This is a genomic window from Microbacterium sp. sgz311019 (assembly GCF_056135325.1).
On record NZ_JBWAXO010000004.1, the window covers coordinates 337467 to 391730 of the forward strand.

The 54264-nt window shown below is 69.4% G+C and carries 39 protein-coding genes and 1 pseudogene (1 of these 40 cut by a window edge); 32 read left to right on the plus strand and 8 right to left on the minus strand.

Annotation, left to right across the window (positions count from 1 at the left end; all coding sequences use genetic code 11):
• Positions 1–1395, plus strand: the 3' portion of a protein-coding gene (locus AC0NZN_RS08740) for an ABC transporter permease (RefSeq protein ID WP_474591902.1). It extends 48 nt beyond the left edge of the window; the window shows 1395 of its 1443 coding nt (coding positions 49–1443); its start codon lies beyond the left edge, outside the window; its stop codon occupies positions 1393–1395.
• A gap of 140 nt (positions 1396–1535) precedes the next feature.
• Positions 1536–2129 (plus strand): NADPH-dependent FMN reductase, encoded by a 594-nt coding sequence (locus AC0NZN_RS08745; protein ID WP_474591903.1) that lies wholly within the window; start codon positions 1536–1538, stop codon positions 2127–2129.
• Here the strand turns inward: AC0NZN_RS08745 and AC0NZN_RS08750 are convergent.
• Positions 2113–2652 (minus strand): hypothetical protein, encoded by a 540-nt coding sequence (locus AC0NZN_RS08750; RefSeq protein WP_474591904.1) that lies wholly within the window; start codon positions 2650–2652, stop codon positions 2113–2115. The two genes, AC0NZN_RS08745 and AC0NZN_RS08750, sit on opposite strands and share 17 nt — an antisense overlap.
• A gap of 50 nt (positions 2653–2702) precedes the next feature.
• On the opposite strand from AC0NZN_RS08750, the gene AC0NZN_RS08755 reads away from it, so the two are divergent.
• Positions 2703–3383 carry a 2-phosphosulfolactate phosphatase gene (locus AC0NZN_RS08755; protein ID WP_474591905.1) on the plus strand — a complete coding sequence of 227 codons (681 nt, stop codon included), beginning with the start codon at positions 2703–2705 and terminating at the stop codon, positions 3381–3383.
• On the opposite strand, the gene AC0NZN_RS08760 is transcribed toward AC0NZN_RS08755, so the two are convergent.
• Both AC0NZN_RS08760 and AC0NZN_RS08765 read right to left on the minus strand, forming a co-directional pair.
• On the minus strand, positions 3343–3831 hold the full coding sequence (locus AC0NZN_RS08760; RefSeq protein ID WP_474591906.1) for a SprT-like domain-containing protein: 489 nt from the start codon (positions 3829–3831) through the stop codon (positions 3343–3345). The two genes, AC0NZN_RS08755 and AC0NZN_RS08760, sit on opposite strands and share 41 nt — an antisense overlap.
• A gap of 30 nt (positions 3832–3861) precedes the next feature.
• Complete coding sequence (locus tag AC0NZN_RS08765) at positions 3862–4389, minus strand: tetratricopeptide repeat protein (protein WP_474591907.1); 528 nt, start codon at positions 4387–4389, stop codon at positions 3862–3864.
• Positions 4390–4593: 204 nt separating this feature from the next.
• Between AC0NZN_RS08765 and AC0NZN_RS08770 the strand changes: the two genes are divergently transcribed.
• Positions 4594–7335, plus strand: coding sequence for a helix-turn-helix transcriptional regulator (locus tag AC0NZN_RS08770; RefSeq protein WP_474591908.1), 2742 nt, complete (start codon positions 4594–4596; stop codon positions 7333–7335).
• A 92-nt stretch (positions 7336–7427) separates the two neighbouring features.
• A complete protein-coding gene (locus AC0NZN_RS08775) occupies positions 7428–8777 on the plus strand; it encodes a vanadium-dependent haloperoxidase (protein ID WP_474591909.1) in 1350 nt (449 codons plus the stop codon).
• Between the two features lie 139 nt (positions 8778–8916).
• On the opposite strand, the gene AC0NZN_RS08780 is transcribed toward AC0NZN_RS08775, so the two are convergent.
• Entirely contained in the window at positions 8917–9777 is an 861-nt protein-coding gene (locus AC0NZN_RS08780) for a spermidine synthase (RefSeq protein ID WP_474591910.1), read from the minus strand.
• Between the two features lie 157 nt (positions 9778–9934).
• On the opposite strand from AC0NZN_RS08780, the gene AC0NZN_RS08785 reads away from it, so the two are divergent.
• Positions 9935–10690, plus strand: coding sequence for a 5-oxoprolinase subunit PxpA (locus AC0NZN_RS08785; RefSeq protein ID WP_474591911.1), 756 nt, complete (start codon positions 9935–9937; stop codon positions 10688–10690).
• On the plus strand, positions 10687–12291 hold the full coding sequence (locus AC0NZN_RS08790; RefSeq protein ID WP_474591912.1) for a 5-oxoprolinase subunit B/C family protein: 1605 nt from the start codon (positions 10687–10689) through the stop codon (positions 12289–12291). Before AC0NZN_RS08785 ends, AC0NZN_RS08790 begins: the two co-directional genes overlap by 4 nt.
• Before the next feature lie 31 nt (positions 12292–12322).
• Here the strand turns inward: AC0NZN_RS08790 and AC0NZN_RS08795 are convergent, their stop codons facing one another.
• The gene (locus AC0NZN_RS08795; protein ID WP_474591913.1) at positions 12323–13699 is read right to left on the minus strand and encodes an AAA family ATPase; all 1377 of its coding nucleotides are present in this window, start codon (positions 13697–13699) and stop codon (positions 12323–12325) included.
• A gap of 346 nt (positions 13700–14045) precedes the next feature.
• Between AC0NZN_RS08795 and rpoB the strand changes: the two genes are divergently transcribed.
• The 3 genes from rpoB (at position 14046) to AC0NZN_RS08810 (ending at position 22245) form a co-directional block, all read left to right on the plus strand.
• Entirely contained in the window at positions 14046–17540 is a 3495-nt protein-coding gene (gene rpoB, locus AC0NZN_RS08800) for a DNA-directed RNA polymerase subunit beta (protein WP_474591914.1), read from the plus strand.
• Between the two features lie 50 nt (positions 17541–17590).
• On the plus strand, positions 17591–21502 hold the full coding sequence (locus AC0NZN_RS08805; RefSeq protein WP_474591915.1) for a DNA-directed RNA polymerase subunit beta': 3912 nt from the start codon (positions 17591–17593) through the stop codon (positions 21500–21502).
• 146 nt (positions 21503–21648) lie between these two features.
• Entirely contained in the window at positions 21649–22245 is a 597-nt protein-coding gene (locus tag AC0NZN_RS08810) for a hypothetical protein (protein WP_474591916.1), read from the plus strand.
• Positions 22246–22252: 7 nt separating this feature from the next.
• Here the strand turns inward: AC0NZN_RS08810 and AC0NZN_RS08815 are convergent, their stop codons facing one another.
• The gene (locus AC0NZN_RS08815; RefSeq protein ID WP_474591917.1) at positions 22253–22837 is read right to left on the minus strand and encodes a hypothetical protein; all 585 of its coding nucleotides are present in this window, start codon (positions 22835–22837) and stop codon (positions 22253–22255) included.
• A gap of 162 nt (positions 22838–22999) precedes the next feature.
• Here AC0NZN_RS08815 and AC0NZN_RS08820 point away from each other — a divergent pair, with 162 nt between their 5' ends.
• Both AC0NZN_RS08820 and AC0NZN_RS08825 read left to right on the plus strand, forming a co-directional pair.
• On the plus strand, positions 23000–24079 hold the full coding sequence (locus AC0NZN_RS08820; protein WP_474591918.1) for an ABC transporter: 1080 nt from the start codon (positions 23000–23002) through the stop codon (positions 24077–24079).
• 88 nt (positions 24080–24167) lie between these two features.
• Complete coding sequence (locus AC0NZN_RS08825; RefSeq protein ID WP_474591919.1) at positions 24168–24716, plus strand: hypothetical protein; 549 nt, start codon at positions 24168–24170, stop codon at positions 24714–24716.
• A 13-nt stretch (positions 24717–24729) separates the two neighbouring features.
• On the opposite strand, the gene AC0NZN_RS08830 is transcribed toward AC0NZN_RS08825, so the two are convergent.
• Positions 24730–25401: a spermidine/putrescine ABC transporter substrate-binding protein gene (locus tag AC0NZN_RS08830; protein ID WP_474591920.1), complete on the minus strand. Its 672-nt coding sequence runs from the start codon at positions 25399–25401 to the stop codon at positions 24730–24732.
• Positions 25402–25602: 201 nt separating this feature from the next.
• Between AC0NZN_RS08830 and AC0NZN_RS08835 the strand changes: the two genes are divergently transcribed.
• From AC0NZN_RS08835 to AC0NZN_RS08925, 19 genes are all read left to right on the plus strand, one after another.
• Positions 25603–26730 carry a serine/threonine-protein kinase gene (locus AC0NZN_RS08835; RefSeq protein WP_474591921.1) on the plus strand — a complete coding sequence of 376 codons (1128 nt, stop codon included), beginning with the start codon at positions 25603–25605 and terminating at the stop codon, positions 26728–26730.
• The gene (locus AC0NZN_RS08840; RefSeq protein WP_474591922.1) at positions 26727–32672 is read left to right on the plus strand and encodes an Ig-like domain-containing protein; all 5946 of its coding nucleotides are present in this window, start codon (positions 26727–26729) and stop codon (positions 32670–32672) included. Before AC0NZN_RS08835 ends, AC0NZN_RS08840 begins: the two co-directional genes overlap by 4 nt.
• A gap of 46 nt (positions 32673–32718) precedes the next feature.
• Positions 32719–33687, plus strand: a complete 969-nt coding sequence (locus AC0NZN_RS08845) for an AAA family ATPase (RefSeq protein ID WP_474591923.1) — start codon at positions 32719–32721, stop codon at positions 33685–33687.
• Between the two features lies 1 nt (position 33688).
• Positions 33689–35071: a DUF58 domain-containing protein gene (locus AC0NZN_RS08850; RefSeq protein WP_474591924.1), complete on the plus strand. Its 1383-nt coding sequence runs from the start codon at positions 33689–33691 to the stop codon at positions 35069–35071.
• Complete coding sequence (locus AC0NZN_RS08855) at positions 35068–37536, plus strand: transglutaminase domain-containing protein (protein WP_474591925.1); 2469 nt, start codon at positions 35068–35070, stop codon at positions 37534–37536. Before AC0NZN_RS08850 ends, AC0NZN_RS08855 begins: the two co-directional genes overlap by 4 nt.
• Entirely contained in the window at positions 37533–39089 is a 1557-nt protein-coding gene (locus AC0NZN_RS08860) for a DUF5684 domain-containing protein (protein ID WP_474591926.1), read from the plus strand. Before AC0NZN_RS08855 ends, AC0NZN_RS08860 begins: the two co-directional genes overlap by 4 nt.
• The gene (locus AC0NZN_RS08865; protein ID WP_474591927.1) at positions 39086–39391 is read left to right on the plus strand and encodes a hypothetical protein; all 306 of its coding nucleotides are present in this window, start codon (positions 39086–39088) and stop codon (positions 39389–39391) included. The genes AC0NZN_RS08860 and AC0NZN_RS08865 overlap by 4 nt, the downstream gene beginning before the upstream one ends.
• Positions 39392–39629: 238 nt before the next feature.
• Positions 39630–39998 carry a 30S ribosomal protein S12 gene (rpsL, locus tag AC0NZN_RS08870; protein WP_286288009.1) on the plus strand — a complete coding sequence of 123 codons (369 nt, stop codon included), beginning with the start codon at positions 39630–39632 and terminating at the stop codon, positions 39996–39998.
• A gap of 5 nt (positions 39999–40003) precedes the next feature.
• Complete coding sequence (rpsG, locus tag AC0NZN_RS08875; protein WP_474591928.1) at positions 40004–40474, plus strand: 30S ribosomal protein S7; 471 nt, start codon at positions 40004–40006, stop codon at positions 40472–40474.
• A gap of 78 nt (positions 40475–40552) precedes the next feature.
• Complete coding sequence (fusA, locus tag AC0NZN_RS08880) at positions 40553–42667, plus strand: elongation factor G (protein WP_474591929.1); 2115 nt, start codon at positions 40553–40555, stop codon at positions 42665–42667.
• Between the two features lie 153 nt (positions 42668–42820).
• Entirely contained in the window at positions 42821–44014 is a 1194-nt protein-coding gene (tuf, locus tag AC0NZN_RS08885) for an elongation factor Tu (RefSeq protein ID WP_320943250.1), read from the plus strand.
• A 235-nt stretch (positions 44015–44249) separates the two neighbouring features.
• On the plus strand, positions 44250–45035 hold the full coding sequence (locus tag AC0NZN_RS08890; protein ID WP_474591930.1) for a glycosyltransferase: 786 nt from the start codon (positions 44250–44252) through the stop codon (positions 45033–45035).
• On the plus strand, positions 45032–46039 hold the full coding sequence (locus tag AC0NZN_RS08895) for a glycosyltransferase (protein ID WP_474591931.1): 1008 nt from the start codon (positions 45032–45034) through the stop codon (positions 46037–46039). Before AC0NZN_RS08890 ends, AC0NZN_RS08895 begins: the two co-directional genes overlap by 4 nt.
• Positions 46020–46916: a glycosyltransferase gene (locus tag AC0NZN_RS08900; RefSeq protein WP_474591932.1), complete on the plus strand. Its 897-nt coding sequence runs from the start codon at positions 46020–46022 to the stop codon at positions 46914–46916. Before AC0NZN_RS08895 ends, AC0NZN_RS08900 begins: the two co-directional genes overlap by 20 nt.
• Before the next feature lie 86 nt (positions 46917–47002).
• Positions 47003–48151 carry a hypothetical protein gene (locus AC0NZN_RS08905; protein WP_474591933.1) on the plus strand — a complete coding sequence of 383 codons (1149 nt, stop codon included), beginning with the start codon at positions 47003–47005 and terminating at the stop codon, positions 48149–48151.
• A gap of 38 nt (positions 48152–48189) precedes the next feature.
• Entirely contained in the window at positions 48190–49299 is a 1110-nt protein-coding gene (locus tag AC0NZN_RS08910) for a DegT/DnrJ/EryC1/StrS family aminotransferase (RefSeq protein ID WP_474591934.1), read from the plus strand.
• A gap of 27 nt (positions 49300–49326) precedes the next feature.
• On the plus strand, positions 49327–50259 hold the full coding sequence (locus tag AC0NZN_RS08915) for a WxcM-like domain-containing protein (protein ID WP_474591935.1): 933 nt from the start codon (positions 49327–49329) through the stop codon (positions 50257–50259).
• A 40-nt stretch (positions 50260–50299) separates the two neighbouring features.
• Positions 50300–51766, plus strand: coding sequence for an oligosaccharide flippase family protein (locus tag AC0NZN_RS08920; RefSeq protein WP_474591936.1), 1467 nt, complete (start codon positions 50300–50302; stop codon positions 51764–51766).
• Entirely contained in the window at positions 51763–53358 is a 1596-nt protein-coding gene (locus AC0NZN_RS08925; RefSeq protein ID WP_474591937.1) for a glycosyltransferase, read from the plus strand. The genes AC0NZN_RS08920 and AC0NZN_RS08925 overlap by 4 nt, the downstream gene beginning before the upstream one ends.
• Here AC0NZN_RS08925 and AC0NZN_RS08930 read toward each other — a convergent pair.
• A pseudogene (locus AC0NZN_RS08930) lies at positions 53308–53520 on the minus strand (integrase core domain-containing protein); the annotation flags it as partial. The gene AC0NZN_RS08925 and the pseudogene AC0NZN_RS08930 overlap by 51 nt on opposite strands.
• A gap of 435 nt (positions 53521–53955) precedes the next feature.
• Here AC0NZN_RS08930 and AC0NZN_RS08935 point away from each other — a divergent pair.
• Complete coding sequence (locus tag AC0NZN_RS08935) at positions 53956–54183, plus strand: helix-turn-helix domain-containing protein (RefSeq protein WP_474591938.1); 228 nt, start codon at positions 53956–53958, stop codon at positions 54181–54183.
• The last annotated feature ends 81 nt before the right edge of the window (positions 54184–54264 follow it).

Here is a 54264-nt window from a genome sequence, read left to right on the forward strand (position 1 = left end):
CGGGATCGCGGCATGGGGGCGTCGATGCTGGTCGCGGGGATCGCGACGGCGTTCGGCGTGGTGCTGATCTCGGCGACCGGGTTCATCGGGGCGATCCTGAGGTCCGATCCGGCGACGCGCGACAGCGAGACGGTGGCGTTCGTCCTGAGCTTCATCGTGTTCGTGCTCGTCGGTGTCGCGGTCTACGTGGCCGCGATCGTGACGGCCAACACGTTCGCGACCGTGATCGCGGGCCGCACACGGCGTATCGCCCTGCTGCGGCTCATCGGGGCGACGGCGCGCTCGCAGCGGGTCGAGGTCGCCCGGCAGGGTCTCGTGGTCGGAGCGATCGGCGCCCTCCTGGGGCTGCTCGGCGGCGTGGCGGTCTCCGCGGCCGGCATCCAGATCGCGGAGCGCGTCTGGTCGCTCGACGCGGTCCACTACGACGTGGTCCAGGCGATGCTGCTGGCGCCGGCGGTGATCGTCGTGCTGACGACGTGGATGTCCGCGTGGGCGGGCTCTCGCCGCGTGCTGTCGGTGACGCCCTTGCAGGCGCTCGGCGGGTCGGTCGAGGCATCCCACCGCGACATCGCTCGCCGCCGCGGTCGCAACGCCGTCGCGATCACGCTCATCGTCATCGGAGCGGCGCTCCTGGCCGCAGGGATCGCGATCGGGCTCGTGAGCCCGCTCGGCGTGATCGTGGCGTTCGTCGGCGGCGTGCTGTCGTTCACGGGGCTCGCGCTCGGCGCGACCCTCGTGATGCCGCCCGTGCTCCGGCTGGTGGGTCGTGCGTTCGGAGGCTCGGCCACCGCCCGGCTCGCGGCAGAGAACGCGCTGCGCTACCCCGAGCGGTCGAGCCGGATGGCCATCGGAGTCGTCATCGGCGTGACGCTCGTCACGATGTTCGCGGTGGCCACGCAGTCGGTGAAGCAGGTGTTCGCCGCAGCGTTCGGGGGCACGCTGCCGGCGCCGTTCGCGACCGTGATCGACACGTTCTCGGGCATCATGATGGGCCTCGTCGCGGTCTCCGCCGTCATCGCCGCGGTCGGGCTCGTCAACCTGCTGACACTCGGGGTGGTCCAGCGCCGTCGCGAGTTCGGGCTGCTCCGGGCGCTCGGCCTGTCCAATACGCAGGTGCGCCGCGTCGTGCTGCTGGAGGCGACGCACATCACCGTCGCCGCGGTCGCCACGGGTCTTGTGCTGGGCGTCTTCTACGGCTGGGCGGCGGCGCAGTCGCTGCTCGGCTCGGTGCATGCGCCCGGATCGACCCGGGCCGCAGGGATCGTCTGGCCCGCCGTGCCGCTGTGGCCCGTCCTGGCGATCGTGGTCGCGACGACCGTACTCACGCTCGTCGCGGCCGTCACGCCGACGCGGCTCGCCACCCGCGTCTCGCCGGTGGCGGCTCTGGCCGAGTAGCCGTCGATCGCAGGGGGCAGCGCGCCGGGTCGGGCATCGGGAACCCGGCTCGGCGCGAAGCCCTGTGCGTCCTCCGACAGTGCGCGGACCCTCCTGGCGTCGCGGACGGATGTGCGGCACGCTCGACGCAGGAGGTCCACATGAAGATCGAGATCATCGAGCACGCCCCGCCCTACCGCGTCGGCGTGCTGATCGGCAGTCTGTCCACCGCATCCATCAACCGGCTCCTGGCCGGGGCACTCGAGAAGCTCGCGCCCGCAGAGTTCGAGTTCTACGAGATCGACTACAGCCGGCTCCCGCTCTACAACCGCGATCTGGATGCCGACTACCCTCAGGTCGCGCTCGACTTCAAGGAGTCCGTGCGCGGGGCCGACGCCCTCCTGTTCGTGACGCCGGAGTACAACCGCTCGATCCCGGGGCCGCTGAAGAACGCGATCGACTGGGGCAGCCGACCGTGGGGCATGAGCGTGTGGGCGGACAAGCCGACGGGAGTCATCGGCGCCTCGATGGGCGCGATCGGCACGGCGGTCGGCCAGCAGACGCTGCGCAGCACCCTCAGCTTCCTCAACGCCCGCCAGATGACATCACCCGAGGCCTACATCCAATTCACGCCGGGTCTGATCGACGCCGACGGGCACGTCGCCGTCGAGAGCACGCGCGACTTCCTCACGATGTTCATGGAGCGCTTCTACGAGTTCACGGCGCGGGTGCTGACGGTCATCCCTCGGGCGTGACCGAGACGGATGCCGCGGCCCCGTCCGCCGGTTCCGGATCGTGCGCCCAGGTGGGTGCGAGGGCGCGCACCCGCGCGGCACGCCACTGCCAGACGCCCCACAGCACCGGCCAGAGCACCGGGGCCGTGGGGCCGCCGATGACCAGGCGGTCTCGCCACAGCGTCTTGCCCGGGCGCCCGGGCGCCGGCGAGACGGCCATCTGGTGATCCCAGATGTCGAGGCTCGCCAGCGGACCGGTGAGGGGAATGCCGCTGTCGCGGAAGATGCGCACACGGCCGCCGGGCTCCTCCGCCGAGCGCTCGCTGACATGGATGAGCTGTCGCCCCATCGGCACGGCTCCGAAGGCCGACAGCTGCACCGGCACCTCGTCGCCTGGGCTCCACGACGTCGGCAGGCTCCTCGGCACGATCGGCGCCACCTGCATCACGGGACCGTAGAGCTCGGCCACGGCGCGCGGCGAGTGCAGTGCCCGCCATGCCGCCTCGGGGTCGCAGTCGATCACGAACTTCAGCAGGATCCGCATGCGCTCAAGTGTCGCACCGGCGGGTGCGTCGCACCGCTTACGCTGGCGGGATGCATCCGTTCGACCAGTCCCGCTATCAGGTGCGCCTCGAGTGGGGTGCGGAAGGGCTGAAGCGGCTCGCGGCGTCCGACATCGTGGTGGTGGTGGACGTGCTCCGCTTCTCGACGACGGTGACGGATGCGGTGGCTCGCGGCGAATCGATCGCGATGGATGCGGAGACCTTCGCCGTGTCGATCAACGGTGCGCCGATCGCCCGCGCCGCCGCAGATACCGGGGCGCTCGTCATGCTCGGGTGCCTCCGCAATGCGGCTGCCGTCGCGGACGCGGTGCTCTCGGAGCAGGTGCGCCGCGGTGCCCGCACGAGCGTCGCCGTGATCGCCGGGGGCGAGCTGTGCAACGGAGAGCTGCGATTCGCCGCCGAGGACCAGCTCGGCGCGGGCGCCGTCATCGACGCACTCGCCGCCCTCGGTCTCGACCACTCCTCGCCCGAGGCCGCGGTGGCCTGCGAGGCGTTCCGCGGCCTGCGTGGAGCGGTGCGGCACCTCATGACCGCCAGTGGATCGGGGCAGGAGCTCATCGAGCGCGGTCTGCGCGACGAGGTCCTGAACGCATCGCAGATCGACGCGGTCGAGGCGGTTCCGGTGCTGCGGGACGGAATCTTCCTCAGCCTCGGCCTGGACCTCGGCCTCGCTAGCGAGGTGTCAGAGCCGCGAGCTTCGTCGCCGCGGTGATCTCGCGTCGCGACCAGTCGAACAGGTAGCGCTCGTCGAAGCGCGGGGCGCAGCGCACGCACGACGTGAGGCGCACCGGCTTGCGATGCCGGTAGGCGAGGTGACCGGCAGGACACACGCCAACCCAGGGAGCGAGCTCGATCGCCGTCTCGCCGCTGTGGGTGGTGCCGCCGACGTAGCCGAGCGAGCGCGCCGTCCGCTTCCAGGCGGGGCCGTGCGCGGCTTTCGGGCCGGCGAGCGCATGCGCGACCTCGTGAAGGAGCGTCTGCCGGTTGGTCTCGTCGTCGTAGCGGGCCGCCAGGTAGCGCGAGACGCTGATGCGCTTGGCGCGGTAGTCGCACAGGCCCGCGCGGCGCTTGGCGTTGTCGAAGGCGAACGACCACGACCCATCCAGGTGTCTCGCGATGAGCGCGTCGGCGGTCGCGCGCACGTCCTGAAGATGCGACATGTCCGTCAGGCTAGAACGTACCTACGACACTCAGCTCGCCACCGTCGATTCGACTCGACGCCGGTCGGCGGCGTCGATCGCGAGCAGTGTCGATTCGAGCTGGTCGTCGGGGGTTCCGGCCTGCTGACGGAGGAAGAGAGCGCGCTTGAACGCGGCGCGCGCGTCGCCGAAGTCACCCATGTCGAAGTACACGCGACCCAAGTGATGCTGCGCGAAGGCGGCGACCGCCCACCACTCCTGGCCCTCGGCCTCCTCCGCGACGGTGAGCAGCTCCTGCTCGGCGGCGCCGAACTGCTCCCGGTGCTGCTGGACCGACGCATGCAGGATGCGGGCCCGCAGCAGATCCTTGCGGGTGCCGGCCATGCGCGCCACGCGCACGGACTGCTCCGAGACCTCGAGGGCCTCATCGAGGTCGCCGAGCACCTTCAGCAGCCACACGCGCTCGAGGAGCGCCGGCAGGCTGCGCTGGACGCCGAGGTCTTCCAGTCGCTCCGCGCAGGCGCTCTCATCGACGATCTCGCGCAGGGTCTCAGGGTCGTAGCTGCGGATGAAGTTCACCGTCTCCTACCTTTCGCACCCGGAACCGCCGGCTCGGAGCGGCGTCCCGGAACGCCGATCCGCGGGCGGGACGCGGTCCCATCTCTTCGCCCTTCCAGTGTGCCGTGTCGCATCGAGCGAGACCGGGGGGCACGCCGCGCGTCGGCGATGCCAACGCGCAGAGAGGGTGTGGTGGCGGACTCCGCGGGGATGCATGATGTGTCCGTGAGCGTGGCGGTCGACGCTGTGGTGGGCCGCGATCGGGAACTCCACTCGATCGAGGGGTTCCTCGACGCCCCCCGGTCAGCGCCGGCCGGGCTCGTGCTCGAGGGGGAAGCCGGCATCGGCAAATCGACGCTGTGGCACGCCGCCGTCGCCGCCGCTCGGGAGCGCGACCTCCTCGTGCTCGTCTCGCGGCCCGCGGAGGCGGATCGCCTCCTTGCCCTGATGGGCATCGCGGACCTCTTCGATCCCGTTCTGGACAGCGTCATCGACCGGCTGACCGCACCGCGACGGCGAGCCCTCGAGGTCGCATTGCGGAGGGAAACCCGCCAGACCGGATTCGCCGACGATGGCGCGCTGGTGGTCGCTGTGCGCGATGTGCTCCGGCTCCTGAACGGGCAGCGCCCCGTCGTCGTGGCCGTGGACGACATCCAATGGCTCGATGCCTCGTCGACCCGCACGCTCGCGTCTGCCCTCCGGCGTGCAGACGTGCCCGTTCGTCTGGTCGTGGCGCGCCGTGCGGAGCCGTCTGAAATCGAGCGAGCCCTACCCTTCGAAGAGCTGCCCATCGGGCCGCTCGACCTCGGCTCGCTTCACACGATGCTGTCTCGGCTCCTCGGCAGGCCGCTCGCGCACCGCACGCTGACCCGCATCCTCGACGTGTCGGGGGGCAATCCGATCTACGCACTCGAGCTCGGACGCCTCGTGGACCCGGATGCGGACCCGCTCGCCCAGCTGCGTGTTCCGGCAACGCTTGCCGAGCTCGTGCGGGGACGTCTGGCCGCCCTGCCGTCCTCCGCCTACGACGCGCTCGCGTTCGCCGCCGCTCTGGGGGCGCCACGGGTCTCGCTCCTGGAGCGTGTGGGGGCGCGGCCGGCGGCTCTCGATCCGGCGATCGCATCCCGGGTGGTCGAGCGCGAGGGCGGGGTCATCCGGTTCACCCACCCCCTGCTCTCCTCGGTCCTGTACGACGATCTGGGCCCGCGGCGTCTGACCGTGCACGCGCGCATCGCCGCCGCGGTCTCGGACCCCGTCGTGCGCGCCCGACATCTCGCGCTCGCGACCGATGAGGCGGATGCGGCGATCGCTGCGGCGTTGGACGACGCCGCGGTGATGGAGGCCGACCGCGGCGCATGGGCGAGCAGTGCCGAACTCGCGGAGGCCGCCCTGCGACTCACACCTTCCGAGGAGGTCGCCGATCGACGCCGGAGGGTGCTGGCCGCCGCGCGCGCCGAGCACGCCGCCGGGGAATGGACCCGGGCGCGGAAGCTCGCGGCCGACCTGCTCGCCGAGGGCGACCTCGGCCCGGTGCGCGCCGAGGTGCTCCTGCTCCTCTCCGAGTTCGAGGGACTCGGTCGCGCCGTCGAGCTCCTCGAAGAGGCGCTGGCGGAGGCGACGAGCGGCGCGATGCGAGCCGCGATCCAATGCCGGCTCGCGTTCTCGATCCGATTGACGGAGGGGTTCGACGCGGCGCTCGAACGCGCTCGGGCAGCGCTTCGGCTGGCCGAGGAGGCCGACGACGTCAGGCTGCGCGTGGAGGCTCTCTCGCTGATGACTTTCCTGGGGCTCGCGGTCGGGGATGCCGAGGCGCAGACGTACGTCGAGCGGGCTTACGAGATCGCCGCGGCCACCGGCGATGTGCGGCTGCGGGTGAGCACCGTCTTCGACCTGGCGGAGACCATCCGCGACCGCGATGAAGCCCGCACGATCTTCGAGCGGGCCTATGAAGACGTTCGCGACCTCGACGAGCTCCTCGCCGCCGAGACCCTCCGGTCGCTGGCGTTCGTCGAGCTCGATGATGGACGCTGGCACCTCGCAGCCGAGTACGCCGACCGCGCGTTCGAGCTGCACACGCAGTACGGGCTCGAGGTCCCGTGGGTGCACATGCCGATCGCGGAGATCGCCACGAATCTGGGCCGTCTCGACGACGCTCGCTCGCACTGCGCCCGTGCTCTGCAGCTCGCCGAGGAGCAGTTCGGCTTTCCCACGCCGGTGCACTTGGGGACTATGGGGATCGTCGAACTGCGCGCCGGCGATCCCCAGGCGGCTCTGGCATGGTTCGACAAGGCTCTGGCGACGACCACCAGACTCGGGTGGCGCGCAGCAATGCCTCGCTGGTGGGTGCCCGACCACGTCGAGGCGCTGCTGGCGCTGGACCGTCTCGAAGACGCGGAGCTGCTCCAGAACGGGTGGCAGCTCGCCGTACAGCCGGGGGACGATCGCACGTCAGCGCACGCGCTGCGCTGCCAGGGTCTGATCGCAAGCGCCAGGGGCGACCTCGCAGAGGCCGCCCGCATGCTCGATGAGGCGGTCGTCCTGCACGATCGTGCCCGCGACACGTTCGGCCGCGCGCGCTCCCTTCTCGCTCTGGGTGTCGTGCGGCGCCGCCAGCTTCGGAAGCGGGACGCCTTCGAGGCGATCAGCACGGCACTCCGGCTGTTCGAGCAGCTCGGCGCGGCGACGTGGATCGAGGATGCCCGTGCGGAGCTGGGGGCGCTCAGCGGCCGCCGGCGCACGGAGGGGTTGACCCCGGCGGAGCGCCGCGTCGCGGAACTTGTCGCGAAGGGGCGCACGAACCAGGAGGTCGCCGCGGAGCTGTTCGTTCGTGTGGCCACGGTCGAGACGCATCTCTCGCACGTGTACGCGAAGCTCGGCGTCCGCTCGCGGACGGAGCTTTCGGTGGCATACCGTGCCGATTCTGCGGAGATCGCCCAAACCTCAGGGAAACCCCTGATTCCAAGGTGAGCGGCGCGTCCTAGCGTCTGTCGTGGAGCGCTCGGGGACCGGCGGTCCGTCCCTTCGCCTCGCCGAGGCGATCTTCCCTGGGGAGAGAGACTATGAAATCCACCTTGGCGTTTCTCGCCGTTCTGCCACTGGCCGCACTCACCATCGGGGCGGCCCCCGACGTGGGAGTGTCGGAGCCGACCACGCAGTGTGCACCCGCCGCGCATTACTCTGCCGCCACGACCCCCGTAGCCTTCTGGAGCACGGAGGCGCGGTGCGCGATCGTTCCCGCGGGTCCGGGCGGGGTCTTCGGAGCCGAGAACTTCGGCAACAAGTTCCCTGGCGATGCCGCGGTCTACATGGGCATCGTCCACGTGGCCATCTATGACGCGGCCGTGGCGCTCTACGGCGGCTACCAGCCGTATGCGCCGACGCCTGCCGCATCCGCGGGCGCCTCTCCGGAGGCGGCGATCGCGACCGCCGCCCACGACACCCTTACGGGGCTGCAGCCGCAGCTCGGCGGCACCGCGGGCATCCTCGATGCCGACTACGCCGCATACATGGCCGCGATTCCGGACGGACAGGCCAAGACGGATGGAATCGCCGTCGGTCAGCAGGCGGCTCGCGGTGTGCTGGCGTCCCGGACGAACGACGGCCGCGGATGCTCGACCACCGTGGCCGATCTCGGCATCCCTCAACCCGGCCCGGGCGTGTGGGTGCCCAACCCGACCGGACAGCCCCTCGGAACGTGCCTGCCGGGCACCCGACCGATCGCCATGCAGAGCGCATCTCAGTTCCGCCCCGGCGGTCCGAACGCCCTGACCAGCTCGGAATACGCAGAGGATGTCAACCAGGTGGAGAGCCTCGGCGCGATCGACAGCGTGACGCGAAGTGCCGCTCAGACGAACCAGGCGTTCTTCTGGACCGACCACGACACGCGCCAGTGGAACGATGCGCTGCTCAAGCTCGCCTCAGACCAGGGACTGGGTACGATGCAGACCGCCCGCATGCTCGCGATGGCGCACGCCTCGAGCGCCGACGCGATCATCGCCTGCTTCGACGCGAAGTACCACTTCTGGTTCTGGCGCCCGTACCAGGCGATCCCCAGAGCCGGCGCAGACGGCAACCCGGCCACGACGCCCGACGCCACCTGGAAGCCGCTCGGGCCGACGCCCGACTTCCCGGAGTATCCCTCGGGTCACGCCTGCTACGGCGGCGCCGTCGTGCAGGCCCTCGACACGTTCTTCGGGACGGACCAGGTCACTCTGACAATCGACAGCCGGGCGCCCGGGGTGACGGAGCGCACGCACACCTACACGCGCATGCACGACATCGAGAAGGATGTCGACTGGGCGCGCGTGCTCGTCGGCTTCCACTTCCGCAACTCCGACCTCCAGGGCAGCTCCCTCGGACGGACTGTCGCGCGCTACATCGTCGGCAGGCTCTTCCAGCCGGCCGGATGACACGGGCGCGGCATGAGGATCCCGCTGGCCGCGCGGTGCACCCGCGCCGGACGGCCAGCGGTGCCGTTCGCATCGGCGATCCCCGATGGGTCATGCCGGTGAGCCGCGCCCCGCGGTCCCCACGGGGTGCGCGAAGGGCTCATCGCTCGAAGAGCGACTCCTTGGGCTTGGGGGAGTCGACGGCCGAGGCATCCGTCACGGGCAGAGCGCCCCGCTCGAACTCGTCGAGCTCCGCTCCCTCCGCGACTTTGGCCGGATGCGGGCCGGCCGCGAGCAGCCGCGGCAGCCACTGCGTCGGCAGCGGGGTGGGGGATGCCGCGATCACGAGGTTGCCGAACCGCCGACCCTTCAGCACCTGCACCTCGGCGAGCACGATCGCGTGGGGGAGCACGGCCCGGACCGTGGCGACCTGCCCGCGTGCGAACGCGAGCCCGGCGCCGTCCGCGACGTTGACGAGGAGGACGCCGTCGGTGGCCAGCATCCGTGCCGCCGCCCGATAGAACTCGACGCTCGTGAGGTGCGCGGGCGTCTGCGCGCCGGAGTAGACGTCGCTGACGAGCAGGTCGACCTGTCCGGTCATCGCGGGTGGCAGCTTGGCGAGGGCGGCCCGCGCATCGCCGATGCGGATGCGGATCGACGCGTTCCGCGGGAGGGGGAGGTTCTCGCGCACGAGATCGACGAGCGCAGGCTCGATCTCGACGACCTGCTGGCGGGAACCCGGCCGGGTCGCCTCGACGTACCGCGGGATCGTGAGCGCGCCCGCGCCCAGGTGCACCGCGGTGAGCGGCTGGCCGGGCAGTTTGAGGCGGTCGATGACCGCTCCCATCCGCGTGACGTATTCGAAGCTCAGGTAGGTCGGGTCGTCGGGGTCGACGTGCGACTGCGGCGTGCCGTCGACCTCGAGCTCGAACCCGCTCGTGTACGGCGCGGGGACGATGCGCGCGATCGCGCCGCTCGAGAGCCGGACGGACGGCGGCTCGGGAGTGTCGCGTCGGCCCATGCCGACCACGCTACCCGCGCTGCCTGTTCAAGACTCAGGAGATCGTCCGCTCGGGCGCACGAGCGACGGCGGATTCCTGTGGGTCGCAGCCCCGTGGCCGCCGGTCCTGCATCCCGGACGCCGACAGCGCCGCACCGCCCGCGGGTACCGTGGAAGCATGCGCGCGATCGACCTCAACGCGGACCTCGGCGAGACGGTGGACGGCGTGCCGACGGCCGACGACGACGCCATGTTCGCGGTCATCTCGAGCGCCAGCATCGCCTGCGGAGGGCATGCGGGGGATGCCGCATCCATGTCGGACGCGGTCGACCGCGCCGCCCGCACCGGCGTCGCGATCGGGGCCCATCCCTCGTACGAGGATCGCGCGAACTTCGGGCGGACGGCGGTGGATGTCGACCCCGCGACGCTGCAGCGCCAGGTCGGCGCGCAGCTCGCGGCCCTGCGCTCCGCGGGCGCCGACATCCGCTACGTCAAGCCGCACGGCGCGCTCTATCACGCGGCCGGCGCTGATCCTCAGGCGGCTCGCGCTGTCGCTCTCGCGGTCGCCGAGCTCGCGGAGGCGCTCGGCCGACCGGTGCCGATCCTCGGGCTCGGAGCGGCGATCGAGGCCGCGGCCGCGGCAGCCGGCCTGCCCTTCCGCCGTGAGGCGTTCCTCGATCGCGGATACCGCCCCGACGGCACCCTCGTCCCACGGGGCGAGCCGGGCGACATCCTGCACGATCCGGCGGCCGCGGCCGAACGGGCCCTGGGGCTCGTCGTCGACGGCTCGGTGGTGGCAGCCGATGGTTCGATCGTGCGGGTGGATGCCGCATCCCTCTGCCTGCACGGCGACTCTCCGTCCGCCGTCGCCCTGGCGCACGCCGTGCGGGCGGCCCTCGACGGCGAGGGCATCGCGGTCGAGGCGCCCTGGTGAGCGCGCCCGGGCTGCAGATCCGGCCGATGGGCGAGGCCGCGCTCCTCGCCGAGGCCGGTTCGCTCGACGCCGTCCTCGCGTTGCATGCGGCACTCGCCGCCTCCCGCCCCGACGGCGTCGTCGAGCTCGTGCCGGCCGCCCGCACGGTGCTCGTTCGCCTGGACCCGGCCCGGCTGCCCCTCGTGACGGCGCGGGCGTGGATCGAGCGGGTGTCGATGGATGCCCCCACCCCGGAAGGCTCCGCATCCGCGGAGGTCGTGCTCGAGGTCGTCTACGACGGCGACGATCTCGCGGAGACAGCCGCCCTGCTCGGGGTGTCGGCCGAGGCGCTCGTCGCCGTGCACACTGGGGCGCACTGGCGCGTGGCGTTCACCGGCTTCGCGCCGGGCTTCGGCTATCTCGTGAGTCCGGACTGGCCGTACGACGTGCCGCGGCTCGCATCGCCGCGCTCGCGCGTCCCGGCCGGGTCGGTCGGCCTCGCCGCCGGGTTCTCCGGCGCGTATCCGCGCGAGACGCCGGGCGGGTGGCGGCTGATCGGCCGGACGGCGGCCCGGCTGTTCGATCCGTCGGCGGATGCCGCATCCTCTGTGCTGCTCGCACCCGGCGCGTCGGTGCGCTTCCGCTCGGTGCCCGAGCTCGCCGCGCCGGTCGCTGCAGCCACCCGATCGCCTCGGGAGCGCACCGGTGCGCTGCCCGATCTCCGTCCCGACGGCCTCGGGGCGCCGACGCGGCAGCATCCCGCCCGGGCGATCCGCGTCACGGACCCCGGCCTGTTCTCCTCGATCCAGGACCTCGGACGCCCGGGCCGTGCGGCGCTCGGCGTCGCGCGCTCGGGCGCCCTCGACCGCGCCGCTCTGCGCACCGCCAACCGACTGGTCGGCAACCCCGAGGGCGACGCCGGCGTCGAGGTCGCGATGGGCGGCTGGAGCGCCGTCGCCACGGCGGACACGTGGTTCGCGGTCACCGGGGCGTGGGGCGCCGTGACGCTCGACGGACATCCGGTCGACCTCGACATCGCCCATCCCTGGCCCGCGGGCGCCGAGCTGCACCTCGACTGGTTCGCCCACGGCGCGCGGGCCTACGTCGCCGTGCGAGGAGGCATCGACGTCCCGCCGGCAGTCGGCTCCCGCAGCACCGACACGATGGCAGGCCTCGGTCCGGCGCCCCTGCAGCAGGGCGACGAGCTCCCGATCGGCCCCGCGCCGGCGACCGCCATCCCGGTGACCGACCTCGCACCCTGGGGTGCGCCGGCCGATGACCTCGAGCTCACGCTCGCCCCCGGCCCGCGCGCGGACCGGTTCACCGCATCCGCCCTCCCGGCGCTCTTCGAATCGACGTGGACGGTCTCCGCGCAGGCCGATCGGGTCGGCATCCGCCTCGACGGTCCCGAGCTCCCGCGCACCCGCATCGACGAGCTGCCGAGCGAGGGGATGGTGCCGGGCGCCCTGCAGGTGCCGCCGAGCGGGCGGCCCACGATCCTCCTCGCGGACGGCCCTGTGACCGGCGGCTACCCGGTCATCGCCGTCGTGACCGATGCCGCGCTCGATCTGCTCGGACAGGCGCGACCGGGCACCCGCATCCGCTTCCGCCACGCCCGCTGATGTGCGGCGAACCGGGATGAGCGTCGACTGCTCAGCCGCGGGCGCCCATGATCTCCGCGCGCTGGACGGTGACGGCCGTCAGGGCGGCACCCGCATCCGCCGCCGCACCTGCGCGCCGCTCTGCGAGGTCGAGGGCGGCCAGCGCCTCGGCGCCGCGCAGGAGCGCCCACAGCAGCTGAGCATGCAGGAGGTGCGCGGAGGCATCGTCGGCACCCGATGAGATCGCGGCGGCGGCGAGCCGCTCGGCGCGCCGGTGATCGCGGGCCTGGTGCGCGAGGCGCGCGGTGCGCAGGAGCAGCTCGGGATCGGAAGGTCTGCCCGCGTCCAACCGCCACAGCATGACCCGCAGCCGGTCCGCGGGCGACGACGAGCGCCTGGCGACCAGATCGGCCTGCTCGGCGAGGAGCGACACCTGGCGGATGCGCGGGATCGACTCGCGCACAGCCGCCGCGTACTGCGGATGGGTCAGGAGCACCCGGATGCGGCCGCCGGCCTCGTGCACCTTGACGAGCCCGCGCTGCTCGAGGTCGGCGAGCGCCTCGGGCGCGCCCGGCCGGGCGAACTCGTCGAGCGCCAGCGGGTGGCACAGCGACAGCCGCTCGAGGGCGTCGCGCTCCTCGTGTGTGAGAGTGCGCAGGCGGGCGAGGATGAGGTCGCGCAGCGGGGGCGATCCGACCGTGTCGCCCGTGAGGCTCCAGCGGTCCGCCGACCGGACGAGGGTGCCGGCATCCCTCGCCCCGATGACCAGCTCGCGCAGGAAGAGAGGGTTCCCGGATGATGCCCGGTGCAGCCCGACCGCCGCGCGTTGCGCGGTCGGGGCGCCGAGCACGCGGCCGAGCAGCTCCGTCGTCTCGCCGATGTCGAGCGGGGCGAGGTCGATGCGCACGGCGTCCCGCGCTCGGGCGATCCCGAGCATCCCCTCGGGCATCGGCTCGCCCTCCGCGACGGTCGTCAGCAGGCGCAGCTGCCCCGCCTCGACGAGCCGGGCGATGAGTGCGATCGAGACCGGGTCGGCGGCGCCGGCGTCGTCGAGGACGAGCAGGATGCGTCTCCCGTGACCGATCTCCGTGAGGGCCGCGCTCGCGGCGGCGAAGAGGGCGGCGGCCTCACCAGCGGTCGCGATGGACGCGCTGGCATCGCGGGCGAGCACGGGAGCGATGGTGGCGAGGGGTACCGCGGACAGCGCCGGATTGCCCGCGACCGAGACGGCCAGCCATCCGTCGTCCTCGAGCGCTGCGCTCACGTCGGAGGCGAGGCGGCTCTTGCCGATCCCCGAGGATCCGTAGAGTGCGACGGTGCGCGCGGCGCCCCGAAGCGCGGTGAGCGCACGGTCGATCGCGGCGTCCCGACCCACGAGCGGCCAGGGGCCGTCGAGGGCGACGTCCGCATCGGATGCGTCGAACTCCACGTTTCTCGATTCACACGCGGCGGCTCCCCAGCGCTCGCTCGTCCCGCCCACTGTATTGGCTCGGAGCTCGCGCGCACAGGACTGCGCAGGTTCGATCTTCACCGGGCTCAGCGGGGCATTATGCCCCCGCATCCGAAAGTCGTCAAGGAACCGACTGGACACGGCGCGTCGGAGGGCGTAAGCTAGGTCCTTGCGCTCTTGGATTCCCCCTGCCCTCATATGATGGTCGGCTGGTGTCTGCACTCCCTCACTCCGGTGAGGTGTGACGTGCGGACCGCGGGGACGATCGAGCAGTCCACCCACGACAAGGAACTCGAGCCCCCCGGGGCCCATGGAGGTTATCCCCTTGGCTGCTGCGCCCAACGCATCCACCACCCCTCTCAAGAACGGCCGCGGAGCATCCCGCCTCTCGTTCGCCAAGATCTCCGACACACTCACGGTCCCTGACCTCCTCGCACTGCAGACCGAGTCGTTCGACTGGCTCGTCGGCAATGACGCGTGGAAGGCGCGCGTCGCCGAGGCCAAGGTCGCGGGTCGCACCGACGTGCCGGAGAAGAGCGGTCTCGAGGAGATCTTCGAGGAGATCTCTCCGATCGAAGACCTCAGCGAGACGATGCAGCTGAGCTTCACGAACCCCTACCTCGAGCCGGAGAAGTACTCGATCGAGGAGTGCAAGGAGCGCGGCAAGACGTACGCCGCGCCGCTGTACGTCGAGGCCGAGTTCATGAACCACCAGACGGGTGAGATCAAGACCCAGACGGTGTTCATGGGCGACTTCCCCCTGCAGACCGAGAAGGGCACGTTCATCATCAACGGCACCGAGCGTGTCGTGGTGTCGCAGCTCGTGCGCTCGCCCGGTGTCTACTTCGACCGCGTGGCCGACAAGACGTCGGACAAGGACATCATCTCCGCCCGCGTCATCCCGAGCCGCGGTGCATGGCTCGAGTTCGAGATCGACAAGCGCGACCAGGTCGGCGTGCGCATCGACCGCAAGCGCAAGCAGTCGGTCACCGTCTTCCTGAAGGCCCTGGGCCTGACGACCGAGGACATCCGCGCCGAGTTCGCCGGGTTCGACTCGATCGAGGAGACCCTCGCCAAGGACACGATCCTCACCAAGGAGGACGCGCTCCGCGACATCTACCGCAAGCTCCGCCCGGGCGAGCAGGTGGCCGCCGAGGCCGCACGCGCGCTGCTGGACAACTTCTACTTCAACCCGAAGCGCTACGACCTCGCCAAGGTCGGCCGGTACAAGATCAACCAGAAGCTCGGTCTCGACAAGCCGCTCCGCGACTCCGTGCTCACGGTCGAGGACATCGTCGCGACGATCAAGTACCTCGTCCGACTGCACCGCGGCGACGCGTCGTACGACGGCATCCGCAGCGGCAAGCCCGCTGAGATCCGCCTGGATGTCGACGACATCGACAACTTCGGCAATCGTCGCATCCGCGCCGTCGGCGAGCTGATCCAGAACCAGGTCCGCACGGGTCTGTCGCGCATGGAGCGCGTCGTCCGCGAGCGCATGACCACGCAGGACATCGAGGCGATCACGCCGCAGACCCTGATCAACGTGCGCCCGGTCGTGGCCGCGATCAAGGAGTTCTTCGGCACGTCGCAGCTGTCGCAGTTCATGGATCAGAACAACCCGCTCGCGGGCCTGACCCACAAGCGCCGCCTGTCGGCCCTGGGCCCCGGCGGTCTGTCGCGTGAGCGCGCCGGCGTCGAGGTCCGCGACGTCCACCCGTCGCACTACGGCCGCATGTGCCCGATCGAGACGCCGGAAGGCCCGAACATCGGTCTGATCGGCTCGCTCGCGTCGTTCGCGCGCATCAACGCGTTCGGCTTCATCGAGACGCCGTACCGCCGCGTCGTCGACGGTCACGTCACCGACCACATCGACTACCTCACCGCGTCCGAGGAGAACGACTACATCGTCGCCCAGGCCGGTGCGGAGCTCGACAAGAGCGGGAAGTTCGTCACCGACCGCGTCCTCGCCCGTCGTGGAAACGGCGGCGAGGTCGACCTCTTCCACTCGGAGGAGATCGGCTACATGGACGTCTCGCCGCGCCAGATGGTGTCGGTCGCGACGTCGCTCATCCCGTTCCTCGAGCACGATGACGCGAACCGCGCCCTGATGGGTGCGAACATGCAGCGCCAGGCCGTGCCGCTGCTGCGCTCGGAGTCGCCTGTCGTCGGCACCGGCATGGAGGGCTACGCCGCCATCGACGCGGGTGACGTCGTCACTGCCCAGAAGGCGGGCGTCGTCGCCGAGGTCTCGGCCGACAAGGTCACCGTCCAGCTCGACGAGGGCGGCACGCAGGACTACTACCTGCGCAAGTTCGACCGTTCGAACCAGGGCACGAGCTACAACCAGCGCGTGATCGTCTCGGCCGGTGAGCGCATCGAGGTCGGCGAGGTCATCGCCGACGGCCCCGCGACGGAGAACGGCGAGCTCGCGCTCGGCAAGAACCTCCTCGTCGCGTTCATGACGTGGGAGGGCCACAACTTCGAGGACGCCATCATCCTCAGCCAGGACCTCGTGAAGGACGACGTGCTCTCGTCGATCCACATCGAGGAGTACGAGGTGGATGCGCGCGACACGAAGCTCGGCAAGGAGGAGATCACGCGTGATCTCCCCAACGTCAGCCCGGAGCTCCTCAAGGACCTCGACGAGCGCGGCATCGTCCGCATCGGCGCCGAGGTGCGTCCCGGCGACATCCTCGTCGGCAAGGTCACGCCGAAGGGCGAGACCGAGCTGTCGGCCGAGGAGCGCCTGCTCCGAGCGATCTTCAACGAGAAGAGCCGCGAGGTCCGCGACACGTCCCTCAAGGTGCCGCACGGCGAGCAGGGCACGATCATCGCGGTCAAGGAGTTCAACGCCGAGGACGGCGACGACGAGCTCGGCTCGGGCGTCAACCGTCGCGTCGTGGTCTACATCGCCCAGAAGCGCAAGATCACCGAGGGCGACAAGCTCGCCGGCCGCCACGGCAACAAGGGCGTCATCGCCAAGATCCTGCCGGTCGAGGACATGCCGTTCCTCGCCGACGGCACGCCGGTGGACGTCATCCTGAACCCGCTCGGCATCCCGGGTCGAATGAACTTCGGCCAGGTGCTGGAGACCCACCTCGGATGGGTCGCGAAGCAGGGCTGGAAGGTCGAGGGCAACCCGGACTGGGCGGACCAGCTGCCGGCCGGCGCCTGGGAGGCGCCCGCGGGCACGAAGGTCGCCACGCCGGTGTTCGACGGCGCGCACGAGGAGGAGATCGCGGGTCTGCTGGACTCGACGCTCCCGACGCGCGACGGCGAGCGCCTCATCGACAGCACGGGCAAGACGCGGCTGTTCGACGGGCGCTCCGGCGAGCCGTTCCCGGCTCCGATCTCGGTCGGCTACATGTACATCCTGAAGCTGCACCACCTGGTGGACGACAAGATCCATGCCCGGTCGACCGGCCCCTACTCGATGATCACCCAGCAGCCGCTCGGCGGTAAGGCCCAGTTCGGTGGCCAGCGCTTCGGTGAGATGGAGGTGTGGGCCCTCGAGGCCTACGGCGCGGCGTACGCGCTGCAGGAGCTCCTCACGATCAAGTCCGACGACATCCTCGGCCGCGTCAAGGTGTACGAGGCCATCGTCAAGGGCGAGAACATCCAGGAGCCCGGCATCCCCGAGTCGTTCAAGGTGCTCATGAAGGAGATGCAGTCGCTCTGCCTGAACGTCGAGGTCCTCGGCGCCGACGGCACGGCGGTCAATCTCCGCGACACGGATGACGACGCCTTCCGCGCGGCGGAAGAGCTCGGCATCAATATCTCCACCCGGTTCGAGTCGTCGTCGATCGACGAGATCTGACCTCGACCTCAACCCCGAATTCGAACCGAATTTTCGACACAGGAGAACTAGTGCTCGACGCAACAACTTTCGATGAGCTTCGCATCGGTCTCGCCACAGCCGACGACATCCGTCGCTGGTCCTACGGCGAGGTCAAGAAGCCCGAGACCATCAACTACCGCACGCTCAAGCCCGAGAAGGACGGCCTCTTCGGCGAGCAGATCTTCGGACCCTCCCGTGACTGGGAGTGCGCCTGCGGCAAGTACAAGCGCGTCCGCTTCAAGGGCATCGTCTGCGAGCGCTGCGGCGTGGAGGTCACCAAGTCCTCCGTCCGCCGCGAGCGGATGGGCCACATCGAGCTCGCCGCGCCCGTGACGCACATCTGGTACTTCAAGGGCGTGCCCTCGCGCCTCGGGTACCTGCTCGACATGGCCCCGAAGGACCTCGAGAAGGTCATCTACTTCGCCGCGTACATGGTCATCTCGGTCGACGAGGACGCGCGTCACCGCGACCTCCCGACGCAGGAGAACAACATCCGCCTCGAGCTGAAGACGCTCGGCGACCGCCGCGATGCCCGCATCGCGACCCGCCTGGCCAAGCTGGAGGAGGAGCTCGCCGCTCTGGAGGCGGAGGGTGCCAAGGCCGACCAGAAGAAGAAGGTCAAGGACGCCGCCGAGAAGGAGATGGCCGGCATCCGCAAGAGCGCGGACGAGCAGATCGCGAAGCTCGAGCGCGTGTGGGAGGACTTCCGCACGCTCGCCGTCGGCGCCCTGAAGCCCGAGGACGATGTGTTCCACGAGCTGCAGGACCGCTTCGGCCAGTACTTCGAGGCCTACATGGGCGCCGAGTCCATCAAGCGCCGCCTCGAGGCGTTCGACCTGGCCGCCGAGGCCGAGAACCTGCACCTGCAGATCTCGGAGGGCAAGGGCCAGCGCAAGATCCGCGCGATCAAGCGTCTGAAGGTCGTCAACTCGTTCCTCTCGACGGGCATGAGCCCCGCCGCGATGGTGCTCGACGTCGTTCCGGTGATCCCGCCGGAGCTGCGTCCGATGGTCCAGCTGGACGGCGGCCGCTTCGCGACGTCCGACCTCAACGACCTGTACCGCCGCGTGATCAACCGCAACAACCGGCTGCGTCGTCTGATCGACCTCGGCGCCCCCGAGATCATCGTCAACAACGAGAAGCGGATGCTGCAGGAGGCCGTCGACGCACTGTTCGACAACGGCCGTCGCGGCCGCCCGGTCACCGGTACCGGCAACCGCGCGCTGAAGTCGCTGTCCGACATGCTCAAGGGCAAGCAGGGCCGCTTCCGTCAGAACCTGCTCGGCAAGCGCGTCGACTACTCGGGCCGCTCGGTCATCATCGTCGGCCCGCAGCTGAAGCTGCACCAGTGCGGTCTGCCCAAGCAGATGGCGCTCGAGCTGTTCAAGCCGTTCGTGATCAAGCGCCTGATCGACCTCGGTCACTCGCAGAACATCAAGGCCGCCAAGCGCGCGGTCGAGCGCACGCGTCCCGAGGTGTGGGATGTGCTCGAGGAGATCATCCGCGAGCGCCCCGTGCTGCTGAACCGTGCGCCCACGCTGCACCGTCTCGGCATCCAGGCGTTCGAGCCTCAGCTCGTCGAGGGCAAGGCCATCCAGCTGCACCCGCTCGTCTGCGCCGCCTTCAACGCGGACTTCGACGGTGACCAGATGGCCGTGCACCTGCCGCTGTCGGTCGAGGCTCAGGCCGAGGCCCGCATCCTGATGCTGGCGTCGAACAACATCCTCAAGCCGTCGGACGGCCGTCCGGTGACGCTGCCCTCGCAGGACATGATCATCGGCCTGCACCACCTGACCACGGTCAAGGAGGGCGCCACCGGCGAGGGTCGCGTGTTCGGCTCCGTCGGCGAGGCGATCCTGGCGAAGGACGAGGGCACCCTCGACCTGCAGGCCAAGGTGCGCATCCGCATCCCGGGCCTGACGTTCCTCGAGGGCGAAGCGCCCGAGGGCTACGCCGACGTTCTCGACGAGGACGGCGGTGTCGAAAAGCGGGGCCACGGTCTGGTGGATGCGTCGCTCGGTCAGGCGATCTTCAACGACACGCTGCCCAAGGGCTACCCGTTCGTGCGCGAGCAGGCAGACAAGGGCAAGCTGTCGCAGATCGTGAACAAGCTCGCCGAGGAGTACCCGAAGGTGGAGGTCGCGGCATCCCTCGACCGCATCAAGGACGCCGGCTTCCACTGGGCCACGCGCTCCGGTGTGACCGTGGCGCTCAGCGACATCCTCACGCCGCCGAACAAGGCTGAGATCGTCGCGGGCTACGAGAAGCAGGCCGCCAAGGTGCAGGCCCAGTACGAGAAGGGTCTCACGACCGACGCCGAGCGTCGTCAGGAGCTCATCAAGATCTGGACCGAGGCCACGGACGAAGTCCAGAAGGCCATGCGCGACAACTTCCCCGAGGACAACACCATCAACCGCATGGTGTCGTCGGGTGCTCGTGGAAACTGGCTGCAGATCCGGAACATCGCCGGTATGCGCGGTCTGGTGAACAACCCCAAGGGTGAGATCATCCCTCGTCCGATCATCTCCTCGTACCGCGAGGGGCTGTCGGTGGCGGAGTACTTCATCGCGACCCACGGTGCCCGCAAGGGACTGGCCGACACGGCGCTCCGCACGGCCGACTCGGGCTACCTGACGCGTCGTCTGGTGGACGTCTCGCAGGACGTCATCATCCGCGAGGAGGACTGCGGCACGAGCAAGGGCCTCGAGTTCACGATCGCCGCTCCGGGCTTCGACGGCGTCCTGGTCAAGGACGCGAACGTCGAGAACTCGGTGTTCGCGCGCACCCTGGCGGCGGACGTCGTGGACGCCTCCGGCACCGTGCTCGCCCAGGCGGGTCAGGACGTCGGCGACGTGCTCATCAACATGCTGGTCGAGGAGGGCATCGAGTCGATCAAGGTCCGCTCGGTGCTGACCTGCGAGTCCGCTGTCGGCGTGTGCGCGCGCTGCTACGGCCGCTCGCTCGCCACCGGCAAGATGGTCGACATCGGCGAGGCCGTCGGCATCATCGCCGCCCAGTCGATCGGTGAGCCCGGTACCCAGCTGACGATGCGCACCTTCCACACGGGTGGTTCGGCGTCGGCCGAGGACATCACCCAGGGTCTGCCGCGTGTGCAGGAGCTCTTCGAGGCCCGCACTCCGAAGGGCGCCTCCCCGATCGCCGAGTCCGACGGACGCATCACGATCGAGGAGACCGACCGCGCTCGCAAGGTGATCCTCACGCCCGACAACGGCGACGAGCCGCACGTCTACCCCGTGCTGCGTCGTGCGACCCTCCTCGTCGAGGACGGGCAGCACGTCTCGGTGGGACAGCCGCTCCTGGTCGGCACGCTCGACCCGAAGGAGATCATGCGCGTGCAGGGTGCGCGCGAGGTGCAGAAGTACCTCGTGGGCGGCGTGCAGGGCGTCTACCGTTCGCAGGGTGTCCCGATCCACGACAAGCACATCGAGGTCATCGTGCGCCAGATGCTGCGCAAGGTGACGGTCGTCGACCACGGCGACACGACGCTGCTGCCCGGTGAGCTCGTCGATTCGCGTCGTTTCATCGACATGAACCGCCAGGCGGTCGGCGAGGGCAAGCGTCCCGCGTCGGGTCGTCCGGAGCTGATGGGTATCACGAAGGCGTCGCTTGCGACCGAGTCGTGGCTGTCGGCCGCGTCGTTCCAGGAGACGACGCGCGTCCTGACGCAGGCCGCGATGGAGGGCAAGAGCGACCCGCTCATGGGCCTCAAGGAGAACGTCATCATCGGAAAGCTGATCCCGGCCGGAACCGGACTTGCGAAGTATCGCAACGTCGCGGTCGAGGCGACGGAGGAGGCCAAGAGCGAGCGGTACCCCAACCGCATCTTCGCGTCCGATGGCGCGTACTCGGAGGCCGACCTGAGCTTCGTCGACTTCGACAGCTTCTCGACGGACGACTTCACGCCCGGCACGTACAACTGATCGTCGGCGTCAGCTGATCCTGCGAAGACCCTCGGCCTCGGCCGGGGGTCTTCGTCGTTTCTGGGCGGGACCGCAAGAGTGTCGCGCTGGCGCGCCGCGCGGCCCCGATGTCCGCCTACGCGCTTACCGTTGAGGGGGGTGATGGGATGATCGGCGGCCGCAATGGCTGGATCGCCTGGCCCGCCGGCCTGATCTGCGCCGGCGTGGTGGGCGGCTTGGTGTGGCTTGCCGCGCCCGCCGTGCCCTCGGCCCTCCTCTTCGTCGGGAACACCCTGCGCAACGCCTCCCCGACGTGGGACGAGCCGCCGTCCGTCCCGGCGGAGCGCCCCTTGACCGAGGACTGCCGCTCGCTCTATCCCGGGCTCCTGTGGATCGCTCTCGGCTGGAATCCGGAGGTCGTGCTGGCGCAGTCGACGTCGCTGCCCGCGACGTCGGCCGTCGCCGTGCGCGACGCCCTCCAGCCGAAGGTGCGCATGACGTGCGCGTGGCGCAACAGCGCCGGCGGGTCGGTCTCCACGACCCTGGCGACGGTGGATGCGGCGGCTCCCGGCATCGCCCAGCCCGCCCTCGCGGCCGCGGGCTTCGCGTGCGCGGCGAGCGGCGACGGCGTCCGCTGCACGAAGATCACGGGCACCACGATCGAGGACGAGATCGTGCGCGACGGCATGTGGCTGTCGACGACCGAGACGGGCTGGCATCCACCGGGCTACACCGACCAGCTGGCGGCGCGCCTCTGGCCGTGAGCGGCGCTCAGCCGAAGACGTGGGCGACGATGCTGCCGGTGTAGCCGCTCGGGGCGAGGTTCGAGAATGCGGAGTCGATCATGATGCCGTCGCGCCAGAACAGCGTGCGGCCGTCCGTCACCGGGTACTGCGTGTTCTGCCAGGTCTTCTCGCAGCGCGTGCCGCCGTCCGGCGTGTAGCAGGTGTACCCCTGGGCGGCCAGCTCGTTGAGCTTGTCGAGCGCCGGTCCGCGTGACATCCGCGTGATCCTCGTCGTGAGGTTCGTCGTGTCGGCGCCCGGCGAGCCCCAGATGCACACGAGGCCGCCGTCGACGGCGCCGGAGGGCCCGAACGCCGGGTCGTTGAGCGGGACGTCCTTCAGCTGGGCGAGAACGTTCTCCGAGAGGATGGCGCGACAGTCGGCCGGCATGGCCACGAGCGTCGCTGTGGGCGACGGCGTCGCGCTCGGCGTGTCCTCGCGAGCCTCGGGGGAGGCGGACGTCGACGTCGTTGTCGACGTCGAGCGCGCGGGGGACGGGTCGGGCGCACAGCCCACGAGGACGACGGCCACGGCGACGATGAGGAGGGATGCCGTCGCCACCGTCGCCGGCATTGCTCTGTGTCGTCCTCGGTGTCGTCGCATGGCCACACGATAACGATCCGGCACGGCGCTCGGCGGATCGACACTCGCTCGGCACGCCTCCTCGGCCGCGTCGGGAGCGCAGGCTAACCTCGCACTGCGGAGAGGAGCACTCTCCATGTGAGGAGCAGCGGAATGAGCGACAACGAGCCGCGCGTCGGCGAGCCCGTCCAGGAGCCGAATGGTGTCGACGACGTCGTCGGAAGCGCCAACGAGGGGCTTTCGGATGCCGAGGCCGCTCGCACGGGCGCCGCCGCGGGCGACGTGCCGGTCGCCACCCCCGCGTCTGCCTCGGAGCCGTCCACTCCCGCGTCTGCCCCGGAGGCCGCCGCCGCACCGGAGCCCGCCGCCGTGAAGGCGGACGCGCGCGACGCGGCTGGCACCGCGCCCGAGCCGGCCTCTGCGGCCGCGGCCGCGGCCGCCGAGAAGACGCCTGCCGAGAAGAGCAGCGTCGAGAAGCCCGCCCCCGAGCCCGACCCGTGGGACTCGCCGGAGGCCGCCTCGCTCGCCTACACGCCGGAGTACTCCTCGCCCGAGACCGTCGCGTCGACCGCCGGCGCTGCTCCCGTCACCCCGAGCGAGCCGGCCGTCGCGCCTGCAGCGGCGGCCGCCGCCGTCGCAGCGCCCGCGCCGAGCTACCCGACGCAGCAGCCGATCTTCGTCCAGGCGCCGGAGGCGCCGCGTCCCCGCGGCAACCGCGGCGCGGCGGGTGCGATCGGCCTCGTCGCCGCCGCATCCTTCGCCCTGCTGTATCTCGCCGTCTGGTTCGCGACCGATGTCTTCGCCCATCGAGCGTCGTTCGACGGCGTCCTGAACTGGCTCGGCCACGCTCTCACGACGTGGACCCTGTGGGTGCCCGTCGTCGTGTTCTTCATCGCGTTCTGGCTGCTCGGGGCGATCATCAACCGCGGCCGCTGGGGGCTGTGGGTGGTCTTCGGTCTGCTGATCGGATTCGTCGCCTACGGCGGCTACCTGCTCGGTGTCGTGTGTCAGGCACCGTTCTGGATGGTGACGGCCAGCGAGGCTCGCAGCCTCGTCCAGACGCACCTGTTCGCGCCGCTCGCCATCGCGTCGTTCATCATCGCGCGCGAGCTGACCATCTGGTTCGGCGCCTGGGTCGCCGCGCGCGGACGTCGGGTCACGCTGCAGAACCTCGAGGCGCAGCGGGAGTACGAGCGCACGCTCGAGGCCGGCCCGCAGCTGCACGTCCCGTGAGCGGGCGGCGCCTCTGAGCGCAGCGGTCGCGCCGAGCGGGTGCAGGCAAGCCCCGTGCCGCGCGCATCCACCCACGTAGTCTGGATGGATGGCCGCTGACCGGGGTTCCGACGCGTCGCAGGGGCCCGTGCGCCCGCCGATCGCGCTCGCATTCGCCGTCCTGGGCTTCGTCGCACTGATGATCTTCGGCCTCGGCATGACGAGCTTGTCGACGGGAACCGATGTCATCTCGACCCCCGGGTTCGGCCAGTTCCCGGGGATCTTCGGCGCGGTGTTCGCGGCGGTCGCGTTCGCCGGGGTGCTGTGGGTGTTCGTGCGGGCCGGACCCCCCGCGCCCTCTCCACGAGACGCGGCCACGTCCCGCGAGGCCGCACGGCGCGAGGACCCGCCATCGTTCTGGGGAGCGCCGGTCGTCGCGATCGCGGCGTTCCTCGCCTACCTCGTGGGCGTCGGCCTCGTCGCCATGATCGTCGGCGTCGACCCGGCGGCGGCGATCGGCACGGTCGGGAGCCTCGCGACAAGCTGGTACGGGCTGGTCGTCTTCGGCGCCGCGCTCATCGCCGGATGGGCGGGTATCGCCCTCGTCCGCACGCACGCGGACCGCCCGCGCTGGCCGTGGGAGAAGCGCGAGCCGTAGCCGCGCGCGCGGCTCAGAGCCCGTCGAACGCGTCGGATCCGCCGTCGCGCGGGTCGAACGGCGCATCCAGCGATCTCGTCAGCTCCTCGAGCATCGCCTCGACCTGGGGCTCCACGTATTCCCCGACAGCGGACTGGATGCGCAGGCGGTGGTGCAGGAGAACCGCACAGATCTCCCGGCCGACCATGTTGGCGTAGTCGTCGGCCAGGCCCACCTCCTGCCGGAGCGCCGCCTTGGCCTCCTCGGTCAGGGGCGGAAGCGCCGGAACGACGGCATCCGCCTCCGCGGCGAGGCCGGCGAGCGTGAAGAGGAACGGTGCACCCGGCAACGGCTCGGGGTCGAGCGGCAGACCATCGAACTCGGGCTCCAGATCCTCGGTCGGGCGGTAGCTGCGGGCGCGGTTGCGTGCGGCCTGCTGGTCGAGCTCGGCCTGCAGCATCGGCAGGTTGCGTGCGGTGTACTCCGCGACCGCGCGGTCGACGATCGTCTTGATCCGCACGGAGAGTCCGTGCTGGACGGCATGCGGCACGTCGGCGCCGAGTCCCGCGGCCGAGAGCACGGGGGAGCCCAGACAGAGTCGGCAGGGCGCCACCCGACCGCGGTGCGTCGCCGGCTGCCAGCGCGGCAGCCAGCGCAGCCAGGCATCCACCGCCTGGCTCGCCTGCGTCTCGAGCGACCGCTCCACACGACAACGGTATCCTGAGGGCGCTTTCCGCCGCGGGAACAGCGCTGTCCGTCCCTCACATCCGCTCCACTCGGGCGCCGGGCCGCGCGCGTCCAGCGGTTCTCCACAACCCCCGGATGCTCGGTCGTCCGCCCTTGTTAGCATGGTCGGGCCTCGCCGCCGGCCTGCCGAGGCTTCACCAGCACGCACGTCGGGGGGTCGATGCCGAAGCGCCTCCCGTCGACGCCCCCGATCCTTCCCGGGCTCGCATACGTTCGTCCGCTCGGCTCGGGCGGCTTCGCCGACGTCTTCCTCTACGAGCAGGACATGCCCCGTCGTGCGGTTGCGGTGAAGGTGCTGCCGAGCGACGTGAGCGATCCGGGACTCCTCCGGATGTTCAATTCCGAGGCCGACGTGCTCGCGCACCTCAGCGCGCATCCCTCGATCGTCACCGTCTACCAGGCGGGCATCTCCGCCGACGGCCGCGCCTACATCGTGATGGAGTACTGCCCGGGATCCCTGGCGCAGCGCTACCGGCGCGAGCGGATCCCCGTCGACGAGGTGCTCGCGATCGGCGTGCGGATGGCGAGTGCGCTCGAGTCCGCGCATCGGGCGGGGCTCGTCCATCGCGACGTGAAGCCCAGCAACATCCTCATCACGAGCTTCGGCGTGCCCGTGCTCGCCGACTTCGGCATCTCGGCCGCGCTGAAGCCGACACACGGCGACGAGATCCTGGCGATGAGCGTCCCCTGGAGCGCGCCCGAGGTGGTCGCCGAGCACACGCCCGGCAACGTCGCGAGCGAGATCTGGAGCCTCGGCGCGACGGTCTACTCCCTGCTCGCCGGGCACAGCCCGTTCGAGCGGCCCGAGGCCGGGCAGAACTCCCGGGAGCAGCTGCGGCGTCGCATCGAGCGGGCCGCCTATCCCCGCATCCCCCGCACGGACGTGCCCGACGAGCTGCAGCGTGTCCTGGCCCAGGCGCTCGCGCGCGATCCGGCCGACCGCTTCCCGAGCGCGCTCGCCTTCGCCGAGGCCCTGCAGGAGGTGCAGCGCCGGGTCGGTCTGGCACAGACGCCGATCGAGGTCGCGGTCGACGAGTGGGCGCCGCGGGCGGCGGCCGTCGACTTCACGGATGCCGCACCCCGCGAGGTGCGGTCGAGGGTCGAGCACACGACCTCGCGGCGCACGCGCGAGCCGGCCGCGCTCCTCACGCAGGCCCGTGACGAGGACTCGACGACGTCGGTCGCCACGCCGCGCCGGCGGGCCGTCTGGCCATGGGCTCTCGGCGCCGGGGTGATCTCCGCGCTGGCCGTGGGGGCAGCGTGGTGGCTGCAGGCGGTCGGCCGTTGAGGCGCCGGAGCACGATCGCCGCGGTCGTGGCGGGGGCGGCGGTCGTCGCATCCATCGTCGTCGTCAGCGTTGTCTGGCCCGGGCTCGACGCGAAGCGGACCCCGCCGGCGGACAGCGCGGTATGGGCGCTGCAGACAGGATCCGGACGGCATTACGCCCGCGTCAACACCGCGATCGGTGAACTGGACACCGTGCGCGATGTCGCGAATCCGTCCGCGGTGGCGCAGACGGATGAGGGGGCGTTCCTGTTCTCCGAGAGCTTCGGAAAGCTGACGCGCATCGACGCGGCATTGCCCGCGAACCTCGACGACGAGGCGCTGCGTGCGGCGCCGTCGACACCGGCAGGGACGGTCGAGGTCGCCACGGGCGGCCGCTGGGTCGCGTATCGCACCGACAGCGGGGCGGTGTGGGCGGGCGAGCTCGGGACCTCACCCGTGCAGGTGGATGCGGGCGACCGCCCGCTCGCCGCGACGGCGATCGCCGTCGACGACGGGGGGACGCTCTTCGCCTACGCGTCCGCATCCCGCGTCGTCGAGCGCTACGCCATCCCGACCGAGCGGGTGCTCGGCCGCGACTCGGTGCCGAAGCCGCCGGCAGCAGATGCGACGCTCGCCCTCACAGCGGCGGGAGGCGTGTGGTTCCTCGCTGACGCAGCCGCGCAGCGGGTCTGGCGGCGCGGCGCGGAGGCGCCCGCATCCGTCTCGTTCGTCGGCGACCTCGCACCCGGCAGGGCCGCTGCGCGATCCGATGCGGCGTGGGTCGCGGACGGGGCCGGGCTCGTCCGGCTGCCGGTGGACGGGACGCAGCCCTCCCGGGCCGTCGGTGGCGGCGACCGTGATCTGGGCGCGCCCGCGCGGCCGATCGTCTTCGACGGGGTCGTGCATGCGGCCTGGCTCGGCCGCACCTCCGGCACGATGTGGCGGTCCGATCGAGGCGAGAGCGAGTTGTCCTACGGGGCACGCACGCTCTCCGACGAGCGACGGCCGGTGTTCACGGCGTCGGCCGCGAGCCTCATCCTGAACGACACGCGCAGCGGGTGGGTCTGGGACGGGCGTACCGGCGCGCTCCTGCCGTCGAGCCAGGATTGGACGCTCGACCAGCACCGCGCCCCGCAGACGCAGCAGACCGCGGAGAAGGCGGCCGTCGTCATCGACCCGCGGCCGCCTGTCGCCGAGCCGGACGCGTTCGGCGTCCGGGCGGGACGCCTCGCGGCCCTGCCGGTGCTGCTGAACGACCACGACCCGAACGACGACGTCCTCAGCATCGATCCGACGAGCGTCACCGGACTCGATCCCCGGTTCGGCACGCTCACCGTCACCGACAACGGTCAGCGTCTCGCGGTGCAGGTCGCACCCGGCGCGCAGGGCAGCGCGACCCTCTCCTACCGCGTCACCGACGGCACCGCGCAGAACGGCGGCCTGTACTCCACGCCGACGACCGTGACTCTCACCGTGGCCGGCGAGGGGGTGGACACAGCGCCGCAGTGGTGCGGTGTGGCGGGGTGCCTCGCCACGTGGCCGTCGCCCGAGGTCGCCCCGGGCGGCACGGTGTCGGTGCCCGTGCTCGACGGGTGGGTGGACCCCGACGGCGACCCGCTCATGCTCGTCTCGGTCGACAACCCCTCGGACGTCGGCTCGGTGGCCGCCACCCCGACCGGGCAGGTCGTGTATCAGCACCCGAACGCCTCCGAGGGAGGGCCCCAAGTCGTCGAGCTGACGGTCACGGTCGCCGACACCCGCGGGCGTCAGGCGACCAAGCAGCTCGCCGTGCGCATCGCCGGACAGCCCCGCATCAACGCCTCCTCGTTCGCGGTCACCGACACCCAGGGCGGGGGGCTGACGGTGGATGTCGCGCCGCACGTGACCGGCACGCAGGGCCGACTCGTCCTCACGGCCGTGCACGTCCTCGACGACGCCGCTGCGCAGGCCGTGCCGACGGCGGGAGGCACGACGTTCGACCTGTCGGCTGCGGCACCGGGGACGTACCGCGTCGGCTACACGGTGTCGGACGGGGTCAGTGACGCGAGCGCCACGGTCCGGATCACACTGCTGCCCCGCGGCGCCCCGGCGCAGCTCGCGACCGCGCCCGTGGTCGCCTTCGTCCACCCCACGCAGGACGTCACCGTCGACGTCCTTGCAGCGGTCGCGAACCCGACGCATCGCGTGCTGCTGCTGAGCGACATCCGGCCGGCCGCAGAGCCCGGCGCGAGCCTGTCGGTCGACGTCGTCGGGCAGCGCTACCTCCGCATCTCGGGAACCACCGCCTCGGGAGCACCGGGGCCTCTGGGCACGGTGCGATACATCGTGTCCGACGGCACCGAGGATCAGGGCGCGCGTATCGAGGGAGAGGCGACCGTGTCGCTCCTGCCGCCGGCGCCGGAGCTCGCGCCCATCGCCGTCGACGACACCGTTGTCGTCCGCGCCGGCGCCCAGGTCGACATCCCCGTCCTCGACAACGACGTGGCCGCCGCCGGGGGCACGGTGACACTCAACCCGGCGTCGGTGCGATCGTCGACGCCGAAGGCGCTCGCGTTCGCGTCGGGGCGGATGCTGCGCTACCTCGCGCCGAGCACACCCGGGGAGTACCGCGTCGACTACGCGATCTACGCATCCGGATCGCCTGCGCTTGCCGACACCGCCACCGTGCACGTGACGGTCATCTCGAACAAGGACAACCGGGCGCCGCGGCCCGTCACCCTCGAGGGCCGCGCGCTCGCGGGGGAGACCACGACCCTCCCGTTCTCCTCGTTCGGCGTCGACCCCGACGGCGACGCCGTTCGGCTCGACCGCGTGCTGACCCAGCCCGAGAGCGGGTCGGCGACCCTCTCGGCCGACGGCGCATCGCTCGTCTACGCGGGCGTGCCCGGCTTCCGCGGGCAGGTGTCGTTCACGTATCAGGTCGTCGACAGCTCGGGCATGACCGGAACCGCGACGGCACGGGTCGGCGTGCTGGATGCCGAGGCCAACCCGAGCCCGGTGACCTTCACCGACTACGTCGATGTGCAGGCCGGCGTGGACAGCGTCGCCCACGTCAGCCCTCTCGCCAACGACCTCGATCCGACCGGCGGAACGCTGCGCCTCACGGGCGTGCGGCCGAGCGTCGCGCAGACCCTCTCGGACGGATCGGCCAACCCCGAGTTCGCCCGCGAAGAGGCGCTGCTGCGCGGCCGCACGGCGACCGGGGTGGACATCGGCGCGGGCGACTCGCCGGGGACCATGTCCTACCTGTACGACGTGCAGAGCTCGACCGGCAACACCGCGCGCGGCCTCATCGTCGTCAAAGTGGTCCGGGATGCGGTGCCCGACTACCCCGTCGTCACCGACACCGTCCTCACCGCGCAGACGCGCAGCCGGTTCTCCTCGGGCGTCGACGTGGTCAGCGGCGCGGTGTCGTGGTCGGGCGGAGATGTCGGCCGCCTGAAACTCAGCCTCTGGGGCGATCCCGACGGGGTCGCGGTCGACGGCAACCGGCTGAAGGGCGCGCTCACCGCGCAGGCTCGCGTCATCCCGTTCGCCCTCACCGGCACCGGCGCGACCGGGGAGGCGGTCACCACGTACGGATTCCTGCGCATCCCCGGCGGCGATGACCTGACGATCGCGCTGCGCGCGGGCGCGCGCACGCCCGAGGTCGCGGAGAAGGCCTCCGTCACGTGGGACATGGCCTCTCTCGTCGGCCTGCCGCCGGGCGCCCGGCTGGAGGTGGGGACGGATATCGCCACCAGCGGCGCCCGCAAGGGGGCGCTCTGCACCCGCGGCAGCGGCACGACGATCCGCTACGACGCCGGTGACGGGGCGCCCTGGGCCGACGCGTGCATCGTCCCCGTGCGGACGATCGGTGACGGCATCGCGCGCCACGACTGGACCTACCTCTCCGTGCCGATCCGCATCCGGGCGCTCGCGCCGCAGCCGGAGCTCAGGGCAGCGGCAGTCGTCGTCGGACCGGGAGAGACGGTCGGCTACGACCTCAAGACCATGACCACGTGGCAGGGCCGCACCGACTGGGACCACATCGCCTACGCCGTCACACCGCCCGGGTCGTCGTTCCAGATCGCGCTGAAGGGCACGACTCTCACGGTCACCGGCGCCGACACGGCGACGCCGGGTGCGGAGGATGCCGCCGTCATCGCGATCACGAGCCATCCCGGCGTCGCGCCGGCGCGGCTCGTGCTGCGTGTCGGGGCGGCGCCGAGCACGCTGCCGCAGGGCGGCACGGCCGCCGGCCGCTGCACCGAGGCCGCAGGCTCGTCGTGCACGATCACCGTCGTCGGCGCCACGGGCGAGGTCAACCCGCTCCCGCGCACCCCGCTGCAGGTCGTGTCGGCCTCCGCCGATGCGTCGTGCGCGGGCGTGACCTTCTCCGCCGTGTCGGCGACCAGCATCCAGGCGTCGTGGGCACAGGATGCGCCGGGCCAGACGTGCGGGGCGAGCTTCGTGCTGCGCGACGCGCAGGGACGCATCACGGCGGGCGCGCGGGACGGACACGCGCTCCTCGACCTGCAGGGTTATCCGAAGGCGCCGGCCGCCGTGTCGCAGACGGCCTACGGCGACGGCACGCTCACCCTCAGGGTGGATGCCGGCGAGGCCCGCCTCGCGTACCCCGCTCTCACGGGCTTCACGATCCGCTCGCAGGGAGCTGTCGTCGCGACCTGCACAGCGGCCGGTGTGTGCCCGCCGATCACCGCCCCCAACGGCGAGGAGCGCACCTACACGGCGACGGCCGTCAACGCCGTCGGCGAATCCCGAGGCAGCGCGTCCACGATCGCGTGGGCGTACGCCTCCCCGGGCGCACCCGCGGATGTCACGGCCGCACCGGTCGTCACCTCGGACGGCAGCGGCGGCGTCGTCTCGCTCACCGTCAGAGGGATCGATCCGACGCAGACGGGCATGCTGCAGATCTCGAGCCCGACGGGCGATACGGTGCAGGTGCCCGTGCGGCGCAGCGATTCGACGGTCACCGTGGACCGGTACCGTGTGGGCTCCAACGCCCCGACACCCGTCACCGTGACGCCGTACTCGCGCTTCGGCCTTCCGCCGGGGCTCGGCGGATCGCCGTCCGGCGCCGCCCGCACGATCAGCGCGAACGGCATCGGTGCGCCCGTCGCGCCCCGCCTGACGCTCGACGTCACGGCCAATCCGGACGACACGGTCGATGTCGCGGCGACGGGCGCCGCGTCCTCCGGAGGCGACGGTTCCACGATCCGCTACGGCATCGTGCGCGACGGACAGCCGTGCGCCGTGTCGACGAGCGGCTCGACGGCGGTGTTCCGGTCGCTGCCGGCCGGCTCGCGGTACACCTTCCGGCTCTGCGCGGAGTCCTGGTTCGGCGGCGACTCGTTCGGTCGCGTCGAGACCACCGCCAGCGTCAACGCCGTGCAGACCCAGCTGCCGAGCGGCTACACCTTCCAGGTCGCGCCGGCGCCGCAGATGTCGCCGGGGCTCGCCCAGTGGATCGTTCGGGATGCGCCGACCTCGTCGCAGCGCGTGCCGCGCAACAGCCAGCCGGAGTTCGACGCCTGGCCGTCGACGGTCTTCGACCGCGACCCCGGCATCCGGGTGCGATTCGTCAACGACGTGCTCGGCACGCAGTCCGCGTGGGTCGGCGTCGCCCCGCGCGCCGGCAGCGCCCCCTACCAGGTGCAGGCGCGCTGGGCAGTCTCGGCCTGTACCGGCGGCTCTCCGCTCGGCATCTCGACGTCTTCGACGGGAGGCCTCGCCGCCGTCACCGTGGACCGTACCGCGACCGTCTACTACGACGCGAACGGCGGGGTGCTCACGGCGGCCTCGAACGGCGACGTCCCCGTCGGCGCCGTTCGCGTCGCAGGCCTCTCCGTCACGGTCGACTGGTCGGCGCAGAACTGGGGCCTGGCCCCCGCCGCGGCGACCTTCGGCGGCACGTGCGACCCGAACCTGCCGAGCAGCCCGAGCCCGACCCCGACGCCGTGAGCGCCGGTGACGACCCCATCCACACGACCCCGACGGAGCAGCATCCATGACCATCGCGCAGGAACAGGCCACGTGGTTCGCCGACACCTTCCGACAGCTGGCCGACAACGTCGAGCAGTCGGTGATCGGAAAGCGGCATGTCATCGAACTCGTGCTCACCGCGATGCTCAGCGACGGCCACGTGCTGCTCGAGGATGTGCCCGGCACCGGCAAGACGTCGCTGGCCCGCGCTCTCGCTCAGTCCGTTCAAGGCAGCAACACGCGCATCCAGTTCACACCCGACCTCCTTCCGGGCGACATCACGGGCATCACGGTGTACGACCAGAAGACGGGGGAGTTCGAGTTCCACGCGGGCCCGGTCTTCGCCAACATCGTCCTCGCGGACGAGATCAACCGCGCGAGCCCCAAGACCCAGGCCGCGCTGCTGGAGGTCATGGAGGAGGGGCGCGTCACGGTCGATGCGATCACGCGGCCGGTCGGCGTCCCGTTCCTCGTGATCGCGACCCAGAACCCCGTCGAGCAGGCCGGCACCTACCGGCTGCCGGAGGCTCAGCTCGACCGCTTCCTCCTCCGGACGTCGCTCGGGTACCCGGACCACGCCGCGACGGTCCGGATCCTCGGCGGAGCGGCGGTCGCGACCGCGGACCTCGATCCCGTGATCATGCCGGAGGCGCTCGTCGGCATGGCGGATCTCGCGCAGGACGTGTACGTGGACCCGCTCGTCCTCGACTACATCGCGCGGATCGTGGATGCGACGCGCTCGGCCGAGCAGGTGCGTCTGGGCGTCAGCATCCGCGGTGCGCTCGCTCTCACACGCGCGACGCGTACCCGCGCAGCCTCGCAGAGCCGCACGTATGCGACTCCCGACGACGTCAAGGCGCTCGCCACCGCGGTGCTCTCGCACCGGCTGATCCTGCATCCCGAGGCCGAATTCGACGGCGTCACCGCCGAGGCCGTCGTGGGAAGCGTCCTGCTCGACGTCGCTCCGCCGACCCACCGCGAGGTCGTCGTCTGACATGTCGCCCTCCACCCCCGCCATCACTCGCACCGATGACTCCCGCACGGGCATCGGGCGCACCGCCGTCACCGAGACGGCGTCGCGCACGCGCGTGACGACGACCGGCCGTCCGCGTCTCATGCGCGCGGCTGTCGTCGTGGCTGCGGGCTGGGGGAGGGCGCGGGATGCGACGGCCGCCGCCGCCCGGGAGGTCGGGTCGACCGTCGCACCGGCGGGATGGCTCGTGGTCGCCGCGGCCACCGCCGGGCTCGCAGCCGGGCTGGTCTTCGGATGGGTCGAGGCCATCGTCGCGTCGATCTCGGCGCTCGTGCTTCTCGCGCTGTCCGTGCCGTTCCTCTTCGGCGCGCGCGGATACGACGTGGCCCTCGACGTCGCCCACGAGCATGTCGTCGCGGGCTCGACCGTCGACGCGCAGCTGCGAGTGCGCAACACCGCCCGGACGACGGCGCTCCCCGGACGCGTCGACCTCCCGATCGGCGACGGGCTCGTCGAAGTCGCGGTCCCGCTGCTGAGGCCAGGGCACGCGATCGACCGCAGCGTGTCGATTCCGGCTCTGCGCCGCGGGGTGATCCCCGTCGGCCCGGCTGTCACGATCAGGACCGACCCGGTGGGCCTCGTCCGCCGGGAGCGCGAATGGGACGACGTGCACGAGCTCTACGTCCATCCGCGCACGGTCACGGTTCCCGCGACGAGCGCGGGACTCGTGCGCGACCTCGAGGGCAGCGCGAGCCGGCGCCTCGTCGACTCGGACATCTCCTTCCACGCGATCCGCGAGTACACGCCGGGCGACGCCCGCCGGCAGATCCATTGGAAGTCGACGGCGAAGACCGGTCGACTCATGGTCCGTCAGTTCGAGGAGACGCTGCGCGCCCGTCTTGCCGTCGTGATGAGTCTCGCCGAATCGGACTACGCCTCCGAGGACGAGTTCGAGCTCGGCGTCTCGGTCGCGGCATCCCTCGCGGTCCAGGCGCTGCGCGACGGGCGCGACATCGATGTCATGTCCGGCGCGGAGATCCCGCGGGTCGCGCAGGGCAGGATGCGGGCCATCCGGACGCTCTCGGCACCCACCCCGAGGACACTGCTCGACGAGTTCTCGCGCCTGTCGGCTCTGGAGCGGACCATGCCGCTCGAAGAGGTGTGCCGCCTCGTCGTCGAGACGATGCCCGACCTGTCGCTCTCGTTCCTGGTCTGCGGCTCGAACGTGCCGATCGAGCGCCTGCGGAGGGCCGCGCTCGCCTTCCCGATGGACACCGCCGTCGTGGGCGTCGTGTGCGACGAGCGCGCGCACCCGCGGCGCCGGCCGATGGGCGCCCTCACCGTGCTCACGGTCGGCGTGCTCGATGACCTGTCGGGCCTTCTCGCCCGCGGAGTCCAGTCGTGAGGCCCGACTTCTCCGTCCTGCGCACGCGCATCGTCGGGGTGGGGAGCCTCTACGTCCTCGCCATGGCTGCGCTGGCGGTGTTCGCCGCGGCACCGATCTACGGGGTGCCGTTCGCCCCGGCCTACCTCCGGCTCGCCGTGGCTGCGGTCGCGGCGGCCTTCCTCGCGGCCGCGGCGTCCCGCATCTGGCGATGGCCCGCGTGGCTCGTCGTCCTCGTCGCCACTGTCGCCCTCGTCATGCTCTCGGTCGCATTCGCGGTGCCGCTCACGCCGACTCCCGCCGGCGTGGTCGAGGCTCTGCGGCAGTCGGCGTCGGGGCTCGTCACAGGCTGGAAGGACCTGCTCACCGTCGACCTGCCTGTCGGCGCCTATCGCAACCTCCTCGTCCCCGCGCTCGCGGTCCTCTTCGGCGGAACGCTGAGCGCGCTCCTGCTCGCCTGGCGGAAAGACGCACGGAGCACCTGGGCCGCGGCGCCCGCCATCGCCATGTCGGTCTTCGGTCTGCTCTTCGGGTCATCGACCCTGAGCGACCCGCTGCGCCTGGCCGGTCTCGTCGTGCCTGCTCCCCGCGAGCTCGCTGTCGGGGCTCTCGCGCTCGTCGTCTCCGTCGGCTGGCTCTCGTGGCGCACGCGCGAGCAGCGCCGCGAGGCCTTGCTCCGCGTGGCGGATGCGAGCGGCATTCGCGTGGCCCGGAGGGCGACGGGCGCTCACGTCCGGCGGAGCGCGCTCGCCGCCGGGATGCTGGTCGTCGCCGTCGTCGCGGGCACCGCGCTGACCCCGCTCGTCGCGGAGGGGCGGACCCGGGACGTGCTGCGCACGGCGACCGGTCCCGAGGAGGCCATCCGCTCGTCGGTGAGCCCGCTCACCGCCTATCGGACCAGCTTCGGCGACGCCGCCTTCGCAGCCCCGCTCTTCTCCGTCCAGCGCGTGAGCGGACCCCTGCCCGACCGCATCCGCCTCGCCACCCTCACGTCCTACGACGGTGCCGAGTACCGGGTGGACGGCGGTGACGGCCTGTTCACGCGCGTGCCGGACGGCCGTGACCCCGATCCCGGAGCCTCGTCCACCATCCGTATCCGGGTGGCGGGTCTGCGCGGCATCTGGCTGCCCACCTTCGGGTCGCTCGCGCGCATCGATTTCAGCGGGATGGATGCCGCGGCGCTCGACGATGCGTTCTATTACGACGAATCGGCGGCGGCCGCTGTCGACACCGCGGGCTTGCGGGAAGGCGCGATCTACGACCTGTCCGCCACCGCCGCGCCCCCGCGCAGCCTCGCGGCCCTGCAGCCGTCCGGCGCCCGACCCGATGTCGCGCTGCCCCAGAGCCTCACGGACTGGATCGCGGCCCAGCATGTCACGCGAGATGGCGCCGGTCTGCAGGCTCTTCTGCAACGTCTTCGCGCCCGCGGTTATCTGAGCCATGCGCTGGCGGTGTCCGATGGCGGCGCGGCCTGGGAGCGTCCTCTCGGCGATGCGTACGTCTTCCAGCCGAGCGCAGCCGGTCACTCGCTGGCCCGCATGGATGAGCTCTTCCGGTCGCTCATCGACCGCCGCAACGCCGTCGCGCGCACCACGCCGGCCGTCGACGCGGGCGCATCGAGCGGAGGTTCGGGAAGCGCGGCCCTGGTCGCGGCCGTCGGCGACGACGAACAGTTCGCCGTCGCGGCCGCCCTGCTCGCGCAGGCACTCGGCTTCCCCGCGCGCGTGGTCGTCGGGGTCCGGCTCACGGGATCCGACCTTCCGGCGTGCGGCGGCGGAGTGTGCACCGGCGGCGACCTCGCGGCCTGGACCGAGGTGCGCGACCGGGACGGCTCGTGGGTCGCCGTCGACGCCACGCCGCAGCACGAGAACGGGCTCGATCCGACGACGACCCGCGAGCGCGACCCTGAGAATGCCACGGATGTGCGACCGCAGACCGCGCACGAGGTCGTGCCGCCTGATCCCGTGCATCAGGATGCCGCGAACACCGAGAGCCGATCCGACGATGCGGTCGACCTCGAGCCGCTGTGGGCCGGCCTGCGGGTCGCGGGGGTCGCCACGGTGGGTCTGGCGCTGATGGCGTCCCCGTTCCTCGGGATCGTCGGGCTGAAGGCCGTCCGCCGCCGTCGCCGCAGGCGTGCACCGACTCCCCGGGTGCGGTTCGCCACCGGCTGGGACGAGTTCGTCGACACAGCGGTCGACTATGGGATGCCGCATCCCGGCGTCCGCACCCGCACGGAGCTCGCGAACGTGTATGCCGCTTCCGGTGCGACGGTGCTCGCGATGGATGCCGACCGGGCCACGTTCTCGGACGTGGAGCCGAGCGGCGCGGACTCCGACGCGTTCTGGGCGATCGTCGACGGCGAGCGCCGTGCGCTCGGGGCGGGGCGCACGGTGTGGCGACGTCTGCGGGCGGCCGTATCGTTGTCATCATTCGCGTCGGACCGGAGAGGAGACGACGCCGATCGCCGGCGTCCCACGACATGAACGAATCCGCCTACACCTCGGCGCTGATCGTCGAGATGCTGATCGCCGTCGCGGCATATGCCTGGATGGGGCTGGCCCTCTCGGCCGTGTTCCGCAAGGCCGGCGAGCGCGGATGGAAGGCGTGGGTGCCGTTCCTCAACATCTTCGTGCTGCTGGAGCTCGGCGGGCTGTCGGGGTGGAACATCCTCCTGCTGCTCATCCCGGTCGTCGGCGAGGTCGCCGTCTTCATCATCCTGATCGTCGCGTACTACCGGATCAGCCGGTCGTTCGGCCATGGGGGAGGGATGACGGTCCTGGCCGTCCTCCTCCCGCTCATCTGGTTCAGCATCCTCGGCTGGGGCTCGGCGCGCTGGCTCGGCGGTCCGAGCCGTGGCTCGCTGAGGACGGCGAACGCCGATCTCGACGCCCGCCTCGCCGGGGGATGGGATGCCGTGTCCCCTGAGCCCCACGAACCGTCCGGCTTCGCGCCCGTTCCGTCTCCGGCACCGCGTCCGGCGCCGGCCGTGACCGCTGCCGCTCCGCCCGTGGCGGCTCCCGTCTCCGACGTTGCGCCCGCTCCGGCTGCTCCTTCCTTCGAGCCCCGGGCCGGGTTCACGCCGGCCCCCGCGCGGCCCGCCGACGACCCCCGGGCAGACGTCGCCCCCGCCCCGGCGCGGCCCGCCGACGAGCCCCGGGCAGACGTCGCCCCCGCCCCGGCCCCGGCGCGGCCCGCCGACGACCCCCGGGCAGACCTCGCCCCCGCCCCGGCCCCGGCGCGGCCCGCCGACGACTCCCGGGCAGACGTCGCCCCGGCCCCGGCCCCGTCGCGCACCCCTCTCTCCGCCTTCGCGCCGCGACCGCCCGCTCCGGCGACCTCCGGCTTCGAGGACGAGTTCGACGACCTCGACGAGGAGTACTTCGGCGATTACTCCGGGGGCGACCACGCGCGGATCGTCGGCACGACGTCGGCAGGCTCGCCGCCTCCCGGACCGCGCCGGGCGCCGATCAGCAGCGTTCCCGCATCCGCGGCGTCCGCCGTCGCCCGCGACCCGTGGGCGAAGCCGGATGACGCATCGCCCTCCGACGCCGAAGACACGTCCGGCGAGGTCTCCGCGGTCGTGGGGGCTCCCGCGCTCGGTGGGCCGATGTCCGCGCGGTCGTCGGTCTCCGCGCAGCGCAGCGCGCCGGAGGTCCCGGACGACGGGCTGCCGGACGAGACGATCATCGCGCCGCGGCGACGCCCGCGATGGATGCTGATCCCCCCGCTGGGGGCCGCCATCCCGCTCGTCTCCGACGTCGTGATCGTCGGTCGCCGTCCCGTCGCCGACGCGCGGCATCCGGGTGCCCAGCTCGTGCCGGTCGCCGACGAGACGCGCACGATGTCCAAGACCCACGCGCGGCTCGAGCGCCACGACGACGTGTGGACCGTGGCCGACCTCGCCTCGACGAACGGGGTGGCGCTGGTCGCCGCCGACGGCGCCGAGATCGAGATCGGCGAGAGCGGCACGGGCACGATCGGGGAGCGATTCCTGCTCGGGGATGCCGAGCTCCGCCTGATCCGCACAGAGCCGTGACCGATCTCGACGATGACGACACCGTCGCTCGCAGCCGCGGGGGCGACCGCGGCGACGCGACAGTGCTCGGGCGGCGGCGACGACCGGAGGCGGAACAGTCCGCCCCCGACGGCACGGAGGCGTCCCAGGCCATCGACGAGACCGTCATCCGTCCGCGCCCGAGCGGCCGAGCCGTGGTCCGCGACAAGCCCGCCGTCGCGCCGTCGCCGTCCCGCCGCACCGCCTCGAGCGGTCAGCCGGAGAACACCGTGTACCGCCCGCGCCCGGCCGATCCCGTGATCGTCCCCCGCGCACAGCGCTGAACCCGCGCTCGTTTGCCGACACGCCCGGCGGCGGGTATCATTGGGTCAGTGTGCGCATTGCGCGCCGTCCGCTGTGCCCCGGCACCGCAGCCGGCTGCTGTTCGCCGCATCTCAGGGATCGGCCTGCGAACAGGTCGCCCCCACGGCATATCCACTCCGATAAGAGCGCTGCAAAGCGCGGGTGGATCTGTGGTGAAACCACGACGCTGTCACCGTGCAGCAATACATAGGAGAGAACGTGCCAACCATTCAGCAGTTGGTTCGCAAGGGTCGTTCGCCCAAGGTCTCGAAGACCAAGGCGCCCGCACTGAAGTCGAACCCGCAGCAGGCCGGCGTGTGCACCCGCGTGTACACCACCACCCCGAAGAAGCCGAACTCGGCGATGCGCAAGGTCGCCCGTGTCAAGCTCCGCAACGGCACCGAGGTCACGGCGTACATCCCCGGTGAGGGCCACAACCTGCAGGAGCACTCGCTGGTGCTCGTCCGCGGCGGTCGTGTGAAGGACCTCCCCGGTGTCCGCTACAAGATCATCCGCGGCGCGCTCGACACGCAGGCCGTCAAGAACCGTAAGCAGGCTCGCAGCCGCTACGGCGCGAAGAAGGGTTGAGTTAGATGCCTCGCAAGGGACCCGCCCCGAAGCGCCCCGTCGTCAACGACCCGGTCTACGGCGCTCCGATCGTCACGCAGCTCGTGAACAAGATCCTCGTCGACGGCAAGAAGTCGCTCGCCGAGTCGATCGTCTACACCGCTCTTCAGGGCGTCGAGGCGAAGAACGGCCAGGATGCCGTCGCCACGCTGAAGAAGGCGCTCGACAACGTGCGCCCGACCCTCGAGGTCAAGAGCCGCCGCGTCGGCGGCTCGACCTACCAGGTGCCGGTCGAGGTCAAGCCTCACCGCGCCAACACGCTCGCCCTGCGCTGGCTCGTCAGCTACGCGAAGGGTCGTCGTGAGAAGACGATGACCGAGCGCCTCCAGAACGAGATCCTGGATGCCTCGAACGGCCTGGGTGCCGCGGTCAAGCGCCGCGAGGACACCCACAAGATGGCCGAGTCGAACCGCGCCTTCGCCCACTACCGCTGGTAATCGCTTCGCCGGGTCCGGGAACCGCAGGACGGTCCCGGGCCCGGCGAGCGCACCCGACACCACAAGTAAGGACACCCCGTGGCACAAGAAGTGCTCACCGACCTCAACAAGGTCCGCAACATCGGCATCATGGCGCACATCGATGCCGGCAAGACGACGACGACCGAGCGCATCCTGTTCTACACGGGCGTCAACCACAAGATCGGCGAGACGCACGACGGCGCCGCCACCACCGACTGGATGGAGCAGGAGCAGGAGCGCGGCATCACGATCACGTCGGCCGCCGTCACGTGCTTCTGGAACAAGAACCAGATCAACATCATCGACACGCCCGGCCACGTCGACTTCACGGTCGAGGTCGAGCGGTCGCTGCGCGTCCTCGATGGCGCGGTCGCCGTCTTCGACGGCAAGGAGGGCGTCGAGCCCCAGTCCGAGACCGTCTGGCGTCAGGCCGACAAGTACGACGTCCCCCGCATCTGCTTCGTCAACAAGATGGACAAGCTGGGCGCCGACTTCTACTTCACGGTCGACACCATCGTCAACCGTCTGAAGGCCAAGCCGCTCGTGCTGCAGCTGCCCATCGGCTCGGAGAGCGACTTCGTCGGCGTCGTCGACCTCGTCGAGATGCGTGCGCTGGTGTGGCCCGGCGATGCCAAGGGCGACGTGACCATGGGCGCCAAGTACGAGATCCAGGAGATCCCGGCCGAGCTGGCCGACAAGGCCGCGGAGTACCGCGAGATCCTGCTCGAGACCGTCGCCGAGTCCGACGAGGAGCTTCTCGAGAAGCACTTCGGCGGCGAGGAGCTGACGGTCGCCGAGATCAAGGCCGCGATCCGCAAGCTCACCATCGCCTCGGAGCTTTACCCGGTCCTCTGCGGCTCGGCGTTCAAGAACCGCGGCGTGCAGCCGATGCTGGACGCGGTCGTGGACTACCTGCCGTCGCCGCTCGACGTCCCGTCGATCGAGGCCAAGGACCCGAAGAACGAAGAGATCATCATCGAGCGTCACGCCGACCGCGACGAGCCCTTCACGGCCCTCGCGTTCAAGATCGTGACGCACCCGTTCTTCGGCCGCCTCACCTACATCCGCGTCTACTCGGGCCACCTCGACTCGGGCGCGCAGATCGTGAACGCGACCAAGGGCAAGAAGGAGCGCATCGGGAAGATCTTCCAGATGCACGCCAACAAGGAGATGCCGGTCGACTCTGTCACCGCGGGCCACATCTACGCGGTCATCGGCCTCAAGGACACCACGACGGGCGACACGCTGTCCGACAGCGCCAACCAGGTCGTCCTCGAGTCGATGACGTTCCCGGAGCCGGTCATCGAGGTCGCGATCGAGCCCAAGACCAAGGCCGACCAGGAGAAGCTGGGTCTCGCGATCCAGAAGCTCGCCGAGGAGGACCCGACGTTCCGCGTCGAGCAGAACTCGGAGACCGGCCAGACGGTCATCAAGGGCATGGGCGAGCTGCACCTCGACATCCTCGTGGACCGCATGAAGCGCGAGTTCAAGGTCGAGGCCAACGTCGGCAAGCCGCAGGTCGCGTACCGCGAGACGATCCGCAAGATCGTCGAGCGTCACGACTACACGCACAAGAAGCAGACCGGTGGTTCGGGCCAGTTCGCGAAGATCCAGTTCGCGCTCGAGCCTCTCGAGATCACGGCCGACAAGACGTACGAGTTCGAGAACAAGGTCAGTGGTGGCCGCATCCCGCGCGAGTACATCGAGCCGACGAACCAGGGCTTCCAGGACGCGATGAACGTCGGCGTGCTTGCGGGCTACCCGATGGTCGGCGTGAAGGCCATCCTCATGGACGGCGCGTCGCACGACGTCGACTCCTCCGAGATGGCGTTCAAGATCGCCGGCTCGATGGGCTTCAAGGAGGCCGTCCGCAAGGCGAACCCGGTCATCCTCGAGCCGCTCATGGCTGTCGAGGTGCGTACGCCCGAGGAGTACATGGGCGACGTCATCGGCGACCTGAACAGCCGCCGCGGCCAGATCCAGTCGATGGAGGATGCCCAGGGCGTCAAGGTCGTGCGTGCCCTGGTGCCGCTGTCCGAGATGTTCGGCTACATCGGCGACCTGCGTTCGAAGACCTCCGGCCGTGCCGTCTACTCGATGGAGTTCGACAGCTACTCGGAGGTTCCGAGGAACGTCGCCGACGAGATCGTCCAGAAGACCAAGGGCGAGTGAGTCCTTCCGGGATGCCGCGGCCCGCGGCATCCCGGATCCACAACTTCACACTGCTTCAACAGAACCCCTCTACTAAGCTAGAGAAATCCCCGTAGCGATCCGGTCGCAAACCAGTGCCCGGTTCGTCTACACGACCGTCCTGAGGAGGACCCAGTGGCTAAGGCCAAGTTCGAGCGGACCAAGCCGCACGTGAACATCGGAACGATCGGTCACGTCGACCACGGCAAGACGACGCTCACCGCCGCCATCTCGAAGGTGCTCGCCGACAAGTACCCGTCGGCCACCAACGTCCAGCGTGACTTCGCGTCGATCGACTCGGCTCCCGAGGAGCGCCAGCGCGGCATCACGATCAACATCTCGCACGTCGAGTACGAGACCCCGAAGCGTCACTACGCCCACGTGGACGCCCCGGGTCACGCCGACTACATCAAGAACATGATCACCGGTGCCGCTCAGATGGACGGCGCGATCCTCGTGGTCGCCGCCACCGACGGCCCGATGGCGCAGACGCGCGAGCACGTGCTGCTCGCCAAGCAGGTCGGCGTGCCTTACCTGCTCGTCGCGCTGAACAAGGCCGACATGGTCGACGACGAGGAGATCCTGGAGCTCGTCGAGCTCGAGGTCCGCGAGCTGCTGTCGTCGCAGGACTTCGACGGCGACAACGCCCCGGTCGTGCGCGTCTCGGGCCTGAAGGCTCTCGAGGGCGATGAGGCCTGGACCCAGTCGATCCTCGACCTCATGGAGGCCGTCGACGAGTCCATCCCGGACCCGGTGCGCGACAAGGACAAGCCGTTCCTCATGCCGATCGAAGACGTCTTCACCATCACGGGCCGCGGCACGGTCGTGACGGGTCGCGCCGAGCGCGGCACGCTCGCCATCAACTCCGAGGTCGAGATCGTGGGTCTGCGCCCGACGCAGAAGACGATCGTCACCGGTATCGAGATGTTCCACAAGCAGCTCGACGAGGCCTGGGCCGGCGAGAACTGTGGTCTGCTCCTGCGCGGCACCAAGCGTGACGACGTCGAGCGCGGCCAGGTCGTCGTGAAGCCGGGTTCGGTCACGCCGCACACCAACTTCGAGGGCACGGCGTACATCCTGTCCAAGGAGGAGGGTGGCCGTCACAACCCCTTCTACACGAACTACCGCCCGCAGTTCTACTTCCGCACCACGGACGTCACCGGCGTCATCTCGCTGCCCGAGGGCACCGAGATGGTCATGCCCGGCGACACCACGGACATGACGGTCGAGCTCATCCAGCCGATCGCCATGGAAGAGGGCCTCGGCTTCGCGATCCGTGAGGGTGGCCGCACCGTCGGCGCCGGCACGGTGACGAAGATCATCAAGTAAGTCCTCGCGACTTCACGAGAGGGGTCGGGTCTTCGGACCCGACCCTTTGTCGTGTCCGCAGTGCGCCCCGGAATGTCTATTCCCATGGCGTGACCGGGTTGTAGTCCCCGGTTCGATCTCAGGAAACATCGATACGCTGTACGAAGCCCTTGCCTCACGAACGGGAGACGTCCGAGAATTGCGTCAGAATGACGAACGACCACACGCAGCCGTGGATGCTCCGCAATATTCGCTTGTGACCGTGACATACAACAGCGAGGCGACGCTTCGCGAATTCTGGTCGCCGTCGCCCGTGAGCTCGGATGTCGAATGGGTCGTCGTTGACAACGGCTCGGCCGACGACAGCGCACGGGTGGCCGAGGAGCTAGGCGCGCATGTGATACCGATGTCCGAGAATGTTGGCTTCTCGGCGGCGAACAATGTGGGCTTCCACGCAGCTCGGGGGAGATTCATAGGCTTCGTGAACCCGGATGTGCGTGTTTCTGCGGACGATCTTGCATTGCTCGAAGAGGCTGCCGTTGAGCTCAATGCCATCGTTGCCCCGCAGTTGTTGAACCCGGACGGGAGCCGACAGCCGAATGGGCGGGGCTTTCCCTTTCTGTTGGACAAGATCCGCAATCGCTTGGGAGGAAGCTCGAGCCTTGAGGGCGGCTATCTGCTGTTTCCTATTGATTGTGCGCCGAAGTACGTCTGTTGGCTGATGGGCGCTGCAGTGTTCGGGCGACGAGCAGACATCATCCGATTGGGTGCATGGGATCCCTTCTTCTTCCTCTACTACGAGGACAAGGATTTCTCTCTTCGTGCATGGAATGCCGAGTACGCTGTAGCGATCATCCCTGAGGCGGAGTGGACCCACGGCTGGGCACGGGAGACGCGTTCCTTTCGGCTCGCGCCATGGCGCAGGGAGTTGGCATCTATGATCAAGTTCTACGCACGATATCCGGAGTTCCTGGCATCTCGTCGTACTGCCTGGAAGCGACATCCTCGAATCGCTTCCCTTGTTTATGGTTCAGCGCCATGACGATGATCCGCGATGCTTCACTCGTTCTCACGGTGCTCAACGAAGCACAGGGCCTGCCGGAGTTCCTCTCAAGCCTTTCGGCGCAAACCGTGCTGACTGCCGAGGTCATCGTCGTTGACGGTGGATCGTCTGATGGGACAGTCGAGCTGCTGCGGGCCTGGCGTGCGCCGGACGGGTGTGAGCTGCGGGTCTTCGAGCGTGCCGGCGCTGGTATCTCCGAGGGACGGAACCACGGGATTTCCTTGGCGTCACACGACCGAATCCTCGTGACCGATGGCGGAACTCGGCTCGGTCGGTCATGGATCGAGAAGATGCTTGCGGGATTCGATCGCGAACAAGGCGCAGACGTCGTGTCCGGGTGGTTCCGGCCGGTCGGTGAGAGTCTTCTCGAGCGGGCGATCGCATTCACCGTGACGCCGACGCTGTCCGAAGTCGACGCCGCGACCTTTCTCCCGTCCAGCAGATCCATCGCCTATACCCGCAGTGCGTGGGCGATGGTTGGCGGGTACCCCGAATGGTTGGATTACTGCGAAGATCTTGTGTTCGACCTCGCGCTCAAACGCGAGCAGATGGAGTTCGTCTTCGAGCCGGGCGCCGTCGTCACCTGGTCCGCGCGCCCCACGCTGCGGGCCTTCATGAAGCAGTACTTTCGTTACGCACGCGGCGATGGCAAGGCCGGTTTATGGCGGCGACGGCACGCGATTCGATACGCGACGTACATCTGCGGCGCGGCTCTCTTGGTCGCCGGTTTGCGGTCCCCTCCAATTCTGCTCCTCCTCCTCGGGGGATTCCTGGTCTACATGGGGAAGTTCTGGGTCCGCGTCGTTACCCGCCGCCGCGAGTTCGGTCAGGGCTGGCGGCGAGCGGTGGTTCTCGTGCCGATCGTCGTGGTGGCTGGTGATCTGGCTAAGATGTGCGGCTATCCTGCTGGAGTCCGCTGGCGTTGGTCACGCCACGTCGAGTCGCAGCGAAGGAGCACACGCCGTGCAGCCATTGATCGATGATGTCGCGTGCGTCGTCGTTCATCACCGAAGCCCCGATACGCTTCGAGACACCCTCCTGAGTCTTGAGGCCGCCGGATTGCCGAAGGGGCACATCCTCATCGCAGACAATGGTGGGGATGCGCACCTCGTGGCGGAACTCGAGGGCCGGGGCTTCATCGCGATCGAGACCGAGAATCGCGGCTATGCGGCGGCGGCCAATGCTGGAATCGCTCGGTTGCGCGAAAGCGGACTGGGATTGCCCCTGGTCATCGTTGCTACTCATGAGTCTGTCACGCATCTCGACGCTATTCGCGAGTTGCGCGATGCGATGAAGTCCGACCCCCGGATCGCCGTTGCGGGGCCCACGCTGTGGAGCGCCGATATGGAAGGCGAACTGTGGTCGACCGGAGGCGTACTGACTTCCAAGCTGAAACGCCCGAGTCACGTGCGCACTCGCAGTTCGGAGACCGAGCCCGTCGATCGCGAGTGGCTCGACGGCGCGTTCACGATGTATCGCACTGAAGACATCGAGGGTCAGCCGCTCGAGGAGCGCTACTTCCTCTACTTCGAGGAAACGGATCTCCATACCAGGCTTCGCAGAGAAGGACGCCGCGTGGTGTGGGTTCCGCGCGCGCAGGCGACCCAGAAGTCCAGTGGTATACCGCCTCGCCTTCTCGGCAGGAATCTTCTTCTATTCCAGGCGCGCTTCTTCTCACCTTGGCGCGGGCGAATCGGGGTGGCGTACGAGGTCGGCCGCTCGTTCGCCAAGAAGATACTGACGGGCCGCGGAGACTGGTCTGCCCCCTGGGCCATCGTGGATGGATGGATGGATGGCGAGCGAGTCCTCCGCGGACGGCTCCCCCGCGTCCCGCTGCCCGGCGATCGGGTTTCCGCATGACGAGTGAGCGAATTGGTCGTGCCTTGCGTCTTGCAGCCGCCGCACTTCTGTCGATCGGTCTGTTCTTTCCGTACCCACTTCAACACGTGGCGAGTCTGAGGCTGATCGCGGTCGTGCTCGGAGTCTTCGCGCTCGGCGTCGAGCTGTTGCTGTCCTCCTTGTCGACAAGAGTGAAGATTGTCTCCGCTGCAGTAGGGCTGGCGTATCTTTGTGCGGCCGTCGCGGTCATCGAGTCGATAGCGGATCACCTGCATGACCGCCTGATTGCAGTGAATGCGGAGCACTTTTTTGTGCTCCTGCCGCTGTTCGCCCTCTTGGGCGGTGCTATCTGCATCGCCAAGTCGGGGACCGCATACATCCGGATGCTCCTCGGAGTGGCTGTGATCGTCGCGCCGTTGGCGATCATCGAAGCCGCCTTCGGATTCTCGACGCTTGGACGGGCGTTCGAGTTCACGACAACTCAGCGTGAGGGCCTGGCGCGCGCATTAGTCGGCTCAGAGAACGCATTGGTACTCGGAACGATCTTCGCGACGCTGGTGCCGTTCACGCTCAAGCTACCGAGGCTGAGTCTCCAGATCCCTGCCGCAGCGCTCCTGGTGGCGGGCGCATGGGCCACCGGTAGCAGGGCGCCAGCGCTCGTCTGTTCCCTCATTGGCCTCGTTCAATTCCTGCCGACCGTTCGCCGTCTTCTGCAGCAGTTCACATGGGTCGTGTATTTAGTCGCGGGTGTCGCCATAGTCGTCCTCGGTTTCCTCGCCACCGAGGTATGGACGCGTTACATACCCGGGGCCACAGGCGTCGACTACAGCACCAACTATCGGGGCGCGCTTTACTCGCTCGTTCCTGAGCTCCTCTTGCAACACCCCTTCGGGTATGTCTTTGAAACGCCGCCACGCGGCGTCTGGCTTGTCTCATCACAATTGCACGGGGTTTTCGACATCACCCGTTCGCTAGACTCCGAAACCGTATTCGCGGCATTCGGCTTGGGATGGATTGGCATCGTTCTGTACTTTGTGTCCCTATTCGTCTCCCTCGCCGCGATCAGAGCGGACCTGTCGTTGGGCTTGGCCGCATCCACGATGACCGGGCTTGGGTTCATCATTGCGCTCCACGGATGGGACGCGATGAGTCCGTTATGGTATGCATTGATCGGGGCTTGCGCAGTGGCACGCGGAGCGCCGTGGGTCGTAGCCGCTCGGGACCGGCGGAGAGGTCGACTCAGAGCCGCGGGATAGACTGACTTCGACCGTGATACCAACCAGGAGACACATTCGTGCCAGCAGACTCGGGCATTCCTTTGGTGCCGATGAACGACTTGTCGAGAGCTATCGACCGTGACAGGGAACTCTTGACCACAGCGTTTGGTGAGGTGCTCACTTCCGGCTACGTAGTGATGGGGCCCCAGCATCGGCGATTCGAACAGGCCCTCGGCGAATACCTCGGAGTAGGGAACGTCCTCGGGGTTGCTTCGGGAACAGATGCGCTGGAGATCGCGATCAAGGCCGTTATGCCTCGAGGCCGGTCTCGCGTGCTCACGGCGGCCAACGCGGGGGGATATACCTCGATCGCGACACGACGCGCCGGCTTTGAACCGCGTTACGCCGACGTCGATGCGGACACGCTGTGTCTGAGTATCGACACCGTCGCCGATGCCTGGACAGACCAGGTCGGTGTCGTAGTCGTCACCCATCTATACGGACGACTGACCGATATCACCGGGCTCGTGGACTTCTGCCATGCTCGCGGTGCGCGCGTCGTGGAAGACTGCGCTCAGGCTATCGGGGCGCGCCTGGGCGGGCGCTTCGCAGGAACGTTCGCCGATGCCGGGACGATCAGCTTCTACCCGACGAAGAACCTTGGCGCGATTGGCGACGGAGGTGCGATCGTCACGCCGGACGATGAGGTGGCTCGCGCGGTCGCGCAACTGCGCCAGTACGGCTGGGCCGAGAAGTACCACATCGCCGTGGCGCACGGAGTGAATTCGCGTCTCGATGAGGTTCAGGCGGCAATTCTACTCGGCCGACTCCCGCTGCTGGATGAACTGAACGACCGCCGCAGGCAGATCATCAGTCGGTATCAAGCCGCCTCCGAGGGAGGGCCGCTGAAGGTATTGCCGGCAGATGGGGAGCACCACGTGGCACATCTGGCAGTCGCGCTGACGCGGACCCGGAATGCCGTTCGCGACGAGCTGGCTTCGCGTGGTGTGAGCACCGACGTACACTTTCCCGTACCCGACTACGATCAACCAGGGCTCGGTGCGGAAGTGCAGGAGCTGCCGGTAACCGATCGGGTATGCGGCGAAACGTTCTCCCTCCCATGCTTTCCGGAACTCACTGAATCTGAAATTCAGAGGGTATGCGATGCTATTTCGGCGTTGCGCTGAACCAGTTAGATAGAGACAGGAACTTTTGTGGTCGCTCCGTTCGTGCATCCGATGGGCATTTGCGACACCACGGCAGTGGGTGACGACACGACCATCTGGGCGTTCTCGCATGTGCTGAGCGGCGCCGTGATTGGGCGGAACGTGAACATCAACGACCACGTCTTTATCGAGAATGACGTTGTGCTGGGCGATCGCGTCACGGTGAAGTCGGGCGTCCAGCTCTGGGATGGCATCGAGATTCACGATGACGTCTTCGTCGGGCCCAATGTCACCTTCACGAACGATCGATTCCCGCGTTCAAAGCAGTATCCGGATCGGTTCCTGCGAACTGTGGTCGAGCGGCGTGCCTCGATCGGAGGTGGCGCGGTGATACTTCCGGGCGCGCGCATCGGCCAGTCCGCGATGGTGGGCGCAGGTGCGGTGGTCACCCGCGATGTCCCACCGTACGCGATCGTAGTCGGCAACCCGGCTCGCATCGTGGGGTATGCAGAGACCGAGAACATGCGGTCGCCGGAACCCCGAACCGGCATCGAAAACGCAGAAATCGGCTTCGGGTTGCACAAGCTCCGCACGGTGAGCGACATGCGTGGCTCCTTGTTGGTCGCGGAGTTCGAGTCCGATCTGCCCTTCACTCCGCGGCGGTTCTTCACAGTCTTCGATGTACCCTCGCGCGACGTCCGTGGCGAGCACGCCCATCGCGAATGTGAGCAGTTCCTCGTCTGCTTGCAGGGCTCCGTTCGTGCCATCGTCGACGACGGCGTGGCGCGTCAAGAGTTCGTCCTCGATCGGGCGGATGTGGGGCTGCACATGCCCGCTTTGACCTGGGGCACTCAATACGCCTACTCGCCGGACGCCGTGCTGGCCGTATTCGCATCGCTTCCGTACAATGACGCCGACTATATCCGCAGCTATTCGGAGTTCCTGACAGTGATCGAGCAGCAGCGGAACTCGACGGATTAGCGCCGCCAGTCGTCTTTCCCGTTGGCACGCCTGTGACCAGATGAAAAGAATCCTGAAAGCTGCCGCAATCGTCGGTCTGAGCTCCGTGGTTGTCGTTCTCCTCGGAGCTGTTCGCGCCAAGGCGATCGCTCTGGGAACCGGCGCCGATGGGACTGGCGCACTCGGTCTGCTGGCGGCGACTGCGAACGTCGGAGTCGTCGTGTTCGGCTTGGGTCTGAACACCAGCGGCGTACAAGGTATCGCGGCTGCGGTGGAGGATCCGCGGGCGCTCGCTCGAGTGCGCGCGGCCCTCTTGACCGGAGCCGTGGTGCTGTCCCTCGGAGGAGGAGTCCTGTGCACGGTGGCGACCGTCGCTGCCGCCGAACTCGGACTGGCAAAGCAGGTCGCACCGCAGGTCGGCATCGCCCTGGGAGCGACGGTCGCTGCGACGGTCCTCTCTGGGTCGCAACTTGCATACATAAACGGACTGGGTCGGGTAAAGTCGCTAGCTCTCTGCAATGGTGTCGGAGCGGTGCTCGGCACGGCGATCACAGTTGTCGCGATCATCCTTTCGCCACCGACCGGCGTGATCGTTGCCCTCGTCGCCACGCCCCTGGCGACACTGGCATGCAGTTCGGCGGCCGTCCTCGGCCTCAGATCGAGGATCATTCGGGTTGCCTTTCGCGACTGGATGCCGGAGCTGCGTCGGTTGATTTCCCTCGGCGGAGCCATCATGCTCGGCGTTCTTCTCACGAATGTGGTGCAACTGGGCGTCCGGAGCTGGATCGAGCGTGACCTGGGACTCGCGTCGGTTGGACACTTCCAGGCGGCGTGGACCATCACGAGCGTGTACATGGGGTTCATATTGACGGCGTTAGCGGCGGAGTACTTCCCGCGCATCAGCCGATTGACGGGAGACGTGGCAGGTCTCCATCAAGGCGTCGACGCCCAGGCGCAGATCACACTGTTGCTTGCCATCCCTGTGTTGTTGTGGACGATCGTGCTCGCGCCGGTTGCGCTGACCGTGCTATATTCATCCGAATTCGTCGTGGCAGGGTCTCTTCTCCGGTGGCAGCTCGTCGGCGACGTCTGCAAGGTGGCGAGCTGGGCGATCGCCTTTCTCCTGCTCGCGAGACGCGCGCAGGGCGCGTTCTTCCTTGGCGAGCTCGTGTTCAATCTTTGCTATGTGGCACTCCTAATGTTGATTCCCCCAGGGGCGAACATGGTTGGAATCGGTCTCGCATATGCCGGCGCGTACGTTGTCTATCTCTTGGCGATTTCGGGCCTTGCATACCGAGCGAGCCGATTCCGACTTGCTCGGCGAACGTGGATTTATATCGCGGTGGGACTTCTTCTTGCGCTCGTAACCGTCGTGACGATGGAATTGGGGAGCACGGCAGGAACAGTCGGGGGTGTATGCCTCGCGATATTGGGGACCCTCGCGTCCTTGAAGACCCTCGTCGCTATGCGCGACGCGGCGCGTCCGGCGGCCGGAGAGCAGCCGGCTGAACGCGAGGAGGCGCCGTGACGGACGTCAGTGTCAGTGAGCTGTTGGGTAGGAATCGCGCTGAATTCGATCTCCTCGTGGCCCGTGCCGAGGATGCCTATGGTCGCTACGGGCCGGACGTCGCAGCGGCACGCATCCAGTCGGCGGCTCGCCACGCCTGGCGCAGCCATCCAGGACTGTTCCGCAGCGCTGACCTGGAGTCTCTGGTTGGTCAGGTCGCATCTCACCTGATATCGACTCCTGCAATTGCGAGCAGGCTCCAGAGCGATGTGCTCCACGTCGCCACGCAGCTGTACTCCACCGGGGGCCACACACGTCTAATCTCTCGTTGGATGGAGAACGATCCGAAGCGGACACATTCTCTGGCGTTGACGGATCAGGCGGGTCTCCCCGTGCCGGCGCATGTTCGCGACGCTGTCATGCAATCCGGGGGCCAGATCATCGACATTGCGCGCGGCCAGCCGACGCTCACGCGACGGGCGGCCGCACTCAGAGACTTCGCGCGGTCCTCGGCGACGGCGGTGTTGCACATTCATCCGTGCGACGTCGTGCCGTCCATCGCGTTCCACGATCCTGTTCTACCTGTCATCTTCCTCAATCACGCGGACCATGTATTTGGGCTAGGCGCAGACGTGGCGGATGTTGTCGCGGACATTCGACCTGCCGGGCAGAACTTGAGTCTCATTCGCCGCGGCATAGAGAAGTCACGGTCAGTCCTTCTGCCCGTGCCTCTCCGCAGTGTCGCCGCGACGGCTCGCTCGAATGCGCGGCGTACGTGGTCGATCGCGGAGGACGCAGTCGTGATTCTCTCGATTGCTACGGAGTACAAGTTCGGCGCCCGCGCGGGCGAGCACTTCGTCGATGTGCATCGTGAACTCCTGAAGAGACACTCGAACGTGCATCTCGTGGTCGTCGGGCCGAGGCCGGAGGGGCGGTGGCGGGAACTCGAGGAGGAGTCAGGTGGTAGGGGGCGGGCAGTCGGTGTCGTCTCGGATGTCGATGACCTCTATTCCGTCGCCGACATCTACGTCGACTCGCTGCCGTTCGCATCGCTCACGTCGCTCCTGGACGCTGCTGCCCGCGCAATTCCTGTCGTCGCAATGTCAGGGGCGAACATGGACTCGGTTCTAAGCTCCGACGACGTGGCCTTGGTCGGCAGACCGGTTCACTTCGCCCGTAGACAGGAGTACCTTGCTCAGCTGGATAGACTGGTGAGGGACGCGGCCTATCGAGCCGCCGACGGTGCAGCTATCCAGAGCGCGGTTCGGGAATCGCATGAGTCTCCGGGGTGGAATCAGCGGCTCGAAGAGACGTTCGCTGCTGCGCACTGGAGCCGCTCGGTTTCACCGGATCGAAGATCGATTCTCTCGCCACCATCGAAGTCGACGGCACTCGACGAAGAGCTAGTGAAATTCCAGCGAGCCGCCGAGCTGTCCGTTCCTGTGTGGTCGAGTGAGCTTGTTGACGCGCCGGTCCAGCCGTTGATGCTTCGCATCCGTTTGCTCAGCAGCGTGCCTCGCCGCAGGGTGTTTCAGTCCTTGACCTACATCATGCCGGCGCGACTACGCGGCCGACTCGCGGGTCTGCATCGACGTGTTCGAAGGCGAGGGTGACGTTGTGAACTCTGCGGGTGTTGAGCCGCCGATACTGGTATGGGGTCGGTGGTGATTGTAGTGATGGAGCCAGTCGGCGTAGGCGGCTTCACGCTGGGATTCGGATTCATAGGGTCGCGCGTATGCCCATTCGGCGGCGAGGGTGCGGTTGAAGCGTTCAATGCTCCTATGTTCGTCAAGTAGCGATTTGAGGCCGGTTGGCGTGGATGTCGCGGGCGATAAATGAACCGTCCTCGGTTTGATGCCGTTTCCTTTCGAGTCTGGAAGGAAGATGTTGATCATGCCGAAGAGGATTCCGGAGGAGACGAAGCAGCGAGCCGTTCGGCTCGTGCTCGATCATCTCGATGAGTACCCGAACCTGACGAGCGCGTGCGAAGCCGTCTCAGTGAGGCTCGGTTTCGGTGCCGAGTCGTTGCGCCGGTGGGTGCGTCAAGCGCAGGTCGGCGGGGGTGAGCGTCAAGGGGTGATCTCGAGCGAGTCGGAGCGGATGCGTCTGTCGACGGCGCTCGAAAACTGGTCAGTAACGGCGCGGTGGTTTCTAGCGATGGTTGCAACACTTCCTAGATTCTGGAGGTCGTGTTGGGATCGTCTCGTCGTATGACGAAGGGTCCGGGGCGTCGTCAGCTCTCGGATCAGCGTCGCCGGTTCATGGAGCTGCGGGAGCGGGGCTGGAGTGTCCGCCGTGCCGCCGCAGAGGTCGGCGTCTCTCGGAGCGCCGGCAACAACTGGACCTACCGATACAAGACCTATCGCCACGGTGAGCTCGTCGGGTTCGTCCCGCTGTCCCGCGTCAAGCTTTCTGGCAGGCCGGTTGTGAGGGCATGATCGGCGTGTGAGTCCCAGGAGGTGACTGATGGGCAGACCGCCGGTGATCCCGCCGGATGTGAAGACCCGGATCGTGCTGGC

Bases quoted from the DNA above. Each gene is read 5' to 3' on its own strand.
- AC0NZN_RS08815 (WP_474591917.1), bottom strand. From the start codon at position 22,837: ATGCCGGCGACGGTGGCGACGGCATCCCTCCTCATCGTCGCCGTGGCC.
- AC0NZN_RS08850 (WP_474591924.1), top strand. From the start codon at position 33,689: ATGTCGCCCTCCACCCCCGCCATCACTCGCACCGATGACTCCCGCACG.
- AC0NZN_RS08895 (WP_474591931.1), top strand. From the start codon at position 45,032: ATGACGATGATCCGCGATGCTTCACTCGTTCTCACGGTGCTCAACGAA.
- AC0NZN_RS08935 (WP_474591938.1), top strand. From the start codon at position 53,956: ATGACGAAGGGTCCGGGGCGTCGTCAGCTCTCGGATCAGCGTCGCCGG.
- AC0NZN_RS08920 (WP_474591936.1), top strand. From the start codon at position 50,300: ATGAAAAGAATCCTGAAAGCTGCCGCAATCGTCGGTCTGAGCTCCGTG.
- AC0NZN_RS08780 (WP_474591910.1), bottom strand. From the start codon at position 9,777: ATGGGCCGACGCGACACTCCCGAGCCGCCGTCCGTCCGGCTCTCGAGC.
- AC0NZN_RS08750 (WP_474591904.1), bottom strand. From the start codon at position 2,652: ATGCGGATCCTGCTGAAGTTCGTGATCGACTGCGACCCCGAGGCGGCA.
- AC0NZN_RS08860 (WP_474591926.1), top strand. From the start codon at position 37,533: ATGAACGAATCCGCCTACACCTCGGCGCTGATCGTCGAGATGCTGATC.
- AC0NZN_RS08785 (WP_474591911.1), top strand. From the start codon at position 9,935: ATGCGCGCGATCGACCTCAACGCGGACCTCGGCGAGACGGTGGACGGC.
- AC0NZN_RS08810 (WP_474591916.1), top strand. From the start codon at position 21,649: ATGATCGGCGGCCGCAATGGCTGGATCGCCTGGCCCGCCGGCCTGATC.
- AC0NZN_RS08760 (WP_474591906.1), bottom strand. From the start codon at position 3,831: ATGTCGCATCTTCAGGACGTGCGCGCGACCGCCGACGCGCTCATCGCG.
- AC0NZN_RS08745 (WP_474591903.1), top strand. From the start codon at position 1,536: ATGAAGATCGAGATCATCGAGCACGCCCCGCCCTACCGCGTCGGCGTG.
- AC0NZN_RS08835 (WP_474591921.1), top strand. From the start codon at position 25,603: ATGCCGAAGCGCCTCCCGTCGACGCCCCCGATCCTTCCCGGGCTCGCA.
- AC0NZN_RS08820 (WP_474591918.1), top strand. From the start codon at position 23,000: ATGAGCGACAACGAGCCGCGCGTCGGCGAGCCCGTCCAGGAGCCGAAT.
- rpsG (WP_474591928.1), top strand. From the start codon at position 40,004: ATGCCTCGCAAGGGACCCGCCCCGAAGCGCCCCGTCGTCAACGACCCG.
- AC0NZN_RS08775 (WP_474591909.1), top strand. From the start codon at position 7,428: ATGAAATCCACCTTGGCGTTTCTCGCCGTTCTGCCACTGGCCGCACTC.
- AC0NZN_RS08755 (WP_474591905.1), top strand. From the start codon at position 2,703: ATGCATCCGTTCGACCAGTCCCGCTATCAGGTGCGCCTCGAGTGGGGT.
- AC0NZN_RS08825 (WP_474591919.1), top strand. From the start codon at position 24,168: ATGGCCGCTGACCGGGGTTCCGACGCGTCGCAGGGGCCCGTGCGCCCG.
- AC0NZN_RS08845 (WP_474591923.1), top strand. From the start codon at position 32,719: ATGACCATCGCGCAGGAACAGGCCACGTGGTTCGCCGACACCTTCCGA.